Genomic DNA, 57,671 nt, shown 5'->3' with positions numbered 1-57,671 from the left:
GACAGAGAAACGGTTGTGAAAAAAGTTTCAATCGTTCCGCTTGAGGTTATCGTAAGAAATATAGCGGCGGGTTCGCTTGCGAAAAGGCTCGGACTCAGCGAAGGTACAAAGATGAGCCGTACCGTTTTGGAATTTTGCTACAAAGACGACGCGCTCGGTGACCCTATGGTAAACGATTATCACATTCTTGCAATGGGATTTGCAACGGAGGAGGAATTAAAGCTTATTTCCGATTATTCGCTTAAAATAAACAAAATTTTGTCCGACTATCTCAAAGATGTAAATATCGAGCTTATCGACTTCAAGCTTGAATTCGGCAAAACGAGCGACGGCACAATCGTGCTTGCGGATGAAATCTCGCCCGACACCTGCCGTTTCTGGGATTCGACAACAGGTGAAAAACTTGACAAAGACAGATTCAGACGCGACCTCGGCGGTGTTGAGGACGCTTACAACGAAATTTTGAAACGTCTTTTGGGCGAATAATTGCGTTTTTGGTGAATGAACAAATTTAATTTTAACGGGAGAGTAATATGAATAAAATTCACGAGGAATGTGGAGTTTTCGGAGTATTTGCAAAAGAAAAATCAAACGTCGCGGCAACAGCATATTACGGACTTTTTGCTCTTCAGCACCGCGGTCAGGAAAGCTGCGGAATTGTTGTAAACGATGACGGAGTTTTGAATTATTATAAAGATACGGGACTTGTAAACGACGTGTTTACGCCCGATATTTTAAACAATCTCGGCGAGGGCAATATGGCGGTAGGCCACGTCCGCTACGGCACGACGGGCACAGACGGCAGACTTAACTGTCAGCCTATCGTGGTCAACCACATAAAGGGCAGAATGGCGCTCGCGCACAACGGAAACCTTGTAAATTCGGCGGAACTCAGAGAACAGCTTGAAATGGAGGGCTCCATTTTCCATTCGACGAGCGACACCGAGGTTATTTCGTACATCATCACAAAAGAGCGTATAAATTCGCCGTCCATTGAAGAAGCGTTAAACCGCGCTATGAACAAAATAAAAGGCGCGTATTCGCTGGTTGTAATGTCGCCGTCAAAGCTTATCGCCGCGCGCGACGAAAACGGTTTCAGACCGCTTTGCTACGGTGTTACCGACGACGGAACGTATATCATCGCGTCGGAAAGCTGTGCGCTTGACAGCGTGGGCGCGTCGTTTATCCGCGACGTGAAACCCGGAGAAATCGTGGTGTTCGACAAAGACGGAATACATTCCATCACCGACCACTGCAACAAGGTTAAACCGACGATGTGCATTTTTGAATACATTTATTTTGCGCGTCCCGACTCGGTTATGGAAGGTAAATCGGTGCATATGGCGAGAATTAAAGCAGGCGCGTGTCTTGCTATGGAGCACCCCGTTGAGGCGGACGTGGTTGTGGGCGTTCCCGATTCGGGACTTGACGCGGCAATCGGATATTCAAGACAGTCGGGCATACCCTACGGAATTGGATTTATAAAGAATAAATATATAGGAAGAACGTTTATCTCACCGGGGCAGAAATCGCGCGAGGATAAGGTGAGAATTAAGCTCAACGTTATTTCGGAAACGATAAAAGGCAAGCGCGTTGTGCTCATTGACGACTCAATCGTGCGCGGAACGACAAGCGCAAGAATTGTTAAGCTTCTGCGCGACGCCGGCGCAAAAGAAGTGCATATGCGCGTTTCCGCACCGCCGTTTTTAAATCCGTGCTACTACGGCACCGACATCGACTCGCGCGAGTCGCTTATAGCGTGCCATCACACTGTGGACGAAATCGCGGAAATTATCGGCGTTGATTCGCTCGGCTATCTTGACGTAAATCATCTCGATATGCTTGTCGGCGGTAAGGGCGAAAGCTTTTGTTCGGCATGCTTTAACGGGGAATATCCCACAAAAGTGCCGACCGAAACGGCGAAAAACAGATTTGAACATAAAATTAACGAAAAGAGGGATTGTGATTGAAAAGCTTCAGTGAAAGTTACAAAGCGGCAGGAGTAGACATCACCGCGGGCTACAAGGCGGTTGACCTTATGAAAGAGCATATCGCAAAAACCAAAACAAGCGGTGTAATATCGGGTATAGGCGGTTTCGGCGGTCTTTTCGGACTCGATTTGAGCGGTATCAAAAACCCCGTTCTTGTGAGCGGTACCGACGGCGTGGGAACAAAGCTTAAAATGGCGTTTTTGATGGATAAGCACGACACCGTCGGCATAGACTGCGTTGCAATGTGCGTGAACGACATTATCTGCTGCGGAGCAAAACCGCTTTTCTTCCTTGACTATATCGCGGTAGGCAAAAACGTTCCCGAAAAGGTTGCGTCAATCGTTTCGGGCGTTGCGGACGGCTGTGTGCAGTCGGGCTGTGCGCTCATCGGCGGTGAAACGGCGGAAATGCCGGGATTTTACCCCGAGGACGAATACGACCTTGCAGGTTTTTCGGTCGGTATTGCCGATAAAGATAAGCTTTTGGACAATTCAGCCGTTAAAGAGGGCGACGTTATAATCGGCTTAAAATCGTCGGGTGTTCACTCAAACGGTTTTTCGCTTGTGAGAAAAATATTCGACGTTGAAAACAAAGATATAAAAACTCCGCTTGAATTTTTGGGCGGAAAATCAATCGGCGAAACACTTCTTGCGCCGACAAAAATTTACGTTAAGCCTATGTGCGCGCTCTTTGAAAAAGTGACGGTAAAGGCGGTTTCACATATAACGGGCGGAGGATTTTACGAAAACATTCCGAGAAGTATTCCGAAAGGCTACGGCGCGAAAATAGACAAAAACGCGCTTGAAATTCTGCCGATTTTCACACTTTTGCAGAAAGAGGGAAATATTCCCGAAAGAGATATGTTCAACACCTTTAATATGGGTATCGGAATGAGCGTAATCGTTGATAAAAACGACGCGGACAAATCGCTTGAAATTCTTAACGCAAACGGCGCAGACGCTTATATTATCGGCGAAACCGTAAAATCGGACGAAAGCGTGAAGATATGTTAAAAAACATTGCGGTTTTGGTGTCGGGCGGCGGCACAAATTTGCAGGCGCTTATCGACGCTCAAAAAAGCGGAATTATAAAATCGGGCAAAATCACTGCGGTGATTTCGAGCAGTAAAAATGCCTATGCGCTCACAAGAGCCGAAAATGCCGGAATAAAAACGTTCGTTGTTTCAAAAAAAGAGCTTGGCTCACAAGATAAATTTGAAGAGGAAATCATAAAAATTCTCGGAAGCGAAAAAATCGATTTAATCGTGCTTGCGGGCTTTATGTGCATACTCACCGAAAATTTTACAAGCCGTTATCCGAAAAGGATTATAAACGTTCACCCGTCGCTTATTCCGTCGTTTTGCGGAAAGGGTTTTTACGGACTTAAAGTGCACGAGGCGGCGCTTAAATACGGCGTCAAGGTGAGCGGTGCGACGGTGCATTTTGTCAACGAAATCCCCGACGGCGGTGAGATTATTATGCAAAAAGCGGTGAGTGTGCGAAAAAACGACACTCCCGAAACACTGCAAAAGCGCATTATGCAAAATGCGGAATGGAAAATATTGCCGAAGTCGGCAGAATATGTGTGCAGAAATCTTTTAAAAAACGAAAAGGATAAATAAAATGAATATTTATAAAATCAGCGGTATAAAAGAGCTTATAAAAGACAATCCGTATGTCGGACGAGGCATTGTAATCGGAAAAACCGAGGACGGAAAAAAGGCGGCGGTCGCTTATTTTATAATGGGCAGAAGCGAAAACAGCCGAAACAGAATTTTTTACACCGAGGGTGACAGCGTGAAAACGGGCGCGTTTGACCCGTCAAAGCTTTCCGACCCGTCGCTCATAATCTATGCGCCGATAAGAAAACTCAAAAATGCGCTTATCGTTTCAAACGGCGACCAGACCGACACGGTTTATGATTTTGTATGGTGCGGAAAAAGCTTTGAAGAGGCGCTCGAAACTCGTGAGTTTGAGCCTGACGCACCGAATTTTACACCGAGAATAAGCGGAATTTTAAATTTTGCCAACAAAGATTTTACATATAAAATGAGCATACTCAAAAGCGCGGACGAAAAAGGCAGTGCGTGCAACAGATTTACATTTTCTTATTTGCCGTTAAACGGACTCGGACATTTTATTCATACATATGTCACCGACGGCGACCCTATTCCCACATTTGTCGGCGAACCCGAAAGAGTTAAAATCCCGAACGATATAGACGAATTTACCGAAGAAATATGGTCAAACCTCAACGAGAGCAACAAAATTTCGCTTTATGTGCGGTATATTGACCTTGAAAACGGAAACGAGGAAAACCGTCTTATAAACAAAAACAAATAGAAAGGGCACATATAAATATGAAAGAATTTGAATTAAAATACGGCTGTAATCCAAATCAGAAGCCTGCAAAAATTTATATGGAAAACGGCAAAGATTTGCCGATTGAAATTTTAAGCGGAAAACCCGGTTACATAAACTTTCTCGACGCTTTCAACAGCTGGCAGCTTGTAAACGAGGTTAAAAAAGCGCTCGGCAAGGTGTGCGCGGCGTCGTTTAAGCACGTAAGCCCCACAAGCGCGGCGATTGGAAATCCTCTTCCCGAAAAGCTTAAAAAAGCGTGTTTTGTAAGCGATATAGACGGTCTTGACAATTCTCCGATTGCGTGCGCATATGCGCGTGCGCGCGGAACGGACAGAATGAGCTCTTTCGGCGACTGGATTGCGCTTTCCGACACCTGCGACGAGGTGTGCGCACGTCTTATAAAAAGAGAGGTTTCGGACGGAATTATCGCGCCCGATTACACAAAAGAGGCGCTTGAAATTCTTAAGCAAAAGCGCAAGGGAAGTTACAACATTATAAAAATCGACAAGGACTATATCCCCGACGTTCAGGAGAAAAAACAGGTTTTCGGCGTGACGTTTGAACAGGGCAGAAACAACTTTAAAATTGATTTTGACCTTCTTAAAAATATCGTAACCGAAAATAAAGATATTCCGCAGAGTGCAAAAGAAGATTTGGTTATCGCGCTGATAACGCTCAAGTATACGCAGTCAAATTCGGTGTGCTATGCAAAAGACGGTCAGGCAATCGGCGTCGGCGCAGGTCAGCAGTCGAGAATACACTGTACGCGTCTTGCCGGAAACAAAGCGGACATCTGGCATTTAAGACAGCACGATAAGGTGCTCAATCTTCCGTTTTTGGACAGTGTTAAACGTCCCGACAGGGATAATACCATAGATATTTACATCTCGGACGATTACGAGGACGTTTTGGCGGACGGTGTTTGGCAGACGCTCTTTTCCGAAAAGCCCGAACCGCTCACAAGAGAGGAAAAAAGAGATTATCTTTCCAAAATTGACGGCGTGAGCCTCGCAAGCGACGCGTTTTTCCCGTTCGGCGACAATATCGAGCGCGCGCACAAAAGCGGTGTTAAATATGTTGCCCAGCCGGGCGGTTCAATCCGTGACGACAATGTTATAGACACCTGTAATAAATACGGTATGGCTATGGCATTTACGGGTATGAGATTGTTCCACCACTAAATTTTAAAAAGGAGAAATTCTTATGAAAGTTATGGTTGCAGGCGGCGGCGGACGCGAACACGCCATTATAAAAAGCCTTAAAAAGAGCAATAAAATAGATAAAATTTATGCACTTCCCGGCAACGGCGGAATTGCCTCGGACGCGGAATGTGTTGACATCAAGGCGACGGATATTGACTCGGCGGTTGATTTTGCGGTGAAAAACGGCATAGATTTTGCCGTTGTCGCACCCGACGATCCGCTTGTTCTCGGTATGGTTGACGCACTGGAGGAAAAGGGCATAAAATGCTTCGGCCCGAGAAAAAATGCGGCAATAATCGAGGGAAGCAAGGTTTTTGCAAAAAATCTTATGAAAAAATACAATATCCCCACCGCGTCGTACGAGGTTTTTACCGACGCGTCAAAAGCGGTTGAATATCTTGAAAAGACAAGCTATCCCACGGTTATAAAAGCGGACGGTCTTGCGCTCGGAAAGGGTGTTATAATCGCGCAGAATTTTGCCGAGGCGAAAGACGCGGTTAAATCCATTATGGAGGACAAGGTTTTCGGCAAAAGCGGAAACGAAATTGTGGTTGAAGAATTTCTGGAGGGCCCCGAAGTATCGGTGCTTGCGTTCACAGACGGAAACGTTGTTGTGCCTATGGTTTCATCTATGGATCACAAGCGCGCCAAAGACAACGACGAGGGTTTAAACACCGGCGGTATGGGTACAATCGCACCCAATCCGTACTATACAAAGAAAATTGCGGACGAATGTTACGGCAAGATTTTCGTCCCCACCATAGAGGCTATGAAAAAAGAGGGCAGAGAGTTTTCGGGCTGTCTTTATTTCGGACTTATGCTCACAAAAAAAGGCCCGTATGTGATTGAATATAACTGCCGTTTTGGCGATCCCGAAACACAGGTTGTTCTGCCTCTTTTAAAAAGCGACCTTTTTGAAATTATGCTTAAAATAAGCGATAAAAACCTCAAAAAAGAGGACGTTCAATTTATGGACAAAAGCGCGGCGTGCGTTGTTATGGCGTCAGACGGCTATCCCGTTTCGTATGAGAAGGGCTTTGAGATAACACTCCCTGTTCCTGATAAAAATGAAGAAATTTACATTGCCGGTGCAAAGAAAAAGGGGGATAAAATCGTTACCGACGGCGGACGCGTTCTCGGCGCGGTAAAGGTTGCGGATACTCTTAAAAATGCGGTGGACGGCGCGTATGCACTTGCGGAAAAAATTCATTTTGACAATGCGTATATGAGGAGCGACATAGGCAAAAAGGCGCTTTGCGCAAAAGTGGAGGAATAAATATATGGTTTACAGACTTTATGTTGAAAAGAAAAAAGAGCTTGCAAACGAGGCAAAAGCGCTGAAAAAAGACATTGCTTATCTTTTGGGAATAAAGCTTAATTCGCTTCGTATCATAAATCGATACGACGTTGAAAACATTGAAAAAGACCTTTTTGAAAGCTGTAAAATGACGGTTTTTGCCGAGCCCCAGCTTGATGTTATATCCGAAACGCTCGACAAAAACGCGGATTTCATTTTTGCGGTCGAACCGCTCCCCGGTCAGTTTGACCAGCGTGCGGACTCGGCGGCGCAGTGTATTCAGCTTATCTCCAAAAAAGAGCGTCCGACGGTTAAAACCGCAAAGGTTTATCTTATAGACGGCGAAATTTCGGAAAGCGACAAAGAGGCGGTTAAAAAATATGTTATAAACCCTGTTGAGTGCAGGGAGGCGTCGCTCGGAGAAAAAGACACGCTTGCGGTAAATTATGACATTCCCGAAACGGTTAAAACGCTTGACGGATTTTTGTCGCTCGATGATGAGGGACTTAAAAGTTTTATAGACGAAAACTCGCTTGCAATGGATTTTGACGATATAAAATTTTGTCAAAATTATTTTGCGGAGGAAAAAAGAGAGCCTACCATCACCGAGATTAAAATGCTCGATACATACTGGTCGGACCATTGCCGTCACACGACGTTTTTAACCGAGATTGACAGCGTTAAGTTTGACAGTCCGCTTTTGCAGAAAGCATATGACGACTATATGAACGTGCGCAAAAATTTAAACCGCACAAAACCCGTTTGCCTTATGGACATTGCGACAATCGCGGTTAAAGAACTTAAAAAAGAGGGCAAACTCGACAAGCTCGACGAGTCGGAGGAGATAAACGCGTGCACCGTTAAAATTAAAGTTAACGTTGACAAAAAAGATGAGGACTGGCTTCTTCTTTTCAAAAACGAAACGCACAATCACCCCACCGAAATCGAGCCGTTCGGCGGTGCGGCAACGTGTATAGGCGGTGCAATCCGCGACCCGTTGTCGGGCAGGGCATACGTTTATGCGGCAATGCGCGTTACCGGTGCGGCAAATCCTTTAAAAAGCGTTTCCGAAACGCTTAAAGGAAAGCTTCCGCAGCGAAAAATCGTCACCACCGCGGCGGCAGGATACAGCTCGTACGGCAACCAGATAGGTCTTGCAACAGGTCAGGTTGACGAAATTTATCACGACGGATACGCAGCGAAAAGAATGGAAATCGGCGCGGTTGTGGGCGCGGCTCCGCAGAAAAACGTGCGCAGAGAACGTCCCGAAAACGGCGACATTGTAATTCTTCTCGGCGGTGCAACGGGCAGAGACGGCTGCGGAGGTGCAACCGGTTCGTCAAAATCGCACAACTTAAAATCGCTCGAAAACTGCGGTGCGGAGGTTCAGAAAGGAAATGCTCCCGAGGAAAGAAAGCTCCAGCGTCTTTTCAGAAATTACGACGCGTCGCGCCTTATTAAAAGGTGCAACGACTTCGGCGCGGGCGGTGTTTCTGTTGCGATAGGCGAGCTTGCGGACGGAATTGAAATCGACCTTAACGCAGTTCCCAAAAAATACGACGGTCTTGACGGCACAGAGCTTGCAATAAGCGAGTCGCAGGAGAGAATGGCGGTTGTTGTTGACAAAAACGACGCCGAAAAGTTTATTTCACTTGCAAATGCGGAAAACTTAAACGCAACGGTTGTTGCGCGCGTTACCGATAACGCAAGACTTGTTATGCACTGGAACGGTGCGAAAATTGTTGACATTTCGCGCGCGTTTTTAAATTCAAACGGCGCGCCCAAACATATTGACATTGAGGCGGAAAATCCCAAAGATTTTGCAAAAGATACAAACGGTGATTTCTGCGATATGTACGAAAAACTTGCGGACGATTTGAACATCTGCTCAAAACGCGGGCTTTCCGAGCGTTTCGACTCCACAATCGGCTCGGGCACGGTGCTTATGCCGTTCGGCGGAAAAAATCAGCTTACGCCCATTCAGGCTATGGTGAACAAGGTTTCCACCGAAAAAGGATTTACCGATACTTCGTCGGTTATGGCGTGGGGATATAACCCGTTTATCACCGAAAAAAGCCCGTATCACGGCGCATATCTCGCGGTTGTCGAGTCGGTGTCAAAGCTTGTTGCGACAGGCGCGGAGTTTAAGGACGTTTACCTTACATTCCAGGAATATTTTGAAAAACCGATGAAAGACAAAAAACGCTGGGGTAAACCGCTCTGCGCGCTTTTGGGAGCGTTTGAGGCACAGATGGATTTGTCAATCGGCGCAATCGGCGGAAAAGACTCGATGAGCGGTACTTTTGAAAATATAGACGTTCCGCCCACGCTTGTGTCGTTCGCCGTGACGGACGAGGACGCAAAAAATGTGATTTCTCCCGAATTTAAGGGAAAAGATCACAAGGTGATTTTGATAAAACCCGATTATAACGAAAGCAATCTTCCCGACGCAAAATCGCTTATCGAAACGTTTAACAAAGTGACCGCGCTTATGCGAAAAGGTGAGGTTTATTCGGCATACACGCCCACGCTCGGCGGTGTTGCCGAGGCAGTTATGAAAATGTGCTTCGGAAACGGTATCGGTTTTGAATTTGACAAAAACATTTCCAATGACGAAATTTTCGGTTACAACTACGGTGCGTTTGTGCTTGAAGTTAAAGACAGCGTTTCGGACGGCGCTGTTTTGGGTTACACAACCGATAAAAACGAAATTTCGCGCGGTGCGGAAAGTGCGGACCTTTCAAAAATCCTCGGCATTTACGAAAACAAACTTGAAAGCGTTTACAACTGCAACATTGCGCCCGAAAACGGCAGTTTTGAAAACTTCTCGTATGAGTGCAGTGAGAGAAAAGCGCCTGCTGTGAAAATCGCGCGTCCGAGAGTTATAATTCCCGTATTCCCCGGCACAAATTGCGAATACGACAGCGCGAAAGTGATTGAAAACGCAGGTATGGACAGTGAAATTATCGTTATAAATAACCTTTCACCCAAGAGTATCTCCGAGTCGGTAACGTATTTTGCAAACAGGCTCAAAGACGCGCAGATGGTATTTATTCCCGGCGGTTTCTCGGGCGGTGACGAGCCGGACGGTTCGGGCAAATTCATCACTGCATTTTTCAGAAACGCTGAAATTAAAGAAGAAGTAAACAGGCTTTTAAAACAGCGCGACGGTCTTATGCTCGGAATATGCAACGGTTTTCAGGCGCTTATAAAGCTTGGTCTTGTGCCGAACGGCGAAATTACCGACACCGACGAATTTTCGCCCACGCTCACATACAATACAATCGGCAGACACCAGTCGCGTCTTGTAAGAACAAGAATTTCGTCCAACAAATCGCCGTTCCTTGCAGATACAAAAGTCGGTGACATTTACACCGTTCCCGTATCGCACGGCGAGGGCAGATTTTTAGCGTCGGAAAGTCTTATCAGAAAACTTGCCGAAAACGGTCAGATTGCAACCCAGTATGTTGACGAAAACGGCAATGTGACGGGAGATGTTGCATATAATCCCAACGGCTCAATTCTCGCGGTTGAGGGCATAACCTCGCCCGACGGCAGAGTTTTCGGCAAAATGGGACATTCCGAAAGATACCAGAAAAATCTTTACAAAAACGTTGACGGAGATTATAATATAGGTATGTTTACATCTGCGGCAAAATATTTTAAGATTTAATTCGGAGGAATATTTGATGAAAAGTGATATTGAAATTGCACAGTCTGTTGCGCCCGAAAATATTATGACCATTGCAAAAAGGGCGGGAATAGATGAAAAATATGTTGAGCAATACGGAAACGACAAGGCTAAAATAGATTTATCACTGCTTGGCGAGAGCAAAAACGAAAACGGCAAGCTTGTTTTGGTGACGGCAATAACACCGACGCCGGCAGGCGAGGGCAAAACCACCACAACAATCGGTCTTGCGGACGGACTTAAAAAAATCGGCAAAAACGTTGTTGCGGCGCTCCGCGAGCCGTCGCTCGGGCCCGTTTTCGGCATAAAGGGCGGTGCGGCAGGAGGCGGATACGCACAGGTTATTCCTATGGAGGACATTAACCTTCATTTTACGGGTGATTTTCACGCAATCGGCGCGGCAAACAATCTTCTTGCGGCAATGCTCGACAACCATATTTATCAGGGCAATTCGCTCAATATTGATCCGCGCAGAATTACCTGGAAACGCTGTGTTGATATGAACGACCGCCAGCTCCGGTTTATCACCGACGGACTGGGCGGACGCGTTAACGGTGTACCGCGCGAGGACGGTTACGACATCACCGTTGCGTCGGAAATTATGGCGGTTTTGTGCCTTTCGTCGTCCATAACCGATTTGAAAGAAAGACTTGCGAGAATAATCGTAGGCTACACATATGACAATGAACCTGTTACGGCAGGTGATTTAAAGGCGCAGGGGGCAATGTGCGCACTTTTAAAAAACGCGTTAAAGCCTAATCTTGTGCAGACGCTTGAGGGAACGCCGGCATTTGTTCACGGCGGTCCGTTTGCAAATATCGCGCACGGATGCAACTCGGTTATTGCCACAAAAATGGCGCTCAAATGCGGTGATTATGCGGTTACCGAGGCAGGTTTCGGCGCAGACCTCGGCGCGGAGAAGTTTTTGGACATAAAATGCCGTTTTGCAAATCTTAAACCCGATGCGGTTGTGCTTGTTGCAACGGTGCGCGCGCTTAAAATGCATGGCGGACTTGCAAAAACCGAGCTTGCGGACGAAAATCTTGACGCGCTTAAAAAAGGTATTCCCAATCTTTTAAGACACGTTTCAAACATCAAAAATGTTTATAAACTTCCGCTCGTCGTTGCGGTTAACCGTTTCCCGACCGACACCGACAGCGAAATTAACTTCATTATAGATGAGTGCAAAAAACTCGGCGTTAACACGGTGCTTTCAACCGTGTGGGCAGACGGCGGAAACGGCGGAATTGAACTTGCAAACGAGGTTGTACGTCTTTGTGAGGAGAAAAACGATTTCACTTTCTGCTATGAGGACGATTTGCCGCTTGCGGAAAAAATCGAGGCGGTTGTCAAAAAAGTGTACGGCGGAAACGGCGTTGTGTTCACAAAAACGGCGCAGAAACAGCTTGTGCGCCTCGAAGAACTCGGCTTTGCAAAATGCCCCGTGTGCATTGCAAAAACGCAGTACAGTTTTTCGGATAATCCGACGCTTTTGGGTGCGCCCGACGGCTTTGAAGTCACGGTGCGAAACGTTAAAATCAGCGCAGGCGCAGGCTTTGTTGTTGTTTTGACAGGTGACATTATGACAATGCCCGGACTTCCGAAAGTTCCTGCGGCGGAAAAAATCGACGTTGACGAAAACGGAAAAATAAGCGGACTGTTTTAAAATTTAAAAATCAAAGGACGGCAAAAAGTATATGCGGTTTGACGCGTTTGTGCTTTTGTGCCGTCTTTTTTTATGTCCGAAAGTTGTAAATATAAATGATAAAAAGTCAAGTTTTGTGCGTTGTAAAGTTTTGTGCGTCGGTGTATAATTGAAAAAGATAAGTATTAGAGGAGAGATAAAAATGGGCGTACTTGACACGCGTTCGTATTTTCCCGACTGCCGATTTAACGAGCTTGGCGACGAGGATTATTTTAATAAAGACAAAACCTTCGGTCACTTTGCAGACGGCGGTTCGGCATATGTTATCACCGACAGAAACACTCCGCGTCCGTGGCTCCAGTTTTTGTGCAACGACAAAATCGTAAGCTGTGTATCCAACACGGGAGTCGGATATTTAAAGCATATCAGTGGTGAAATTATAACGAAATACTGGGAGAAAAAGGGAAATTATCTTACCAGGCTTCCCAACGGAAAGCGCAGATTTTACATATTAAAAGACGGCGTAAAAACCGAATTTTTTGAAAATGCCGAAAACTTTTCTATGACGGTGCGCCCGGGTTTGGTTGAATACAAGGGCGAAATAAGCGGTATAAAAACCGAAATTCTGATGTTTGTTCCCGACAAAATTCCGTGCGAATGTCAAAGGGTTACGCTTGTTGCCGATGCTGACTGCGAGATTGAAATTTTCGCGTCAACAGAGTGGGGATTTTATATGCAGGGCATTGAAAAAGCACCGCTCAAAACGGAAATTTCGGTTGAAAACGGCGTTGCAAAAACGTCCGAAAGAGGCATAACTGCGGTATTCTCGGCACTCGGTGCGGATAAGATTGATGTAAATCGATACACCGAAATTCTGCCCAATGAGAGCGAAGGACATCTTGCCGAAATCAGCGCGGTTAAAACCGTAAAGCTTGAAAAAGGCAAAAAATACGAATGGTATATTGTTTCGGGCGCGTGCGACGAGGACGGCGAGGCTGAAAACGTTTTAAAATGCCTTGACAAGGCGGTTTTTGACGCGGAATTTGAAAACATCAAAAACAAGTGGGACAGCGCGGTAAAACGCAATTTCTGCCGTTTGCCGAACAAAAATCTTGAATATTTTATAAATTACTGGCTTAAAAACAATATGTTTTTAACTTACCGATACGACCGTGCGGAAAGGTTTATCGGCGTGCGCGACAGTTTGCAGGATTCGTGGGGATACTGCCTTGTAAATCCCGACAAGGCACGCGAAAAAATGCTCATCACGCTCGGGCATATGCTCCCCGACGGAAGATTTCCGCGCCGTTTCAGCAGGTTCGGATTAGAGAATGATATGGCGGATTTCTGCGACCAGCCGACGTGGGCGCCCGAGGCGGTAAACACGTACATACGCGAAACGGGAGATTTTGATATTTTAAACCGCGAATTGCCGTTTCTTGACAGCGACGAAACAGCGACGCTTGAAGAACATATTTTCCGTTCACTCGATTATCTTTATTATTCACGCGGTAAAAACGGGCTTATTCTTATGCGCGACGGCGACTGGCTGGACGGACTTTCGGGCTTGAACAAGTTCGGCGCGGACGCGACAAGCGCGTGGGTGACCGTTGCCGCATTTAACGCGCAAAACATTATGGCGCGCCTTTACGAACGCGTGGGAATGACCGAAAAAGCGGAGCTTATGCGAAAGCGCTCGGCTGAATATAAGGAGATTTTCAATAAAATTGCGTGGGACGGAAACTGGTTTGTATATGCGTTTTTCGAGGACGGCGAGCCGGTGGGCGGTTCACAAAATCTTGAGGGAAAAATTTATCTCAATCCGCAGACGTGGGCGATTTTCTCGGGTATTGTTGACGATCCCGACAGAATAAAAAGAATTAAAAAATCAATTTACCGATATTTGCAGACGCCGTTCGGACCGCTTTTAAATTATCCGCCCTATGTTTTGTACGGCGACAGATGCGGACGTATTTACCGCCAGTTCCCCGGCACGTTTGCAAACTCGGCGGTATATAATCACGGCGCGGCATTTAAGGTGTTTGCAGACGTTAAACTCGGCGACTACGAGGAGGCGCTCGACACGCTTATGCGCGCACTGCCGAACCACCCCGACAATTCGGATATGTGCAGAACGAGCGAACCGTACGCGGTTGGAAATGTTTATTACGGCCCCAATCACCGCCGTTTCGGTATGAATTTGTTTTCGTGGTACACCGCGACGCCGTCGTGGCTTATGCACGGCGCGTTTGAGCAGATTTTGGGCGTTTATGCCGACTATGACGGTTTAAAACTTACTCCGCACGTTTCGGACGATTGGAACGAATACAGCGTCAGAAAGGTTTACCGAAACACGGTTTATAACATTGAATTTAAGCGCACCGACGGCGAAAAAGGAATTTGGCTTGACGATGAAAAAATCGAAGGCGACACCGTTATGTCAAACAAAAAAGAATGTAATGTTGTTGTGAAATTTTAAAATAAAACCGCACAGACGGATTTTTCCGTTTGTGCGGTTTTTAGTTTTATGTAAGACCTTCAAGGAAGACTATCGCTATAATCACAAGCAAAAGCGTGTCGTTTGTGCCGTCGTGCAAAAGCAAAAGCGCAATGCCGAGAAGAATTATATCGTCAACGGCAAAGTTTTGGAAAATCCCGTCCAAAATTCCGTTTGAACAGGCTTGAACAGGCGTACAGCACGGATTTTGCACACTTTCGCATACGTCGGTGTGATTTTCACATTCGCAGTTATCGTGCCTGCATTTGCAGTCGTCTTTACATTCTTTTTTGCACTCAAATTCGTGCTTTTCGTCTTTGCATTTGCATTTTTCATTGCGGTGATTATCCTTGCATAAGTTATCCTTTTTTTGCGGTTCACATTCGCACGCTCCCGTAAAATCCGAAATATCATCACAGAAATTCTCGGCAATTTCCATCTTTCGGTCGTAAATTTTGGGATAGCCGTCGTAGAATTGTCGTGCCATAAAATTTCAACTCCTTACAAATCCTTGAAAAGCTCGGTCATCTGCGTGAGTTTAAGCATTTTTATCGCCTTGTCGATATGCTGTGCGCGCGTCGTGTTCATATACGGCTTTAACGCGTACAAGAGGTTGATCTTCGGGTCGGACCTGTCGTTCATTTTGCTTGCAATCTGTGAAATTTTGCGCGTCATTTCAAGGTCGTCGCCGCTTGGCGCACCGGTGCTCTGCGCGCCCGACATCATTTGAGAAATTTGGCTCATCGCGTCGGGATTTTTTAAAATTTCGCTTATTTTATCGCCGATGTTATCCATAATCTCACTTCCTTATTTTAACAGATTTTTTAAAATATTCGGATTCTCCGAAAGTATTTTCACAAGCTCGGTTTGGTTAATCGAATTAAGCTTGTCGACAAACTGCGAAATGCCGAGTGCATTGAGCTTTGCGGCAATTTCCGCTTTGTTCATCTTGGCAATTTTGTTTATAATTTCGCCCTCGGACGCATTGTTTATGTTGTTTATTGCCCTTCTGCCGGCTTCCGAATTAAGCACATTTTTTAAAATCTGCTCCGCATTATTATAGCTATTATTGTTCAACAGAGTATTCCTCCCATTTTTGAAATTTAGTATATTATATGCGGTGTGTGAAAAAAAGTTAAAAATTTTTATAAAAAAAGAGGAATTTAACAATTTGCGTAGAATTGTAACAAGTATGTAACAATTTTTTAATACTTTTTTAAAGGAGATGTGATTTTGGACACCGGTAATAATTATATGAAAAAAATTAAAAACGCTTGCAAAAGAATTTATAAAAAATATCATTCGATAAATATAAAGGTAAGAAAAACCGTTAATTTTGCGGTCGGAATATGCGTTATTGCGATGCTTTTCAATATGGAGTTTTCGCTTGTTTACGGCGTTGTGTTAAGCGGTACGGAGGTCGGCTGTGTTTCGCAGAAAAGCGCGGTCACGGAGGTTATAAACAAGATAAACGAAAAATATGCGCCGTATTATTCAAATCTTGACGCGATTGATGTTATGCCCGTTTATTCGCTTAAATTTGTGAGAAGGAGCGACATCACACCGGAGGATACACTTTGCGAAAACATCAAAAAAGCGTCGGGTACAATGACGAAACAGACTGTTATTGAGGTTGACGGCAACGCGCTTGCGGGAGTTTTGAACGAGGCGGAGGCGGAAAAGGCAATAGAAATATGCAAGTCGCGCTTTACCGACGAAAATACAGCGGAATGTGAGATTGCCGGAAATGTTGAAATTAAAGAAGAATACGCGCCGTCGTCGCTCCTTACGGGTGCAGAGGTTGCCGCGGAGAGAATGCTCGGCGGACGCTATTTTGAGCCCGTAAAAGTCGCGACGGTTGAATATGAAACTTATGAAAACGAAATTGCCTACGGCACCGAGCGCGTCGAAAACGGCGAGCTTTACGAGGGAAACACCACCGTTGAAGTGAAAGGCGAAAACGGCAAAGAGGTTGTCAAACGCAAAATAGAAAAAATCAACGGCAGTATAAAAAGCAACAGCGAAATTTCAAAAACCGTCGAAAAAGCGCCGACAAACGAGGTGCTTATGGTCGGCACAAAAGAAAAGCCGTCGGGCGTGGGTACGGGCAGTTTTGCCGTTCCGTACAACGGAAACATTACGTCGCGTTACGGCCAGCGCTCAATGGGAAATCACAAGGGCGTTGACATTGTGGGCCCCACGGGTTCGCCGATTTATGCGTCGGACGACGGTGTGGTGACGTATGCCGATTTTGAAAACGGCGGTTACGGAAATATTGTAAAAATTGACCATCAGAACGGATACGAAACTTATTATGCGCATTGCAGCGAAATTCTGGTCAAAAAAGGCGACGTTGTAAAGAAAGGCGACCTTATCGCAAAGGTGGGCAATACAGGCAGAAGCACCGGTTCGCACCTTCATTTTGAAATCCGCAAAAACGGCGAAACGCAAAATCCGCTCGACTACATAGACTGATAAAATCATAGAAATTCAAAATTTAAGTCACGTTTTATATTATTTGCGAATAGTATTAAACGTGGCTTTTTTGACGCCAAATTTTGATTTGAGGGTGATTTTATGTCGAATGAAAAGCATTTTTACCTCGGAGCAAACACGCCGTACGGATTTTTTTCGTATTACGACAGCATAGTGTCACAGCAGGAGGCGAGGAAAATTTACTGTATAAAGGGCGGACCCGGAACGGGAAAATCGTCTTTTATGCGCAAAATTGCCGACAAAATTTTGCCGCTCGGCTATGATGTTGAATTTATTCACTGCTCGTCGGACGACGATTCTTTGGACGGAATTTATGTAAGACGTTTGAAAATCGCCTTGCTCGACGGCACGTCGCCGCACATTGTAGACCCGAAAAATCCCGGTGCGGTGGATAAAATCATAAACCTCGGCGAATTTTGGGACGAAGAAAAAATGTGCGCCGAGCGTCAGGGCATAATCGACACAAACCGCGAAATAGGCGAAACCTTTGCGCGCGCGTATAAATATCTTGCGGCGGCGAAAGCGTTCGGCGACGATATGACGGTGATTAACGAAAAACTCTGCGACAGATACGAGCGCAATTTATACGTTGACAAAATCATAAACGACGAACTTTCGCACCTTTGCATTTGCCCCGTGACGGGAAACGAGCGGAAACTTTTTGCGTCTGCAATAACGCCGTCGGGATTAAAATTCCGACCCGAAACGCTTTTTGACGGATACAGGGTTAAAATACTGCGCGGATACACGGGAAATGTGCTCAGCGAAATATCGGACGCGGCGGCAAAAAGGGGACTCGACACCGAAAAATTTTACTGCGTGACCGAGCCTGCAAAAAAATGCGAGCATCTTTTAATTCCGCATCTTAAGCTTGCATTTTGCACCGATAACGAATTTCACAATTATTCAAACGGCGAAGTTTACGAATTTTCCAAAAAAGACGGTTACAGGGAAGAGTATGCATACGATATGCAGATGTATAAAAACCTTTTGAACAAAACGGTTGAAACGCTTTCTCACGCAAAAAAACTGCACGACGATTTGGAGAAATTCTACATTCCGAATATGAATTTTAAAAAGATTATGTCGCTTTGTGAAAAAACTATAAAACAAATACTTGAAATGGCATAAATTTTGTGTTAAAATTAAAATAATATATTTTTACTTTATATACGAAAGGATAAGATTGATGAAAAATGTTTACGACGTGCTTGCCGAAAGAGGACTTATAGCACAGACCACCCACGAAAAAGAAATAAGGGAACTTCTTGCAAATGAAAAGGTTACTTTTTATATAGGCTTCGACCCGACTGCGGACAGTCTTCACGTAGGACACTTTCTGCAGATGGTTGTTATGCGCCATTTGCAGGATTACGGTCACCGTCCCATTGCCCTTGTAGGCGGCGGCACGGGTACAATCGGCGACCCGTCGGGAAGATCCGATATGCGTCAGATGATGACTATGGAAACCATCAACCACAACTGCGAATGTTTCAAAAAACAGCTTTCCTCCATTGTTGATTTCTCGGACGGAAAGGCTATTATGGTTAACAACGCAGACTGGCTTTTAGACCTTAACTATATTGATTTTATGCGCGATATAGGTTCGTGCTTCTCGGTTAACAAAATGCTTACCGCGGAGTGCTATAAGCAAAGGCTTGAAAAAGGTCTTACATTCCTTGAGTTTAACTATATGCTTATGCAGAGCTACGACTTTTTGATGCTCAACAGAAAGTACGGCTGTAAAATTGAACTGGGAGGTGACGACCAGTGGAGCAATATTATCGGCGGTATTGAACTTTGCCGAAGAAAAGACCAGAAACAGGTTTACGGTATGACGTTTACCCTTCTTTCAAACAGCGAGGGCAAAAAGATGGGTAAAACCCAAAAAGGCGCGCTGTGGCTCGACCCCGAGAAAACATCGCCGTACGAATTTTATCAGTACTGGAGAAATGTTGACGATGCCGATGTTATCAAGTGCTTAAAGCTTATTACGTTTGTTCCTATGGAGGAAATAAACGAAATGGCAAAATGGGAGGGTCAGCAGCTTAACGAGGCTAAAAGACGTCTTGCATATGAGGTTACAAAGCTTGTTCACGGAGAGGAAGAGGCTAAAAAAGCGCAGAGCGCGGCGGAGGCTGTGTTCGGCGGAGGAAGCGACAATTCCAATATGCCCACAACCGCCATCACAAAGGACGAGGCTAAAGAAATAAACATTCTCGACCTTATGCTTAAAGCAGGTCTTATTCCGTCAAAGGGCGAGGGCAGACGTCTTGTTCAGCAGGGCGGTGTTTCGGTGAACGGAAACAAGGTTTCCGACATTGCGCAAAACATCTGCGAGAGCGACTATGAGGATGGCTGTGTGATTATCAAAAAAGGTAAAAAAGTATTCCATAAAATTGTAATCGAAGGATAAATTCTTTTTCGGAGGTAGGGTGCAATGAGGCTTGAAACTGTAAAAGAGGTTTTAAACGCAAGGGTGCTTTGCGAGGGCGAGGGACTTGACACCGAGGTGCTTTCAGCGTGCGGGTGCGACCTTATGAGCGACGTTTTGGCGTTTGTCAAAAATCAGGCAATGCTTCTTACGGGACTTGTGAATTTACAGGTTGTGCGAACCGCTGAAATGATGGATATGAAAGCCATTGTATTCGTAAGAGGAAAAATGCCGGGCGGCGATATAACAGAGCTTGCGCGCGAGATGAAAATTGCGGTAATGTCTACGGATTTACCGCTTTATATGGCGTGCGGAAAGCTTTATGACGCAGGACTTCACAACGACTGATAACGAACGGAGAAAAATTATGGCTGAAAATAATATTTCTGTAAGGTTTGATGTTGACGCGAGTGATTTTTCCGCGGCGGGCGAGGCGTCCACGAAACTTAAAAAAATGCTTCGTCAGCTAAGTGTCGACCCCGAGGTTATAAGAAAAGTCGCGGTTGCGATGTATGAGGGCGAAATCAATATGGTCATTCACGCGAACGGCGGTCATATTGATGTTGAAATAACTCCCGAATACATAAAAATGATTTTGGCGGACAACGGCCCCGGCATTGCGGATATTTCGCTTGCAATGAAAGAGGGATATTCCACCGCCGCCGATTCGGTGCGCGAGCTTGGCTTCGGTGCCGGTATGGGACTTCCGAATATGAAAAAATACACCGACGAAATGCACATCACTACCGAACTCGGCAAAGGCACTACCATTGAAATGCTTGTTAAAAATAACGCTTGTTAAATTTGCCTGATAAGAAGGTGCGAAAATGGATAACATCATTCATTCCGTTACTCTCGACAAGGAAAAATGCAAGGGCTGTACCAAGTGTATTCAGCTTTGCCCCACTCAAGCTATACGAGTGCGGAACGGAAAAGCAAGAATTATCAAAGAAAAATGTATCGACTGCGGAGAATGTATAAACGTCTGTCCGTATCACGCAAAAAAAGGCGTGACGGATAAATTTGAAATTATAAATAGTTTTAAGTATAAAATCGCACTGCCTGCGCCCGCGTTTTACGGGCAGTTTAAAAAGGTTGAAAACATCAATGCCGTGCTGAACGCTTTGGTTAAGGCAGGCTTTGACGATGTTTTCGAGGTTGCGTATGCGGCGCAGATTATAACGCGCGAAACCAAAAAGCTTATTGCGTCTGGCGAGCTTTTAAAGCCGACGATAAGCTCGGCTTGCCCTGCGGTGGTTAAGCTTATCAGCATAAGATTTCCCAATCTTTTGCCGAACATTATTCCCATCATTTCGCCCATGGCGCTTGCAGGACGGCTTGCAAAAAAGCTTGCGTCCGAAAAAACGGGTCTTTCGGAGGACGAAATAGGCACGTTTTTCATAAGTCCTTGCGCGGCAAAGGCTACCGACGCAAAATATCCGTGCGGTGTTGACAAAAGCTATGTTGACGGCGTTTTTTCGGTGAGCGACGTTTACCGAAAGGTGCTTCCGTTTATATCGAAGAAAGAGGATATTGAAAACCTCTCAAAAGCCGATTTCAAAGGCGTATGCTGGGCAAATTCTGGCGGTGAGGTGTCTGCGCTTGACCGCGAAAACGTCATTGCGGTGGACGGAATACATAACGTTGTAAATATTTTGGAGGAAATCGAAAACGACAAGCTTTCGGACATTGAATATGCCGAAATGCTGGCTTGCACGGGCGGTTGTGTGGGCGGTCCGCTCACAGTTGAAAACAGTTTTGTGGCGCAGACCAAGATTAGAAAACTTGCAAAAACTCTGCCCGAAAGAAAAATTTCCGACGATGAAACCGACGTTATGATGAACGCGCCCATTCCGCACAACAAGGCGCTCGGTCTTGACGACGATATGGTTGCGGCGATGGAAAAAATGAAACGTATGATGGAAATTACCGACACGCTTCCCGGACTTGACTGCGGTTCGTGCGGTGCGCCCACTTGCCGTGCTTTGGCAGAGGATATTGTGCGCGGATATGCAGCAAAAAGCGCGTGTATTTATAATCTCAAGGCAAAAATTCTGGAGCTTGCCGAGGGAATTGAAGAATTTAACCGTAACAACAAAAGTTAAGGGTGAGTTTATATGAACACTTTGGAACTTGAAAAAAAGCTTAATTTAAAATGCCTTACCGAAAACAATGCCGAAAAAGAGGTTTCGGGGTGCTATATCAGCGACCTTTTGAGCCTTGCAATGGGCAGAGTGGGCGAAAAAAACGTCTGGATAACCGTTCAGACAAACGTTAATATCGTAGCGATTGCCGTGCTCACCGAGGCGTCGTGCGTTGTTGTGCCCGAAAATATCGAGGTAGGCGCTGACGTTATAAAAAAGGCAAAAGACGAAGATGTGATAATTTTTTCCGCCGATGATACCGCATATGAGCTTGCGGTTAAAATCGGTGCTTTGGAATAAATTAAACAGAATTTACGGAGGTTCAGCATAGAAAATATGAAAGATTATATAGTAAGAGCTGCCGCAAAAGACGGCAGTGTGCGTGCATTTTGCGCGGTAACAACAAATCTTGTAAACGAGGCGCAGAAAATCCATTCGCTTTATCCCGTTGCGTCCGCGGCGCTTGGCAGACTCCTGACAGCGTCGGCAATGATGGGTGCAATGCTTAAATCGGAGGACGATTTGCTCACCCTTCAGATTACCGGCAACGGCCCTATCGGCAGGGTTCTTGCAACTGCTGACTGTCATTCAAACGTCAAGGGATATGTCGGCAACCCGGCGGTTGATTTGCCGAAAAATGCCCAGGGAAAGCTTGACGTCGGCGGTGCTGTCGGCACGGACGGATTTTTGACGGTCATAAGAGATTTCGGCTTAAAAGAGCCGTACGTCGGCAAAGTTCCGCTGGTTTCGGGCGAAATAGGCGACGATTTGACGTCGTACTTTGCAGTTTCCGAGCAAATTCCGTCGGTGGTAGGTCTCGGTGTGCTTGTTGACGTTGACATCAGCATAAAGGCGGCAGGCGGTTTTATTGTGCAGGTTATGCCCGAGGCGACCGATGAAACAATTACAAAACTTGAGGAGAATGTAAAAAAAATCACTTCGGTTACGAAAATGCTGGAGGATAATATGACGCCCGAGGATATTTTAAAATGTGCGCTTGACGGCATTGATTTTGACATCACCGATACGCTCGATACAAAGTATTATTGCAACTGCAGCCGTGAGAGGGTTGAAAAAGCACTCGTTTCCGTCGGAAAAGATGAACTTGAAGATATAATTAAAAACGATAAAAAAGCGGAAATTAAATGTCATTTTTGCGACAAAGTTTATAATTTTGATGAAAACGACCTTAAAATTCTGCTTAATAAAGCCAAAAAATAAGTTTTTGAAAAATTTTGAAGTTTTTTTAAAAAAAGTATTGACAAATGCAAAACTATAAGGTATAATATTGATTGTTGTTCGGGGTGATTGGTAAAGCCGATAACAAAGCGGTTTTTCGTCATCTGTGGGGTTTCTCACTTAAACGTCGGCAAAGAGTTTTGGGTGGTTAGCTCAGCTGGGAGAGCGTCTGCCTTACAAGCAGAGGGTCACAGGTTCGAGCCCTGTACCGCCCACCAAACTCACTTTATTTGGCCCGGTAGTTCAGTTGGTTAGAATGCCAGCCTGTCACGCTGGAGGTCGAGGGTTCGAGCCCCTTCCGGGTCGCCATTTTTTACTTTTATATTTTGTGCATATGATGTTGGTAATTATGTAGATGCCTTTAGGGGATATTTTTAGCAACTCAATTTGCCTCTGTAGCTCAGTAGGTAGAGCAGGGGACTGAAAATCCCCGTGTCGGTGGTTCGATTCCGCCCGGAGGCACCATAGCTTTGATTTAAACAAAGCTATACACGCGGGAGTGGCTCAGTGGTAGAGCGTCACCTTGCCAAGGTGAACGTCGCGAGTTCGAATCTCGTCTTCCGCTCCATTTTACAAAAGACGCACGTTGTGATGCGTCTTTTGATTTATGGCGCCATAGCCAAGAGGTAAGGCAGAGGTCTGCAACACCTTCACCACCAGTTCAAATCTGGTTGGCGCCTCCAAACGCTTTGCGGTGTCTGAATTTTTTCGGACGCCGCAAAACAAATTTTCAAATAGTTTTAATTCAAATATTCGGGCCTTTAGCTCAGTTGGTTAGAGCAACCGGCTCATAACCGGTTGGTCCGGGGTTCGAGTCCCTGAAGGCCCACCAAACATTTTAATATCCGAACACCTATTTTTCTACGGGCTTGCCCTGTGTCAAATAGTACGGTTGTAACGGATATGAAAGCACCGAGGAACATTCTCCCCGGTGCTTTTGCTATTCATAGAATTTGCCTGACCGCCTGTGCGATGAGCTTTGACAGTACGGCACATTCTATGTTACATAAATCGGAATATGCTGAAACGCTCAAATCTGCCCTTTCAGCGGTATATGCCAAAGTCATAAACAAGGCTGCGAATAGGCCCTGCAAGCTCTGATTGATTACTATGCGTAATGACATTGCTGTCGGACTTTAAGACCTCAATGGTGAAGTGCGGAGCTGTGTCCGTTACCTCAAACCCGAACACTTTCAGCCATACTCCGAGATAATGTTTGATTTTCCCGTGATTTCCGATAACAGAGACCTTTATCATTCTTTGAACGCTGCGGCTCTGTCAAGAATAACAAGGGTGCGGAGCATATTGTCATCTAACATCAGCTTGCCCTCGTCTTCTCCTTTTAGGCAGCCTTGATTTTTGAGTTCTCTTACAGCTTTTAGCAAAGTAACGATATTTCATGCGAACCTCGATACGGATTTTGTTATCACCAGGTCGATTTTACCGCTGCGGCAATCCGCAAATAACTGTTGGAAGCCCGACCGACTATCCTTTGTTCCTGTCAGAACTTCATCAGAGTACACCCCAACATATTCCAAATCACCATGTGATTGTATGTATTCACTGTAATAACTCACCTGTGCGGAAAGCGAATGCGGCATAGCATTATTTCCGCTTGAAACACGGGCATAACCTTGCAGGCAGGCGCGCTTTGCTGTATCGGATACAGCGGTAAAAATTGAAAAGTAAACTTAAAACGGCTGTTTATACAAAACAGCCGTTTTGCTTTGTTTTATCTGATATTTTTATCCCGAAATAAACGATTTCGGGGTGGTATTCATAAACTTTGCAAACAGTTTATAAAAATAGCACACGTCGGGAATATTCACCGCCTCCGCCGCCTCGGCGACACTGTATTCTCCGCCGCCGAGAAGGTCGCACGCCTTTTTTATGCGAAGATAATTCCGATAGGTTATAGGAGACATATTTTTATACTTTTTAAAAAGTCTGCGGAAATTTCCCTCGCTCGTACTGCACATTTCTGCAAGGTTGCCGACCGAAATATCCTGCAAATAATTGTTTTCCAAAAAAATAATTCCTTTATAAATCATTTGGTGCTTTTGCTTTGTATAACGGCGCAGAACATCGTTGTCCAGACTGTACAAAATCTTATACAATTCCGACAAAACTTCAAGTTTATATCCAATCGAACCGCGGAGCCAAATATCGTATGCGTTTTTAAACATTTTAAGATAGTATCCGTTTTTGTCGGTTGCGGCAATGCAGATTTTATCAGGCAGACGCAGAAGTTTGTCACTCATTTGGAAATTTATCGAAATATATTCGCCGGTTTCGCCGGCGGGCCATTCCGATTTGTATGTAATATCGTTCGGCAGATAGACAATGCTTCCGGCAGGCGCGGGGAGTTCTTTTTTTGTGCCCTTGTCAAAAATAATAAGCCCGTTTACGACATAAAAAAAGCGCGAGAACGGTTTGTCGTTTTTTGTGCACACAAACGTATCGGGCGTTTGCACCTTGCTCGAAAAAACGCCGAAATTATGCGTTAACGTGTCGTTTGCAACAGGAATTTCAATAAAAAAATCACTGCTCATTTTATCTGCCTCCGTTTTATATTGTGTTCATATTCTACAATAAAAAGCGTGTTTTGTCAATAGAAATTTGCGCTTGTTTGGGTTATAATGATGTTAAATTATACAATGATAAGGAGTTGGATTTTATGAAAATCGGTATTGTCGGACTTGGATATTTTTCCGATGATTTTGTAAGGCTATTTAATATTCATCCTGATGTGGAGGAAGTTGTTGTTGCAGACCTTGATGAAAGACGTGTTAAGGCATCTATGGAAAAGCACCATTTAAAGCGCGGTTTCAGCTCGTTTGAGGAAATGCTCGAGAAGGCGCCCGACCTTGACTGCATAGGAATTTACACACAGCGCCATCTTCACGGACCTATGATTGTAAAGGCAATGAAAATGGGCAAAAACGTTATCAGCGCTGTGCCGATAGGCTGTTCGGTTGAAGAAATAGAAGAAATAATCAAATTGTCAAAAGAAACGGGCAAAATTTATATGATGGCTGAAACGTGCTATTATTATCCGTGCGCGATATTCTGCCGTGAAAAATACAAAACGGGCGAAATGGGCAGGTTTGTGTACGGCGAGTCACAGTATTATCACGATATTTGCGAAATGTACCTCGATTTTCAGCACACGGGCGGCCCGAACTGGCGCAGAGTTGCAGGTATTCCGCCGATGTTCTATCCCACGCATTCGATTTCTATGCTTTTCTCGGCGATAAATGAGCACGCGCTTAAGGTTTCGTGTATGGGCTACCGCGACAATCACGAGGACAACATCTACGGCGAGGACAAAAACAACTGGCAGAACCCGTTCTCCAACGAAACGGCACTGTTCCAGATGTCGGGCGGAGGAATTGCGCGTATCAATGAATTCAGACGCGTCGGAATTAACAAGCCGTCATCTTACATAACCTGTATGTACGGCGAAAAAGCGGCATATGAGTGTTCGGTTACAAATCATTCTTACCAAATCGGTGTTGCGAGCGGAAAAGAGCCGTACATTGAGGACGTCGGAAATCTTGTAAACACAATCGCGTACAACGAAGATTTGAAAAATGGCAAGATTGATATGAACCGCGACCCCATATCGACAAAATATATTGTGGGATTTGCGGCTATCCAAGACAGAAGCAGACTTCCCAAAACGTTCAGAAACAATCCGAAGTTTGCGCATTACAACACGCATCCGTTCCTTGTTGATGATTTTGTAAGAGCGGCAACGACGGGAAAACTTCCCCCGAATAATGCATGGGACGCGGCAAGATATATGATTCCGGGACTTATTGCACACGAATCCGCGTTAAAAGGCGGTGTGCTTCTTGACATTCCCGACTTTGGCGCGGCGCCCGAGAACTGGGAAAAAATCACCTACGATTTAAAAGACAGTTATGAAGATACAAGCAGATTTTACGAGGTTGCGAAAGGATATTTAGATGTATAATCAATCATTCGGAAAATTAAAAATAAGCTGTTGTATTGATATGATGTTTTCGCACCTTGATTTTTATGACAGAATAGGCGCGGTTAAAAAATGCGGAATCGACACGGTTGAATTTTGGAAGTGGACGAACAAGGACATTGACAAGGTTAAAAATATGCTTGACGAAAACGGTATGAAGCTTTCAATTTTCAACATTGACTGCACCGACGAAAATCTGTCGTATGATTTGTCGCGCGGAATATTAAACGCAGGCAGAGCGGACGAATTTTTGTCCGCGCTTAATGAGAGCATACCCGTATATAAAAAGCTCGGCGCGTCGGCTATGATTGTTTTAATCGGCGAAAATGCGCCGTACTGCGAGGAAAACGTGTTAAAATGCTTAAACACCGCAAAGCCGATTTGCGAAAAGGAAAACGTTACGCTGATAATCGAACCGCTCAACGACATTGACCGAAAAAACTATTCAATGCCGTATGCAAAGCCGGTTTTTGAGCTTTTGAGAAATGTGAACAGTCCGAATATAAAAATGCTTTATGACATTTATCATCAGAATATGATGGGCGATTTCAATATCGACGAGGTTAAGGAAAATATAGATTTAATCGGGCATTTTCACGTTGCCGACTCTCCAGGCAGGCACGAACCCGGCACGGGGAACGTTGACTATGTAAATATTCTTAAAGAAATCGGCAAAACGGATTATAACGGATATATCGGTCTTGAATACCGTGCAACCAAAAACGACGGCGAAACATTCGGATTTTTAAAGGAGGCGGATTTACTGTGATTAAGGTTTGCATAATAAGCTGCGGAATGATTGCAAATTCCGCGCACATACCTGCATACAGAACCTTCGGCAACGACTTTTTCATATCGGCAGTGTCGGATATTAACGAAAATTCCGCGCGCGAAACCGCAAAACGCCACGGCATACCGAATTTTTACGTAAACGCCGAGGAAATGCTGGAAAAGGAAAAACCCGACCTTGTTTCGGTGTGCGTCCCGAACTGTTTTCATAAAGAATACACAATTACGGCGCTTAACGCAAAAGCAAACGTTTTGTGTGAAAAACCGCTTGCGTTCAGGGTTTCCGACGCAAAAGAAATGTTTGATACCGCAAAAAGAAACGGCAAAATTCTTATGGCTTGCCAGAGTATGCGCTTTACGCCCGACCGTCTTGCGGCAAAAGAATACATAGACAAAAACGGACTAGGCAACATTTATTACGGTGATTTTTCGCGCATAAGGCGCAGAGGTATTCCGTATTGGGGAACGTTCCATATGAAAAAGATAAGCTGCGGGGGCGCATTTGTCGACATCGGCGTGCATATGCTGGACGCGCTTTTGTGGCTTATGGGAAATCCCGAAATCGAGTCGGTAAACGGCACGGTTATGCAAAATCACAAAAACGAACTCGGTTCGCTTACATCAAGCGGTGCGCTCACGGGAAACGTTGACAGTATAAGAAAATTCAATCCCGATGAAATGGACGTTGAGGATTTTTCGTGTGGAACTCTTAAATTCAAAAACGGCGCAAACGTAAGTTTTAAAGTTGCATGGGCGGCAAATATGCCCGAAAGCTCGGACATTCGTCTTGTGGGCGACAGGGCAGGGATAGATTTGCCGAGCGGAAAAATTTATTTCGGCGGGGACGGCGAAGAAATTCTCAAAACAGAAAAGCTTATCTACAATTCGCCGTTTGCGGGGCATATTTACATTGCAGATAATCTGCGCAAGGTTATAAAAGGCGAAGCTGAACCGATTGTCAAACCCGAAGAAACCATAAACACGGCAAGAATAATTGAAATGTTCTATAAATCTGCGGAAATTAAAAGAGAGGTGTATGCAGAGTGAAATTGAAAGCGGTAATAATAGGATTTTCGCATATGCACGTAAACGAGGTTGCGCTCTACATAAGCGAGCAGGAGGATTTTGAACTTGTCGGTGCGGCAGATGTAAAGTCGAGTGTTGATGATATTCCGCCCCTGCGCTACACCCCGAAGTGGAACCTTGAAAATGTGCGCGAAAACTACTGCAAAAACATTTATGACGACTATAAACAGATGCTCGACGAGTTAAAACCCGACATTGCGTTTATCCTCACCGAAAACTGCCAAAAACCCGAGGTTGTTGAGGAATGTGCAAAACGCGGTGTTAACGTGTCGATAGAAAAGCCCATTGCGGTAAGATATGACGAGGCGAAAAAAATTGAAAAAAGCGTTGAAAAATACGGCATTGAGGCGGTTGTAAACTGGCCCGTTGCGTACAGACCGTATTTATACAAGCTTAAAAATGTGCTGGACAGCGGTGTTATAGGAAAACCAATAAAGCTTCGCTACATCAACGGTCATACGGGTCCGCTCGGAAAGGGAGCAAAGCACAGGGGCGTGTCGTCAAAGGCGGAGGAAATGACAGATGTTCAGCGCGGGAAAACCTGGTGGCATCATCTTTCGCACGGAGGCGGTGTGTTTTTGGATATTGCCTGCTACGGCTGTTATTTTTCCGACTGGTTTTTCGGCAAAGGAAAATCGGTAATTTCGTGCGGTGAAAATTTAAACACCCCGTTCGGCGATACAGAGGATAATTTTGCCGCGGTGATAAAATACGACGGCGCTATGTCGGTTGTCGAGGGCACGTGGACGACTCCGCGCGCGGTTATTCCGTCGGGTCCTATGGTGCTTTGCACCGACGGTGTTGTTATGTGTACGGGCGGTGCGGAAAATTCACCCGATGTAAAAGCATTTGACATTTACGGAAACGAACTTGAAATTCCCGGCGCGGATTTAAGCGCGGAATTTAAGAATATGCCCGAAATGTATGCGCATCACAAAAAAACGGGTGAGGACGTTTTCAAAATGCTTACTCTTTCGGAAAATATGAAAATTATGACTATGCTGGACGCGGTGATAAAATCGTCAAAGAGCGGAAAAGAGGAAAAAATTTGTGATTAAAGGTTTGATTGCGGATATTCAAAGAGCGTCAATTCACGACGGGGACGGCGTGCGGACAACCGTATTTTTCAAAGGCTGTCCGCTTTCGTGCAAGTGGTGTCACAATCCCGAATGTATAAGCTTTGAAAAAGAGATTTTATACTATCCCGAAAAATGTATTCATTGCGGAATGTGTGACAAAGGCTGTTTTTCGGGCGCAAGAGTTGTGTGCGGAAAAAGTATGACCGCGGACGAAGTTTTGTCCGAAATTATGCTTGATGTGCCGTATTACGGCGACACAGGCGGTGTCACTTTTTCGGGCGGAGAACCCTTTGCGCAAGGAAAGTTTTTAAACGCGTGCATAGATAAATGCAAAGAAAACGGCATAAACTGCGCCGTTGAAACCTCGCTTATGTATTTTGACGAAGAAATTTTTAAAAAGCTTGATTTTGTTATGGCAGATTTAAAAATTTGGAACAGTGATTTGCACAAAAAATATACGGGTGCCGGAAATGAAAAGATTATAGAAAACTTTGAAAATCTTAATAAACTCAATATTCCGATTATCGCAAGGACTCCCGTTATACCCGAAATAAATCAGGGGATTGATAAAATATCCGCATTTTTAAAAACCTTATCAAATGTGAGAAAATATGAACTTTTGCCGTATCATCCGCTGGGAAATTCAAAGCGGAAAGCGCTCGGACAAAAAGCCGACGGTTTTAGCGTTCCGTCAAAAGAATATATGAAGGAGCTTGAAAAATATGCTTACGTACGCTGACAGATTAAAAGCAATGCGCGAAACGAAAATCCGTCACACGCTTGAAAAGAAAAAACAGAACGGTTATACCGACCTCGACGATTTCGGCACTGTACCGATTACCGAAGGGTATGAGGTAAAACCTTGGTACAACAGCTCAAACGGCAGTTTTTACGGCTATGACGGTATGTGTGAAAACTTTTGCCGTGTTATAAATGCGCACGAGCCGTATGTTGACCCTATGGAAATGCTTTGCGGAAGATGGCGTGATATGCTGGTGAATTACAGGGGTGACGTTCATTATCTTCCGGATTGGCTTAAGAAAAAGCCCAAAATTATGGAGCTTATGTCATCGTCAACCGACCAGTGGAGCAAAAGGTGGGACGAACAGCGTTTTCCGTATGACGAATTAAAACCGTTGCAGGAAAAGTATAATATTCAGACGGGAATTGACGGCGACGCACATTTCGCGTGCGACTACCGCATAGGCTTTAAGCTCGGTTTCGGCGGATTTTTGGAAAAGATAGAAAAATACAGAAAAGTAAATCCCGATAAAAAAGATTTTTATGACGCGGAGGAAAAATGCGTCCGCGCAATAATCGCATTTGTTGACCGTCATATTAAGAAAATCAAAGAAATGATACCGAATGAAAACCGCGCGGAGATTAAAGAAAACCTTGAAACAATGCAAAAAACGTGTGAAAATATCCGTCTTAATGCGCCGAAAACGTTCAGAGAGGCTTGCCAGTGGACTGCATTTTTCAACTGTGCGTCAAGAATTTACACCCGTGACGGCGCAGGCTTTCAGCTTGACACACTGCTTTTGCCGTATTACGAAAACGATGTCAAAAACGGCATTTTGGATGACGAAACGGCAAAGTTTTTAATTGCAAATCTGCTTTTAATCGACCCGCATTATTATCAGATTTCGGGCGTTGACGAGAACGATAAGGATATGACAAATCACCTTTCATATCTCATTCTTGACGCTGCCGACAGTATTGACATTGCGTGCAATTTAACCGTGCGCGTACACGAAAACTGCGACAGAAATTTTCTTAAAAAAGCGGTTTATTATCTTCTCAAAAACAAGAACGGCTGGCCGAGATTCTGCAATGACAAGGCGCTTTGCGAGGGATATATGAAAAACGGCGTTGACAAAAAAACCGCGCGTGAACGCATTGCGGTCGGGTGCAACTGGATGTGCGTTCCGGGCAAGGAATTTCCTATGAACGACACCGTAAAAATTAACATTGCAAAGGTTTTTGAGGTTGCGTTAAACGAGATGAGAAACGAAAAGGAAAAATCGTGCAAGCGCCTTTTTGAAATTTACGAGAAACATCTTAAAATTGCAATCGACACCACCGCAAAGGGAATAAATCTGCACCTTGACCACCAGTGGGAGGTAACACCCGAGCTGATTATGAACCTTATGATGGAAAATTCGATTGAGTACGGCGAGGACATATCAAAGTGCGCAAAGCTTTACACAATCGGCGTTGACGGCGCAGGACTTGCGGTTGTTGCAGACTCATTCGGGGCAATGCAGACGAGAATTGAGGAGGAAAAAATCCTTACTTGGGACGGGCTTTACAGGGCTCTTGATGATAACTTTGCAAACGAGCGAACGCGTCTTATATTAAACTCCGCGCCGAAATACTGTCAGGGAAACACGGTATCGGACAAATGGGCAGTGGCGCTTACAAAATCGTGGGTTAAAAACATACGCGCGCAAAAAATGCCAAACGGCAGACAGCTTGTTCCGGGCTGGTTTTCGTGGGCGAGAACCATTGAATACGGCTCAAAGGTGGGCGCAACTCCAAACGGCAGAAGATGCGGCGAACCGATTTCGCACGGCGCAAATCCCAATCCGCATTTCAGACAGGACGGTGCACCGACCGCGCAGTCGAACGGAATTGCGTCGGTGCAGTGCGGATACGGAAACACCGCGCCTTTGCAGATTGAGTTTGACCCTCACGTTTCGGCGGACGAAAAGGGCGTTGATACCGTTCTTTCGCTTATTGAGGGGCATTTCAAACAGGGCGGTACGCTTATAAACATAAACGTTCTCGACGGCGAAAAACTTATGAAAGCGAACGAAAACCCCGACGAATATCCCGATTTGGTTGTTCGTGTAACGGGTTTTACCGCGTATTTTGCCAGTCTTTCGCCCGAGTTCCGTCAGCTTGTTGTGGACAGATTTTTGGACAATATGTAAACAAAAATACACAGAACAAGAGCGTGTTCTGTGTATTTTTCTTATATTGACATTAACCGATATGTGCTATATAATTTAGATAACAAAATTTACTTGGAGAATTATATGAAAAAAACATTTGTTACGGTTATGCCCAATCATATCGGCGCATTTTTGAAAGCGAGCCGATGTTTTGCGGCGAATGATGTCAATATAACACGCGTAAGCTACAACAAAGCTGTGGACTCGCATATGCTTTTTATCGACGCGGAGGGGACAAAAGAAAACTTGAAATCGGCAGGGGACGAACTTGAAAAAATCGGCTATCTGCAATGCGAGGAAAACGGCAAAAACGTGATTTTGCTGGAGTTTAAGCTTTGCGACGTCCCGGGGAGCGTGACGCGGATACTGGAGCTTATAAGCGAATTCAGCTTTAACATTTCATACATAAGTTCACAGGAAAACGGCTCGGATTATCAGTATTTCAAAATGGGAATTGTTGCCGAGGAAAAAGAAAAAATGGACGAATTTCTTTTTAACGCGCGCAAAATCTGCGATGTTCGGGTTATCGACTACAACCACGCGGACAAAATTTATGACAACAGCATTTTTTACACGCATTTTGTCAACGAGCTTGCGTCGCTTATGCAGATTTCGGCAAATTCGCGCGAGGCGCTCTTGGTGAATACCAATCTTGCAATGCAGCAGCTCGACGAATCTGGCGTTTCCCCGTACCGTACCTTTGACAGCATAAGCAGATTTTGCGAGCTTTTGTCAAAGGCGAGGGGAGATGACTATGCACCGCGCATTTCCACGCACCGCGTGAGCGAAAAAACCGATATAATCCTCATTGAACCGCCGTGCGGGAGCAACACCGCGATTATTTGCAGTGAGGGAAAATATCTTTTTGTCGATACAGGTTATGCTTACTGCAAAGACGAAATGAACAAAATTTTCAAAAAGCTTATTCCCTATTTTGACAGTATCGAAAAAAGCGTTTTTGTCACGCACGCGGACGTTGACCACTGCGGACTTCTTTCCGAGTTTGACACCGTTTATGCAGGGTATGACACTGCAAAATGCCTTGCTATGGAATATGAAAACGGGGTAGGATACCGCGAGCAAAATCCGCTCCACAAGCCGTATATACAAATCTGCAAAATTTTGACGTCGTATGAGTCGGTAAATTCCGAAAAAATTAAGGTTATCGGCGAAAAAACGACGGGATCCGAACCGCTTATGCGTGCCGGAACATTTGATTTCGGCGACTTGCATTTTGAAATTTTTCAGGGCGGAGGCGGACATCTGCCGGGCGAAAATGTGTTGATTGACTACGAAAATCACGTTGTTTTCAGCGGTGACATTTTTATAAATATGAAAGATATGATTGCAAGCCAGGCACAGTATAATCACTATGCGCCGATACTTATGACGTCGGTTGATACCGACCCCGAACTGTGTGCGCACGAGCGAAAAGCGCTTTTTGCACGGCTCGGCGCAGGTAAATGGCTCATTTTCGGCGGTCACGGCGGAGTGAAAGAATATATTTTAAATCCGATGTAACAAAAAAGGAGATAAATTTTTAAAAATTTATCTCCTTTAAAATTTCCGTTTTCAAATTAAATTGCTATTTTTTAAAAACAACCGTTGCAACCGAGTTTTCCATAACGTCGAAATACCACCATTTTCCCTCATAAAAATACTGATACTGGTGCTTTTCGTCATTCGGATTTACAACGTGAATAATTCTGCTTCCGTCGGGATTTTCGGCAACACACGATACAGTTTCAAACTTCATATCGCGGAAAGCTCCCATTTCCCAACCCTCGTTTGACGGTGCGGAGCGGTAGATTTTCGCGCCGTTTTGCGTAAAGTGCGCAAGGTGGCTGAACGCGCGGTACTGACCGCTGTACGAAAGCTCCTTTGTGCTCCTGTTCATCTTGACAAGACCTGCGCAGTAGCAGTGACCGACATTCGGACGGCCCTCCTCGTCCAGCATCAAATTCCAGCCGGTAAAGGTTTCGCAGCCGTGATTGAGCGCTTTTACCATCATTGCGCTCCACTTACACCAGTCGGTGTCAAAGCAGTCTTTAAGCCTCGGTCCGCCCTCGGTAAACTGGAAACGGATTTCGGGGTGTTCTTTTTTTATGCGGTCAATCATCTCAATACAGCCGTTGTAATAGTGAAACGCCGCCGACGAACAGCATTCGGTAAGCTTGGGATATTCTTCAAGCATCCAGTTTACACGGCGCCAGCCGTTGAAATTATGGTCGTGGAACCAAATATCGACGTCCATATTTTCTTTTTTAAGCTTTTCGGAAAGCGTGAAAATATACTGTGCCTCCTGGTCGGGATTCCATATGCACGCGGGAAATTTGCCGTACTGGTCAACATCAGGCTCGTTCTGCGGTGTAACCGCGCTGATGTGTATGCCCTCCGCGCCGTACGCTTTAAGATATTTTATGACGTAATCGGCAAAAACATCAATATACTTTGTGCGCATATATCCTCCGCAGATAAAACCGCCGGTTTTCATCCAGCCCGGAGGGCTCCACGGTGACGCAAAAATATACAAATCGGGTCGGATTTCGAGAATTTCCTTTATCATCGGCAGAATATAGTTTCTGTCGCGCTCGATTGAAAAATGTTTAAGTTCGGTATCGCCGGGGCAATCGTCATATGTATAAATTTCCGCGGAATAGTCGCACGAGCCGATTGCAAGACGCGCAACGCTTAAATTAAGTCCGTCCTTTCCGTAAATGCTTTCAAGAAGCTTTCGCCTTTCGCCTTTTTCCATTTGCGCGAGCATATAGCACGACGCACCCGTTAATGCAACGCCAAAGCCTTTGCAGACGTTGAACGGTGTTTTTTCCGCAACGATTTCCTGTGCCGCACCGCATTCGCTTCCTGCCGAAAATACGGTTTCGGGACGCAAAAAGCCGAAATCGTTGGTTGTGTATTTTGTGACGTTCATTTTAAAACCTCCGTTTTTTATTATCTCTCAAAATACACTATACCACAATTTCGGCATTTAAAATATTCTACTTATTTAACATTTGGTGCAATTTTATGTGATGATGTCGTTTTTACAAGTGTCTCGTGCATAACTGCCATTATAATGAGAATTGTAAGCAGATAAAACGGCAAAAGCGAAACGCTGATTTTATTTGCGATAATTCCGAAAATCGGAGGCATTGCAAGCGTTCCCGCATACGCGCTCGCCATTTGCACGCCGATAACAGCCTGCGATTTGTCCGCACCGAAATGGGTGGGGGTGGAGTGGATTATGCACGGATATATCGGCGCACAGCCGAGTCCGATAAGTACCAGCGACACCAAAGAAGCGGTGTTGCCGAGCGGTAAAATCATTGATACAATGCCTGCTGCCATAATCACAAGTCCTGCGCGTATCATCTGCGTATCGGTAAATTTAATGGTCAAAAATCCGCTTGCCGCACGTCCGAGAGTTATTCCGATAAAAAACATACTTGCAAATTTTGCCGCCGCATCGGCTGAAAATCCGCTGTTTACAAGATAACTGCTTGCCCAGAGCATTGTTGTCTGTTCAGCCGCGCAGTAGCAGAAAAAGGTTATCATAACGCTTTTTGCGCCTTTTATAGCGAAGATTTCTTTAAGCGAGAGCGCTTTTTTCGGTTCGCTTATTTCGTCGGCGGTGTTTTGTGTTTTGTTGATTTTCCAAAGCGGAAGTGTTATGAAAAGTATCACGGTGAGCACAATCTGCATAACCGAAACAATGCGGTAGCCCGACTGCCATCCGAGTCCGCCGTTTAACGCATAACCCATTATGTACGGGCTTATAATTGTGCCGACGCCCCACATACAGTGGAGCCAGCTCATATGCTTGCTTGAAAAATGAAGTGCAACATAGTTGTTGAGCGCCGCGTCCACACTGCCTGCGCCCAGACCGTAGGGGAGTGCGAGAACGCACAAAATCCAAAACGAACGGCTGAATGAAAATCCGAGCATCGCAAGAGCGGTCATTCCGACGCTGACTGCGGTTACAAGTCCCGCACCGAATTTTTTTGTCAAACGGTCGCTGTTTAAGCTTGATATTATCGTGCAGAGCGCTATAAGCATTGAGATAATTCCGGCATACGATACGGGAACGTTAAGCTTGGGACGCATAGCGGGCCAGCCTGCGCCGAGAAGTGAGTCTGGCAGACCGAGGCTTATAAACGAAAGGTATATTATTGCGAGTAAAAGGCTTACCATAAAATCAACTCCAATTTATCATTACGCCTATTTTAACACAATGAAAAAATATGTCAATATCAGAAATTTACACAAAAATCAGTGCAGTTAGCCACTCCTCAATAAGAAAGCATTGGTTTTTAAGGCAATGTTGTCTTATCAAGGAGTGACTTTCTAAGGTGTTTTTATATAAAAAATCCGAACACACTTTACGCGTTCGGATTTTTGTTTAATTCATTTTAATATCGTATTTTCCATCTTTTGCGTCAACCGTGATTTTTTTCGATTGATAATCGGTTTCGGTGAGGATAAATTCTGCAATTTTGTCCTCAATCGAATTTTGAATTTCGCGCCTTATCGGACGTGCGCCGAATTTGGGATTGTAGCTGTTTTTCAGTATCAAATCTTTTGCGCTGTCGGTGATTTCAAAAGCGATACCCATATGCTCAAGCTCGGACACAAGGTCTTTTAACATAAGCGAAATAATTTGTTTGAGTTCGTCTTTTGTAAGTTCTTTAAACTCAATAATCGCGTCGATACGGTTTAAAAATTCGGGACGGAAAATCTCTTTCAAAGCCTTTTCGATTTTGCCGTCGATTTTCGGATTTTCAGCCGTTGAAAAGCCCATATTATTCGAGCCTATTGATGTTCCAGCGTTGGATGTCATAATAATTATGGTGTTTTCAAAATTCACATAACGTCCCTGGCTGTCGGTAATTCTGCCGTCGTCGAGAATTTGCAGAAGAATGTTGAAAACGTCCTGATGTGCCTTTTCGATTTCGTCGAGAAGAATTACCGAATACGGCTTTCTGCGTACCTTCTCGGTAAGCTGACCTGCCTCGTCGTAGCCGACGTATCCCGGAGGCGCGCCTATGATTTTTGCAACCGAATGTTTTTCCATATATTCGCTCATATCAAGCCTTATAAGTGCGTTTTCGTCGTTAAAAAGCGCCTCGGCGAGCGATTTTACAAGTTCGGTTTTGCCCGTTCCTGTGGGCCCTATGAATATAAACGACACGGGTCGTTTTTTGCTTAATTTAAGCGCGCGGTTGCGTCTTACCGCCTTGGCAACGCTCGTAACCGCATTGTCCTGACCGACAACGCGTTTGTGAAGCCTTTCTTCAAGGTGCAAAAGCTTATCGCGGTCGGTTTCGGTGATGTTTTTAACGGGAATACCCGTCCACATTTCGATTACTCTGCCAACGTCCGCAAGCGTGATTTTTGTCTGACGCATAAGCGATTTTGTACCGCTCAATTCGCCCTCAAGACGGCATTTTTCGCTTTTGAGCATTGCAATGCGCTCGTATTCCTCGCTCTCGTTTGTTTCGAGTTCTTCAAGTTCCGCGTCGGTTTCCTTTATTTTAACGCCCAAATCGACGATTTTCTGCGTGTACGGGTTGTCTATATTAAGCTTTGACGCCGCCTCGTCGATAATGTCAATAGCCTTGTCGGGCAAAAATCTGTTTGAAATATATTTGCACGACAAATCAATCACTTCATGTAAGATATAATCTTCGATGGTGATGTTATGATAATTTTCGTAATACGATTTGATACCCGTTAAAATTTTATAGGTATCTTCTTTGGACGGTTCCTCGATCATAACAGTCTGAAATCTTCGCTCAAGCGCCGCGTCTTTTTCAATATATTTTCGGTATTCGGTCGGCGTTGTTGCGCCGATAATCTGAATATCGCCCTTTGCGAGCGCCGGTTTTAAAATGTTTCCGGCATTCATAGCGCCGTCCGCGTCGCCTGCACTTACGATGGAGTGAATTTCGTCGATAACGAGAATAACGTTGTCGCTCTTTGCCTCCTCGATAATGCTTTTTATACGGCTTTCAAACTGTCCGCGGTACTGCGTGCCGGCAACGATTGATGACATTTCAAGAAGATAAACCTGTGCGCCAACCAGCCTTTCGGGAACGCTTCCCTCAGCAATTTTCTGCGCAATTCCCTCCGCAATAGCTGTTTTGCCGACACCCGGTTCGCCGAGGAGAACGGGGTTGTTTTTCGTGCGGCGGTTTAAAATCTGTATAACTCTTTCGATTTCGTTTTCTCTGCCTATAACCTTATCCAAAAGCGACTGACGCGCCTTTTCGGTCAAATTCACACCGAAATTGTTAAGACATTTTTTCTTGCGTCTTTCGTTTTTGATGTTCTGTTTTGTCTTTTTATCGTTAATCGGAATTTTCTCGTTTGAATAATCCTTTGAGCCGTTAAAATCGTCGGGCATCATCTCCATAAGATTTGAGCCTGCGAGAAAATCCTGAATGGAATTCATAACGCCTTCGCTGTCGCCGTTTTCCAAGCCTTCGAGCATATTTTCAAACATCTCGGGCGGAAGATCCACCTGCTCGGCGAGCTGTTCTTTTGTCATAACTCCGAGTTTTAAAGCACACGACAGGCAATAGCCCTCGTTAACTCTGTTTGCGCCTTCAATCTTTGATACAAAAACAACGGCAGGGTTCTTTTTGCAAATTGAACACATTTTCATAAGACCACTTCCTTCCCCTGCAAAAATATAAATATGTCAGGTAAATTGCAATCAAAGTTTATTGTATCACAATTTTAAAAAATTTCAATACCCAATTTTATGAAAGTCTTTCGCGGATAACGTCCGCAAGCGCCTCCGCTTCTTTTTTGATTTCGTCGTAGTTTTCGCCCTCGAGCATAACCCTTATGAGCGGTTCGGTGCCGGAAGGACGGATAAGCACTCTGCCGTTTCCGTCAAATTTTTTCTCAAGTTTTTCAATTTCGCTTTTTATCACGCTGTCGGACGAATATGTATTTTTGTGCTCGTTTTTAACCGTAACGTTTACAAGCACCTGCGGAAGAACCGTTACAACGCCTGCAAGCTCGGAAAGTTTCTTTTTCGATTTTGCCGCTGTCGACGCAACGGTAAGCGCGGTTACAAGTCCGTCGCCGGTTGTGTTGTTTTCAAGCAAAATAACGTGTCCCGACTGTTCTCCGCCGATGATATGACCGTTTTCAAGCATATTCTGCAAAACGTATCGGTCGCCGACGGTTGTCTGCTCGTAGTTTATGCCGATTTTGTCGAGCGCCTTGAAAAAGCCGAGATTGCTCATAACGGTTGCAACAACCGTGTTGTTTTTGAGTTTTCCTTCGTCTTTCAAGCCTTTTGCGCAGATAACCATAATTTTGTCGCCGTCAACAAGATTTCCGTTTTCGTCAACCGCAAGGCATCTGTCCGCGTCGCCGTCAAATGCAAAACCCATATCGCATTTGTTGTCCGCGACAAATTTCTGCAATCCCTCAATGTGGGTAGAACCGCAGTTTTTGTTGATGTTTGTGCCGTCGGGAACATTGTTGATAAGGAGCGTTTCCGCGCCGAGTTCTTTAAACGCAAGCTTTGCACACTCAAAAGCCGCGCCGTTTGCGCAGTCGAGCGCAATTTTAAGTCCGTCAAGGCGCACGTCTATACAGCTTTTCGCAAAGTCGGTGTAATCGCGCATACCTGTTTCGTGAACGCGTTTTCTGCCTATATCGCAGCCGTCGGGAAGTTCGCCTAGGTCTTTTCCGCCGAGAATATATTCTTCAATTTCGTTTTCCAAATCGTCGCTTAATTTGTAGCCCTCATTGCTGAAAAATTTAATTCCGTTGTATTCAACCGAATTGTGCGATGCGGAAATCACAACACCTGCGTCCGCTTTGTATTTTCGCACAAGATATGCAACCGCCGGGGTGGGGATTTGTCCTACGCATACCGACACCGCGCCGACCGAGCAAAATCCCGCAACGAGGCTTGCCTCAAGCATATCTCCCGAAATTCTTGTGTCCTTTCCAACCAAAATTTTAGGGTGCGCATTATTTGTGTGTTTTGTAAGCACCTTTGCACCTGCCTGACCGAGTTTAAACGCAAGTTCGCAGGTAAGCTCCTTGTTTGCTATACCTCTCACTCCGTCTGTACCGAATAATCTGCCCATAATTCTTCTCCTTATAATGATAGTCGTTATATCAAGTTTACTTTGCGCCGAGCGTAAATTCCGCGGTTTTCTTCGCGCCGTCCGCAAGGCTCACGTTTTCGGGAATGTCAAGCTCTGCAGTGCGCGGCGCACCGTCAGAAATGCTCGCAAATGAAAACGGTTTTGTGTATATTTTGTCAATTTGTGAAATGATATTGCTCTTTCCTTTTATCTTAACGGTTTTTGCGCCGTTTATATTCACCGAAAGACCTGCGTCCTCAATCGCCTCCGCGTTGGTCGGCTGGGGGACGATTTCAACTTCTTTCGTCATGGTAAGCGTGAAATATCCTTCAGCAAATTCAACGCTTTTTGAAATGTTCGGATTTACGATTTTTTCGCCCGACGCGTTGTAAAATTCTATGAGATAATTTCCTCTAATATCACTTGATTTTCCCGATATATCCACCGTGACCGCCGCTTTTGAAACGGTGTTTAAAATGCTTTGCGGTGCGGTGATTGAAACCGTTTCGGGAATTATCGACTCGGTGTCGATTTCATATCCGCTCTTTAAAGTTCCCGTCTTTTTGACCTCGATTTTAAGCTTTGACGTTGCAACCTTGTCAACCGCGATTTCGTAGTTGTACGGCTCTTTCTGCACAATGGTTATGCCGGAAACGGGGAAAACTACGTTTGTTCCGAGCGTGTAGTTGCCGTCTTTTGTAACGCTTATCATATCGGCTGTAACCTTTATGTTTGCATTGTTAAGCTTTGCAACGGTACGGCGTGTGCCTTTTACCTTTATGTTAACCGTGTCGCTGTTTGAGTCGAGAATTTTAAGCTTTCCGCTTGAAAAGTCGGTAGACATATTCGAGCGCGTAACGGGCACGCCCTTAATCCACGTTTCATACTGCGGATTTTGAAAATACACGACATATATCCATATTATTATCGAAACCAGCACCGATATTACTTTTATAACCCAGTCTTTTTTGAAAAAATCTCTCATTTTCTTTTCACCACCATATCAATGAGCTTGTCCTTGCTTGCTTTAAGGTCGTTTGTTTCTTCAACAAGATAGCTTTTCAGCGTTTTTTCAAGGTTGTCCGCGGTGATGTTTCTGTTAATCTGTCCGTTTACCGCAAGCGAAATTCTGCCCGTTTCCTCCGAAACAACCACAACAACGCAGTCTGCAACCTCGGTTATGCCGATGGCGGCTCTGTGCCTTGTGCCGAGTTCCTGATTCAAAGTGTTGTCCTGCGTCAAAGGCAAAAAGCACGCCGCCGCCTTTATTTTGTTGCCGCCGATTATAACCGCACCGTCGTGGAGAGGCGTGTTCGGCACAAAAATGTTTATGATAAGCTCGGGCGATACGTCCGAATTTATGGCAATACCGGTTTTTGCAACGTCCGCAAGCTTGATTTCGCGTTCAAAAACAATAAGAGCACCCGTTTTTGTGGACTGCATTGCGCACGCCGCAGTGACAACGTTTGCAATGGTGGTGCCGTTTTCCGAACCGGACGAATTTAAAATTTTGCCGATACTGCTTCTGCCCACTTTTTCGAGCGCACGGCGAAGCTCGGGCTGAAACACAACGAGCAGTGCAACCATACCGACCTGAACCGTGTTTACAAGCAGAAAGTTAATCGCGTTGAGCGACAGCCAGCCCGACACCTGCATTGCAAGAAGAAGTATGATAATGCCCTTTATAAGCTGAACCGCACGTGTTTCACGCACAAGTTTCGTGCCCTTGTATATGACAAACGCCACTATCGCAACGTCCAAAATATCGCGTATTCTTATAAGCTTTAAATTTTCAAGCAAAAACGTTAAAGCGGAATTCATAACGAAAATTCTCCTTATATAAATATCTTCTTTTTATTATACAAGTTATTTTCGTCTTTGTAAATGATTTTTTGAAATTTTCGTTAAATTTTCACCTTGTGATGTTGTATAATGCCGAACAAAAGGCGTCAATATCATTTTTTGTATTAAAAGCGCCGAGGCTTATGCGCACACTGCCGGTATCGAACGTGCCGAGCGCCTTATGTGCGAACGGCGCGCAGTGGTATCCCGAACGCACCGCAATGTCGTATTCGGTGTTTAAAATATGCGATATTTCGGACGGCGTTTTTTTGTCCGACGTTATGCTCACAACTCCGCTCCGGTGCGCGGCTGACATATATCCCTGAACGCTTATTCCGCGCATAACCGACAAATTTTCCAAAAGGTGCGACGTAAGGTGCATTTCGTGCTCGAAAATGTTTTCCGTTCCGACTTTTTTAATAAATTTAAGCCCCTCGTTAAGACCGCAAATTCCCACGGTGTTAAGCGTTCCGCTCTCGTATTTGTCGGGCAAATCGTCCGGCTGATACGGAAGCTTTGAGTAACTTCCCGTTCCGCCCGTTTTAAGCGGAACAAGGCTGTCGTCGCCGACGTACAGCGCGCCGGTGCCCTGCGGTCCCAAAAGCGCCTTGTGTCCCGTGAGTGACAAAAACGTGATGTTTTGTTTTTTTATATCAATCGGCAAAACTCCTGCGCTCTGCGCAGCGTCAACCAAAAAGGCAATGTTATGCTCCTTTGCGATTTTTCCGATTTCCTCAATGTCGTTAACCGTTCCGCATACGTTTGAAACGTGCGTTGCGGCAATCATTTTCGTGTCGGGTTTTATCGCATTTTTTATGCTCTCGGGCGATACCCTCCCGAACACGTCCGCCTCCGCAACCGTGTGCGTAATTCCGTCTTTTTCGAGCGTGAAAACAGGACGTATAACCGAATTATGTTCCATCTGCGTCAAAACAACGTGACCGCCGTTTTTTAAAAATCCCCTTATTGCAAGGTTTAAGCTTTCGGTTGCGTTTTGCGTAAAAATAAATCGGTTCGGGTCGTCCGCACCGAACATACCGCACAAATTTTCACGGCATTCAAAAATTTTTTCGGCGGCTTTTGCCGAAAGACGGTGCCCCGAACGTCCGGGATTTGCGGCATAGTTTTTCATACAGTCAAGCATTGCCGAATATACTTCTTTCGGTTTTATCAGGCTTGTTGCGCTGTTGTCAAGATATATCAAAATTTTCACCCCCCGTTTTTAAATTTTTTCAAATGTTTCCGCATCAAAAATTCCCTTTGAGCTTACGCGCGCAAGTTTTACCGTTTCGCGTATGACGTCAATGTCCGCAAAATCTGCCGAAAGACTGAAACCGCACCCCGAAACGGCAATATTCTCGGGTGTCGGAAGAATTTTTGAAATGATTTTATGCTCTTCGAAAAGATATTTTTTTATTTGCGCCGCGCTTGTTTCGGACGCAAAAACCACAAGTATTTTTCTCATAATGTTTCCTCCCGTTTTGTAATGGGGAATATAAAATTCCCAATGTATTTTATTCGCGAAAAGCAAATACTGTTACAAAAAACGACGGTTTTTTGCAAAAAAATATAAAATATTCAAAATTTATATTGATTTTCGCGCAAAAATTATTTATAATTAAAATATGTATGGAAAGAAAGCGGGGTGAGGAGAAACGGCACTGTTCAAAACGTTTGAATTATCGGTAGATTTGGGTTCGTCGGCACTGCGCGTGTTTGTTAAAAATCAGGGCAAAGTGTTTGACGAGGCGAATTTAATCGCGGTTGAAGAAGGAAGCGGACGGCTTATCGCGATAGGCGACAGGGCAAAAAGTATGCTGGGGCGCGAAAACAAAAAAATCAAGGTGGTAAAGCCGGTTAAAAACGGAATTATCGCCGATTTTGACGCGTGCGGACTTATACTTAAATATATAATCGACAAATTCTGCAAGGGAACAATGATAAGACCGTATCTTACAATCGGAATAAGCCCTTTGTCCTCGCAGATTGACCAGCACCTTTTAATGGAGGCGGCGCTTTCGGCAGGCGCAAAAAAAGTGTTTCTTTTAAAGAAACCCGTTGCGGCGGCGCTCGGCAACGGAATAAACGTTACAAACGCGTCGGGACGGCTTATTGTTGATATAGGCTCCGACTCCACAAATATCGGTCTTGTGTCGCTCGGAACGGTTGTGTCAAATACGGCAATCGACATCGGCGGTGCAAATTACGACCGAAAAATTATCGAATATCTTAAAAAACGCCATTCTCTGCTTATCGGCGAAATCACCGCGGAAAGGGTGAAAATGATGATAGGCGGAGTGCTTAAGCGCGAAGAAACCGAGTATTTCGAGGTTAAGGGAAAGAATATGAAAAAAGGACTTCCTGCCGTAAAACGTATTTCGTCGCGCGAAATTTCGCGTCTGTTTTTGGACGACGTGAAAAAAATTATTGAGGCGATTTTTGACGTTGTGTCAAACACTCCGCAGGAGCTTGAAAGCGACGTGAAACGCTACGGAATAATCTTAACGGGCGGCGGCTCGCTTGTTTACGGTGTCAAAACGCTTATAGAAAACACGCTCAAATTAAAGGTTACAATGTCGGACGAACCTCTCGAAAGCTCCATTATCGGACTTTCAAAAGCAACCGAGCAAAGGGTAAGCCTTGACAAACTCGGCATAATTTAAATTATACATTATTCATAAAATCGGGGCGCGATTGCACCGCGGTTTTTCAAGTTTTTATAAAATTATTCCAATATGTTAAAAAACTCTTGATTTTTTTTGTCATTTTTTGTAAAATTATAAGGTGTTTTATTTTTAGAAAAATGTGAGGGTGCGTCGTTTATATGGAATTGCTGAAAAACAGAATTTTGAAGGACGGAAAGGTTTCCGAGGGCGGAATTTTAAAGGTGGACAGTTTTCTGAACCATCAGATTGACGTTGCGCTCTACAACGAAATAGGCAAGGAGTTTAAAAGACGCTTTGCAGACGAAAAAATAAATAAAATTCTAACCATTGAGGCGTCGGGAATAGGCATTGCGTGCGTAACCGCGCAGTATTTTGATGTGCCTGTTGTGTTCGCCAAAAAATCCAAATCCAAAAACCTTGACGGCGACGTTTACACGGCAAGCGTCGAATCGTACACTCACAAAAATACAAATCAGGTTATTGTGTCCAAAAAGTTTTTGTCAAAAGAAGATAATATTCTTATCATAGACGATTTTCTTGCAAAAGGAAAGGCGCTTTTGGGTCTTATCGAAATTATAAAACAGTCGGGCGCGTCCATTGCAGGCGCCGGAATTGTGATAGAAAAAGGCTTCCAGACGGGCGGTAAAATTATAAGAGATATGGGAATAAAGCTTGAGTCGCTTGCAATTATCGAAAGTATGAGCGATACAGGGCTTACTTTCAGAGAGTAAATAACGGGTATCGTGCGCATAAATATTTGTGCGCCCTGCCCGTTAAAATATTTTAGGAGGATTTAAAGTATGAAAAAGAGAGTAGTATCGCTTATGCTTGTATGCGTTATGGCGCTTATGTGCGCATTGTCGTTTGCAGGCTGCGGCAACAAGGATGACGGCAAAGAGGCAAACACCGGAAACAGCGCTGATTTTAAAGTAGGCGTTATACATATCGGTGACCCCGCCGACGGTGCAGGTTATTCTTACGCGCACGACCAGGGTATTGTTAAAATGCAGAAAGAACTTGGACTTACAGACGACCAGATTGTAAGAAAAATCAATGTAAGCGACGGCGACGCAGTTGCAACAAGAACGGCACTCGAAGAATGTGTAAACGAAGGCTGCAAAATCATCTTCGGTACAAGCTGGGGATATATGGATACAATGGAGCAAATGGCTGAAGAATATCCTGACGTTGTATTCTCTCACGGTACAGGTTATAAATCAAACGGCAAAAACTTCAACAACTACTTCGGCAGAATTTACCAGGCAAGATACCTTTCGGGTATTGCGGCAGGTCTTAAAACAAAATCGAACAAAATCGGTTATGTAGCCGCTATGGACGTTACAAACTCCGAGGTTACAGGCGGTATCAACGCGTTTGCTATGGGCGTTGAATCGGTTAACCCCAATGCAAAAGTTTATGTTAAAGTTACAAATTCGTGGTTCAGCCCCGACCTTGAAAAACAGGCGGCAGAAGCACTTTTAGACGGCGGCTGTGACGTTATCGCACAGCACTGCGACACAACAGCTCCTCAGCTTGCGGCACAGGCAAGAGGCGTTTGGGGTGTAGGCTACAACTCGGATATGACAAAAGACGCTCCCAAAGCTCACCTTACCGCTCCTATCTGGAACTGGGAAGTTTATTACACAAAAGCGGCAAAAGCAGTTATGGACGGCACTTGGGACGGTTCTAACTACTACGGCGGTATGGACGAAGGCTTGGTAGACATTTCTCCGCTTTCGGAAAACTGCGCAGAGGGCACAAAAGAGGCGATTGACGCGGCAAAAGCTAAAATCATCTCGGGCGAAAACAAAATCTTTGCAGGCGAACTTTACGACAACAAAGGCAATATGGTTTGCAAAGAGGGAGAGGTTATCTCGGACGCTGATATTACAGGCAATATGAATTGGTATTACAGAACGGTAGTAGCAGAATAATAAAAATTTTTGAGTCGGCAGGTGAAATGTATGTGTGAAGAAACAACGGTAAGCAAAAACAATGATTATGCAATAAGGCTGAACAATATAACAAAAATATTCGGCAGCACTGTTGCCAACGACAGCATTAACCTGTCAGCCAAGCAGGGCGAAATTCTCGCTCTGCTTGGTGAAAACGGCTCGGGCAAAACAACTCTTATGAACATTCTTGCCGGAATTTATCTCCCCGACGCGGGCGATATTGAAATTTTCGGCGAAAAGGTGCATATCCGTTCGCCCAAAGACGCAATAGATTTGGGTATCGGTATGATACACCAGCACTTTAAGCTTGTCGACGTCCACTCCGCCGCCGACAATATTATTATGGGAAATAAGTCGGAGGGAATTATTCTAAAGAAAAAACGCTATCAGAAAATAGCTGAAATAAGCGAAAAATACGGTCTTAACGTTGACCCCAGAAAAAAAGTTTACGATATGTCCGTCAGCGAAAAGCAGACGGTTGAAATTCTTAAAATGCTTTACAGAGAAGCAAAAATTCTTATTCTTGACGAGCCTACGGCAGTGCTTACTCCGCAGGAAAGCAGAAATCTTTTTAATATCTTACGAAAAATGCGTGATAACGGCTGTACGGTCATTATCATTACACATAAATTGAACGAAGTTCTCGAAATCAGCGACAATGTTGCAATCTTACGCAAGGGAAAGAGCGTCGCAACAGTTAAAACAGGCGAAACCGATGCGTTAAAGCTCACCGAGCTTATGGTCGGTAAAAAGGTTACGCTTTCAATCGACCGTCCCAAGAGCGAATATACGGGCAATCTTTTGGAAATCCACCATCTTACAACCGAAAACGACGACGGCGTAAAGACTTTGCGCGACGTTTCTTTCAGCCTTAACAAAGGCGAAATTCTTGGTGTTGCCGGTGTTGCCGGAAGCGGACAGAAAGAGCTTTGCGAAACAATCGCAGGTCTTATGAAGGTGAAAAAAGGCGCGATTTTGTATAAAAAGGAAAATATCATCGGCAAGTCACCCGAAGAAATAATAAAAATAGGTATCAGTATGAGTTTTATCCCCGAGGACAGGCTCGGTATGGGACTTGTCGCGTCGATGGGTATGGCGGACAACCTCTTGCTTAAGCGTTATAAAGAGGGAAAAACGCCGTTTGTTGAGAAAAAAGAGGCACGCAGATTAAGCAAAAAACTCATTGAAAAATTGAATATAAAAACCCCGGGAATTGATACTCCCGTCCGTCAGCTTTCGGGCGGAAACGTTCAGAAAGTGCTTTTGGGACGTGAAATAGAGTCCGCACCGAATGTGCTTATCACCGCATATGCAGTGCGCGGACTTGATATAAATTCGTCGTACACCGTGTATGACAACCTCAACGAACAAAAGAAAAAAGGTACGGGCATTTTGTATATCGGAGAAGATTTGGACGTTATGCTTGAACTCTGCGACAGAATTATGGTTTTGTGCCGCGGCAGAGTTACGGGTATTGTGGACGCAAAGGATGTGACAAAAGAGCAAATCGGTCTGTTGATGACCGACGCTTTCGGAAAAGAGGAGGATAGCGATGAGCAGGACTAATCATAAAGAACCGCTTTTGAGAGTGGTCAAAAAAGCCGAAATTTCTGGATTTTCACTTGCGCTTTTGTCGCTTGCCTCAATAGTTGTGGCATTTATCGCCGGCGGAATTTTCTTCCTTATGCTCGGTATAAATCCGCTTAATGCATATGCAAAAATTTTTGCTGGTGCGTTTGACGGAAAAATTGCAATTATCGCAACGGTAAAAATCGCCGTTCCGCTCCTTATAACATCACTCGGAATAACGCTTGCGTTCAAAATGCAGTTTTGGAACATCGGCGCGGAGGGACAGATTATTATGGGCGCAATCTGTGCATCGTATTTTGCGCTTTTCCATTCGGATTTACCGCACGTTCTTCTTGTAATTCTGATGTTTGCCGCAGGTATTGTCGGCGGCGGTCTGTGGGGACTTATCCCGGCGTTTTTCAAATGTAAATTCGACACCAACGAAACGCTTTTTACGCTTATGCTCAACTACATAGCGCTGTACCTTATAATTTACTTTAAAGAGGGACCGTGGCGCGACCCGTCGTCGGGCGGTTTCCCGAAAATCGCGACGTTTGTTGAAAATGCCCGTCTTGACAAGCTTTTGGGCGTGCATATCGGCTGGGTTATCGCGCTTGCGCTTGTTGTAATTGTGTACGTCTACTTAAAATATACGAAACAGGGATACGAAATAAGTGTTGTAGGCGAAAGCAAAAACACCGCGCGCTATGCAGGTATGAACGTTGATAAAATCGTTATGCGCACAATGTTTTTAAGCGGTGCAATCTGCGGTATCGCAGGTATGACGCAGGCGACCGGCGCGGCGTACACGCTGAGCGACGGAATTGCAGGCGGTGTGGGATTTACCGCAATTATAGTCGCGTGGCTCTCGCGTCTTAACGCAGGCGTGTGCATACTCGTAACTTTTCTTTTGAGTGTGCTCGACAAGGGCGGAAGCGTTATGCAGTCGGCGTTCAGCGTTCCGACGTATGTTTCGGAGGTTTTAAAGGGAATTATACTTTTTGTAATCCTCGGTTTTGACTTTTTCATTCAATATAAAGTTGTGATAAGAAAGGAGAAAAAAGACTGATATGAACACGTTTTTAAACTTTCTTTTTGCATCTGTAAAAGCAGGAACACCGCTTCTTTTCGGCACGACGGGCGAAATCGTCACCGAAAAAGCGGGAAACACCAACCTCGGTGTTGAGGGTATGATGTTTATGGGCGCGTTTATGGGATTTTTTGTTGCGTGCTATAGCGACAGCCTTATCCTTGCGCTATTGGCTGCATTTGCGCTCGGAGTTTTCGGCGCGCTGATATATGCGTACATCACCGTAAGCCTCCGTGCAAACCAGGTTGTAACGGGTCTTGCGCTTACGATTTTCGGTTCGGGACTTGCAAACTTTTTCGGTCAGCTTATGATTGCGAATTACAAAACCGCAAACGGCGGCGCAATTCCGAAACTTTCCGAAAGAATGACGGCGATTTTGGCGGAAAAACCCATTCCGCTCCTTTCGCAGATTCCGTTTGCCGGAAAAGTTTTGTTTTCGCATAATATTTTAGTTTATCTTGCGGTAATTATCGCGGTTTTGTGCAGATTTTATATGAAACGCACGCGCCTGGGACTTGATATGCGTGCGGTGGGCGAAAATGCCGCGGCGGCGGACGCGTCGGGCATAAACGTTACAAAAGTTAAGTATATAAACATACTTCTCGGCGGCGGAATATGCGGACTCGGCGGTGCGTATATCTCGCTTATAGACGGCGGCGGAGTGTGGAACAATAACTGTGTAAGCGGCAAAGGCTGGATAGCGGTTGCGCTGGTTATTTTCGCGGCGTGGAAACCGACAATGGCAATTCTCGGTTCGCTCGTTTTCGGTGCGTTCACCGTTTTGCAGTTCTACGTTCCGAAAAACGTTATTGCAATTCCGAACGCATTTTACACAATGCTCCCGTACCTTATCACAGCGATTGTGCTTGTTGTAACGTCAATGCGCAAATCAAACAAGGTTATGCAGCCCAAAGGCTGCGGCGTAAACTATTTCAGAGAAAGCAGATAGGGTATATTTTGCCGAAAATTTGAATATATTTTTGAATAATAAAGCTTTCAAGGATTTGGTTTATATGAAAAACAAAATATCTGCCGTTGTGGCGGCGTCGGGCATAGGCGCGCGCACACGGCTTGACATTCCGAAGCAGTTTTACGAAATTGACGGTGTTCCGATTTTGGCTTACACCGTAAGAACGCTTTGCGAAATTAAAAAAATAAATGAAATTATTGTTGCCGTTCCCGAAGAATATTTGCTCTACACAAGTGACTTTGTGAAAAAACTCGGACTTTCAAAGGTGAGCAAAATTATTCCGGGCGGAGAAACAAGACAAAAAACCGTATTGAAGTGCCTTTGCGAGGTTGACGGCAATGCGGATTTTGTGCTTATTCACGACGGTGCGCGTCCGTTCGTCGATAAAGAGGATATTTTAAACTGCATTGCGGACGCGGAAAAATTCGGTGCGTCGGCAGTCGGCGCACGGTGTGCGGATACGCTTAAAAAATCGGATTTTGACGGATTTATCACCGAAACCGTGGACAGGGAAAACGTTTACAGGATTTACACACCGCAGATTTTCAAAAAGAATTTAATTCTTAACGCGCACGAAAATGCCGATAAAAACGCGGTGAACGTCACCGACGACTGCGCGCTGATTGAAAAATACGGCACAAAGGTGAAAATTACCGAAACAGAAAGAAATAATTTGAAAATTACAACGCGTGATGATATAATGTATGCGGAGGCGGTGCTGAAGTGGGAATAAGAATTGGAACGGGTTACGATGTGCATATTTTAACCCACGGCCGAAAACTTATAATCGGCGGTGCGGAAATTCCGCACGATAAAGGTCTTTTGGGACATTCCGACGCGGACGTTTTGACTCACGCGGTTATGGATTCGCTTCTCGGCGCGGCGGCGCTCGGCGATATTGGCAGACATTTTCCCGACAGCGACGGAAAATATAAGGATATTTACAGTATCAAACTTCTTGAAGAAGTGCGCGAAATCCTTTTGCGAAACGGCTTTAAGGTTAACAATATCGACGCGGCGGTTGTTGCGCAGAAACCGAAAATGGCGCCGTATATCGAACAAATGCGCCGAAACATTGCAGACGCGCTCAAAATTGATGTTAAAAACGTCAGCATAAAAGCTACCACGACCGAAAAACTCGGTTTTGAGGGTGAGGAAAAGGGCATATCCGCGCAGGCGGTGTGCACGGTCTGCGACGCGTAAAAAAGCGTATAAAATACGGAGATTTAAACTATGGAATATATATCAAACTGTACCGCGGACACCGAAAAAATTGCCGCGGAATTTGCGAGAAATTTAAAATCGGGAGATGTTGTCACTCTTGACGGCGACCTCGGTGCGGGGAAAACTTATTTTACGTCTGCACTGTGCCGTGCGCTTGGTGTCGGCGAAACGGTGCAAAGCCCCACATTTACTATTGTGAACGAGTACCGAAACGCGCCCGTTCCCGTTTTTCATTTTGACGTTTACCGCATTTCAACCCCCGATGAAATGTATGACATCGGCTTTGACGATTATCTTTTCGGCGACGGCATAACCGTGGTTGAATGGGCGGATAATATAAGAGAACTTTTTGATATGCCGTATTACGAAATACGGATTTTAAAGGATTTATCGGTATCGGAAAATTACAGAAAAATTAAAATTGAGCGGAGGAACGTATGAATATTCTCGCGATAGATACCTCGTCACTCAATGCGTCCTGCGCGGTTTTGTGCAGCGGCGTACTGACGGGCGAATTTTCAATATGCAACAAAAAAACACATTCGCAGATGCTTATGCCGATGCTGGACGATGTGCTTAAAAAAGCGTCGATGAGCATTGAAGACATAGACATTTTCGCGCCGTGTATCGGACCCGGTTCGTTTACGGGTTTGAGAATAGGTATTGCCGCCGCGAAGGCGCTTTGTCAGGCGAGGGGCAAAAAAATTATCGGCATATCCGCTCTCGATTCGCTTGCGCAGAATATTGCTTTCTCGGACAAAATTGTTTGCCCTATTATGGACGCCCGCCGCGGCGACGTGTATAACGCGCTTTACAAAAACGGCGAAAAAATCGCGTCCGAGCGCGCAGTAAGCCTTGATGAGCTTTTGAGCGAGCTTGACGGAAAAGAAACCGTTTTCACGGGCGACGGCGTTTTTGCGTACAGAGAAAAAATTGCCGAAAAAATGGGAAAATTTGCGTATTTCGCACCGCCTATGCATATGCTTTCGCGTGCGTCGTCGATTGCATATCTTGCCGAAAAAAAAGCGGAAAACGGCGAATTTGACGATTACCATACAATTCTTCCCGTTTATCTTCGCACCTGTCAGGCGGAGAGGGAATACAACGAACGAATGAAAGAATTTAAAACAAATTAAAATATAATCAAAATAACAAAGGAGATTTTAAAAATGTTAGCAATATGTTCGGACCACGCGGGAGTGGATTTAAAAGAAATTATCAAAGCGCACCTTGCCGAAAGGGGAATTGAGGCAAAGGACTTCGGAACATACACAAAAGAGAGCGTGGATTACCCCGACATTGCCGAAAAGGCTTGCGGTGCGGTTGTTTCGGGCGAGTGCGACAAGGTGATACTCATTTGCGGAACGGGAATAGGTATGAGCATTTGCGCAAACAAAATCAAGGGCATAAGATGCTGTGCCTGCTCGGATACATACAGCGCGCGTTTAAGCCGAAACCACAACGACGCAAACGCGCTTGCAATCGGCGCGAGAGTGCTCGGCGACGAACTTGCGAAAGACATTGTCGACTCTTTCTTAAATGCTGAATTTATGGGCGGAAAACATCTTAAAAGGGTTGAAAAAATTAACGCGCTCGAAAACAAATAAATATCTTGAAAACAAAGTAATTTTGTGATACTATATTCATATATGCAATTTTAAGGAGTAAATTTATGTCAGACGCCATTGTTTCGTGGTTTTCAAATATGAATGGATACACAGCGGTATTTTTTATGTCAATGCTCCCGATTGTGGAACTGCGCGGTTCGATAATTTTTGCCGCGGCGACGGATTTGCCTTATGTGTGGGCGTACATCATCAGCGTTGTCGGAAATATGATACCCATTCCGTTTGTAATTTTGTTTTTGCGCCCGATTTTAAACTGGCTAAAAACCACAAAACATCTTTCGGGTGCTGCAAACTGGGTTCAGGAGCGTTCTATGAAAAAGGCGGGCAAAATTGTCAAATACGAAATGCTCGGACTTTTCATATTCGTTGCAATTCCGCTTCCCGGAACGGGTGCATGGACAGGTGCGATTATAGCGTCGATACTCAATATGCGCATATCGCGCGCACTGCCTCCGATATTTTTCGGTGTGCTTACGGCAGGGTTTATAATGCTTGCCGGCTCTTACGGACTTTTTAATCTTGCAGGATACTTGTTTTAAAATATAAATATGAAATATACCAAAGAAGGGAACAGTTATGAGAAAGTTTTTTACTTCAGAATCGGTGACGGAAGGTCACCCCGATAAAATATGTGACCAGATTTCCGACGCGGTGCTGGACGCAATTATAGAAAAAGACCCTATGGCGCGTGTTGCCTGCGAAACGGCAGTTACCACGGGACTTGTTATGATTATGGGCGAAATTACAACAAAATGCTACGTTGACATTCCCAAAATCGCGCGTAAAAAAATTAAGGAAATAGGCTACGACAGGGCAAAATACGGCTTTGACTGCGACACCTGCTCGGTTGTTACCGCGATTGACGAGCAGTCGCCCGACATTGCTATGGGCGTTGACAAATCGCTCGAGGCAAAAGAGGGAAATGCGGACGCGCTTGATACAGGCGCCGGCGACCAGGGTATGATGTTCGGCTTTGCATGCGACGAAACAAAAGAGCTTATGCCTCTTCCGATTTCGCTTGCGCACAAGCTTGCTCAAAGACTTACCGAGGTCAGAAAAAACGGCACGCTCCCGTATCTTCGTCCCGACGGAAAAACACAGGTTACCGTTGAATACGACGACGATGTTCCCAAGAGAATTGACACAATCGTGGTGTCAACACAGCACAGCGACGACGTTGAAACGGAGCAGATAAGAAAAGATATTTTGGAATATGTTATAAAACCCGTTGTTGACGCAAAACTTCTTGACGGCGAAACGAAATATTTCGTAAACCCCACGGGACGTTTTGTTGTCGGCGGTCCGCAGGGCGATACCGGACTTACGGGCAGAAAAATTATTGTTGACACCTACGGCGGATATGCACGCCACGGCGGCGGTGCGTTTTCGGGCAAAGACCCCACAAAGGTTGACAGAAGTGCGGCTTATGCGGCGCGTTATGTTGCAAAAAATATCGTTGCGGCAGGCATTGCAAAACGCTGTGAAGTTCAGCTTGCATATGCAATCGGCGTAAGCTCGCCCGTTTCGGTGCTTATCGACATTGACACTTTCTCGACTTCAAAGATTGAAAATTCAAAAATCGTGGACGCTGTACGCAAAATCTTTGATTTGCGCCCGGCGGCTATTATCCGCGGCCTCGATTTAAGACGTCCGATTTATTCAAAAACCGCGGCATACGGTCATTTCGGCAGAGAGGACGCAGACTTTACCTGGGAGAAAACAGACAAGGCAGAGCTTCTCAAAAAAGAACTCGGACTGTAAATTTCATTATAAAAGTAACGCTTCTGCACTCCTTTGCATAGCATAAATTATATTATTTTATGCGCAGTGCAAAGGGGTGTAGAGTTATGTTGGCGGTGTTTTTTAAATCCGTTTTCTGCTTTCTTTCGGTGTATGCGGTAATTGACATTACAAGACGGCTTATCGGCGCGTTTTTCTCAAAAACTCCGGCGGTTAAAGATGACGTTTTTGTAGTGATAAAAATTAAAAAACACACAAAGTGCATTGAGGGAGTTGTAAGGAGCATAATCTGGCAAAGTTTAAGCCTCGGCGGCGGAGGATTTGTGCCGAGCATACTCATTGTGGATATGGGCACCGACGACGAAACGGCGCACATTGTGCAAAAGCTTTGCGACGAGTACGGATTTATATATTATACGACACAGGAAAAATATGAAAGTATGAAAGACAGCTTTTTGGGCTGAAATTACATAAACGGTGGTACATATGGACGGCAAAACAGGTAAAACAAGATATTTTGCATATTCTGACTATCTGAAGCAAAAATACGGCGAGAGGGTATATAAACTTCCCGTAAACCTGCCGATAACCTGCCCGAACCGTGACGGCGAATGCGGTAAAGACGGGTGCATTTTTTGCGGAGATGTCGGCGCGGCATTTGAAAATCTGCCGTCCTCGCTTTCGGTTAAGGAGCAAATACGGCGCAACGCGGAGTATATCGGCAAAAAATACAAGGCGAAAAAGTTTATCGCGTATTTTCAGAATTTCACAAATACATATATGCCGATTGAGGATTTTAAGCGCGTTATAAGCGAGGCGGCAAAGGAAAACATCGTTGAAATTGCCGTTTCCACCCGTCCCGACTGTATAAGCGACGAATACCTTGAAGTTTTAAACGATATTAAAAATGAGTATAATGTTGAAATAAGCGTTGAAATCGGACTTCAGACGGTGAATTACAAAACACTTGAAAAAATCAACCGCGGACACACGCTCGCAGAGTTTACCGACGCGGTTCTGCGCGTTAAAAAATACGGGTTCGACACCTGCGCGCATCTTATTTTAAATCTGCCGTGGGACGATAAAACAGATGTTATCGAAAATGCGAAAATGCTTTCCGCGCTCGGCGTTAAACAGGTTAAAGTGCATTGCCTTTATATTGTGAAAAACACAAAAATGGCAAAGATGTATCAAAACGCCGAGTTTGAAATGGGAAGCTATTTCGATTATGCGGACAAGGTTATTACGTTTCTGGAATATTTAAGTCCCGAAATTGTTATTCAGCGCCTTATAGGCAGAGCAAAAGAGGAACACACGCTTTTTGCCAATTATTCGACCAGCTGGTGGAAGATAAAAGACAGCATTGACGCGCAGATGGAATATCTCGACACGTATCAGGGCAGAAAGTGCGATTATTTAAACGGCAAATGCGTGAGAAAATTTTTGACATAAAACAAAAAAACTGTTGTAATTTATTGTAATTTTGTGTTATACTTATGATGTATAGGTACCAATATGTATTTTCTTTGATTTTGGGGGAATATTTGTGATAAAGAGTATGACGGGTTACGGTCTTTCGTCGTGTCAGTTTGACGATTACCGAATAACCGCAGAACTTAAAACGGTGAACAACCGCTATCTTGATACTAACGTAAGAGTATACAAGCAGTATTCGTTCGTTGAGGAGCTTGTACGCGAGATTGTTCCCAAAAAAATTTCGCGCGGAAAGCTTGACGTTGCGATTTTGTTTGACAACATAAAAAAAGACGACCGCGTTGTTACGCTCAACGAAGAGGTTGCAAGAGGATATTTTGACGCGCTTAAAAATATGTCGGAAATTTTCGGCATAGAAAACGATATAACAGCGTCAAAGCTTTCGGTTTTTCCCGACGTTTTCACCGTTGAGAAAAAGGAGCAGGACAAAGAAAAGATAAATGAGGACGTCAAAAAAGTGCTTATCGACGCG

At 44.8% G+C, this 57,671-nt stretch carries 54 protein-coding genes and 6 tRNA genes (2 of these 60 cut by a window edge); 47 read left to right on the top strand and 13 right to left on the bottom strand.

The features are described from left to right. The 10 genes from purC to H8706_RS02420 form a co-directional block, all read left to right on the top strand. On the top strand, positions 1 to 486 hold the 3' portion of the coding sequence (gene purC, locus H8706_RS02465; protein ID WP_262431369.1) for a phosphoribosylaminoimidazolesuccinocarboxamide synthase. The gene continues 225 nt to the left of window position 1, outside the view; 486 of the gene's 711 nt are visible here — the last part of the coding sequence; its start codon lies beyond the left edge, outside the window; the stop codon is at positions 484 to 486. A gap of 47 nt (positions 487 to 533) precedes the next feature. Continuing rightward, positions 534 to 1,970 carry an amidophosphoribosyltransferase gene (gene purF / locus H8706_RS02460; RefSeq protein ID WP_262431368.1) on the top strand — a complete coding sequence of 479 codons (1,437 nt, stop codon included), beginning with the start codon at positions 534 to 536 and terminating at the stop codon, positions 1,968 to 1,970. Then, positions 1,967 to 3,004 carry a phosphoribosylformylglycinamidine cyclo-ligase gene (gene purM / locus H8706_RS02455; RefSeq protein ID WP_262431367.1) on the top strand — a complete coding sequence of 346 codons (1,038 nt, stop codon included), beginning with the start codon at positions 1,967 to 1,969 and terminating at the stop codon, positions 3,002 to 3,004. Before purF ends, purM begins: the two co-directional genes overlap by 4 nt. Next, positions 2,998 to 3,612, top strand: coding sequence for a phosphoribosylglycinamide formyltransferase (gene purN, locus H8706_RS02450; RefSeq protein WP_262431366.1), 615 nt, complete (start codon positions 2,998 to 3,000; stop codon positions 3,610 to 3,612). Before purM ends, purN begins: the two co-directional genes overlap by 7 nt. Position 3,613: 1 nt before the next feature. Further along, a complete protein-coding gene (locus tag H8706_RS02445; RefSeq protein WP_262431365.1) occupies positions 3,614 to 4,333 on the top strand; it encodes an IMP cyclohydrolase in 720 nt (239 codons plus the stop codon). A gap of 17 nt (positions 4,334 to 4,350) precedes the next feature. After that, a complete protein-coding gene (locus H8706_RS02440; RefSeq protein WP_394354509.1) occupies positions 4,351 to 5,535 on the top strand; it encodes a phosphoribosylaminoimidazolecarboxamide formyltransferase in 1,185 nt (394 codons plus the stop codon). 22 nt (positions 5,536 to 5,557) lie between these two features. Then, positions 5,558 to 6,832, top strand: a complete 1,275-nt coding sequence (gene purD, locus H8706_RS02435) for a phosphoribosylamine--glycine ligase (protein ID WP_262431364.1) — start codon at positions 5,558 to 5,560, stop codon at positions 6,830 to 6,832. 4 nt (positions 6,833 to 6,836) lie between these two features. Next, entirely contained in the window at positions 6,837 to 10,526 is a 3,690-nt protein-coding gene (locus H8706_RS02430) for a phosphoribosylformylglycinamidine synthase (protein ID WP_262431363.1), read from the top strand. Positions 10,527 to 10,542: 16 nt separating this feature from the next. Next, positions 10,543 to 12,210, top strand: a complete 1,668-nt coding sequence (locus tag H8706_RS02425) for a formate--tetrahydrofolate ligase (RefSeq protein WP_262431362.1) — start codon at positions 10,543 to 10,545, stop codon at positions 12,208 to 12,210. 181 nt (positions 12,211 to 12,391) lie between these two features. Then, the gene (locus H8706_RS02420) at positions 12,392 to 14,668 is read left to right on the top strand and encodes a GH36-type glycosyl hydrolase domain-containing protein (protein ID WP_262431361.1); all 2,277 of its coding nucleotides are present in this window, start codon (positions 12,392 to 12,394) and stop codon (positions 14,666 to 14,668) included. 46 nt (positions 14,669 to 14,714) lie between these two features. Here the strand turns inward: H8706_RS02420 and H8706_RS02415 are convergent, their stop codons facing one another. The 3 genes from H8706_RS02415 to H8706_RS02405 are packed head-to-tail and all read right to left on the bottom strand — an operon-like array spanning position 14,715 to position 15,763. Next, complete coding sequence (locus H8706_RS02415; protein ID WP_178348332.1) at positions 14,715 to 15,173, bottom strand: hypothetical protein; 459 nt, start codon at positions 15,171 to 15,173, stop codon at positions 14,715 to 14,717. Between the two features lie 14 nt (positions 15,174 to 15,187). Next, the gene (locus tag H8706_RS02410) at positions 15,188 to 15,481 is read right to left on the bottom strand and encodes a hypothetical protein (RefSeq protein ID WP_262431360.1); all 294 of its coding nucleotides are present in this window, start codon (positions 15,479 to 15,481) and stop codon (positions 15,188 to 15,190) included. A 12-nt stretch (positions 15,482 to 15,493) separates the two neighbouring features. Further along, on the bottom strand, positions 15,494 to 15,763 hold the full coding sequence (locus tag H8706_RS02405; RefSeq protein WP_262431359.1) for a hypothetical protein: 270 nt from the start codon (positions 15,761 to 15,763) through the stop codon (positions 15,494 to 15,496). Between the two features lie 177 nt (positions 15,764 to 15,940). Here H8706_RS02405 and H8706_RS02400 point away from each other — a divergent pair, with 177 nt between their 5' ends. From H8706_RS02400 to H8706_RS02335, 14 genes are all read left to right on the top strand, one after another. After that, positions 15,941 to 17,161, top strand: a complete 1,221-nt coding sequence (locus H8706_RS02400) for a peptidoglycan DD-metalloendopeptidase family protein (RefSeq protein WP_262431358.1) — start codon at positions 15,941 to 15,943, stop codon at positions 17,159 to 17,161. Positions 17,162 to 17,263: 102 nt separating this feature from the next. Then, the gene (locus H8706_RS02395; protein WP_262431357.1) at positions 17,264 to 18,313 is read left to right on the top strand and encodes an ATPase; all 1,050 of its coding nucleotides are present in this window, start codon (positions 17,264 to 17,266) and stop codon (positions 18,311 to 18,313) included. 58 nt (positions 18,314 to 18,371) lie between these two features. Then, entirely contained in the window at positions 18,372 to 19,598 is a 1,227-nt protein-coding gene (gene tyrS / locus H8706_RS02390) for a tyrosine--tRNA ligase (RefSeq protein WP_262431356.1), read from the top strand. A gap of 24 nt (positions 19,599 to 19,622) precedes the next feature. Continuing rightward, positions 19,623 to 19,964: a hypothetical protein gene (locus H8706_RS02385; protein WP_262431355.1), complete on the top strand. Its 342-nt coding sequence runs from the start codon at positions 19,623 to 19,625 to the stop codon at positions 19,962 to 19,964. A gap of 19 nt (positions 19,965 to 19,983) precedes the next feature. Next, positions 19,984 to 20,418 (top strand): ATP-binding protein, encoded by a 435-nt coding sequence (locus H8706_RS02380; protein WP_178348325.1) that lies wholly within the window; start codon positions 19,984 to 19,986, stop codon positions 20,416 to 20,418. Between the two features lie 25 nt (positions 20,419 to 20,443). Then, the gene (locus H8706_RS02375) at positions 20,444 to 21,721 is read left to right on the top strand and encodes a [Fe-Fe] hydrogenase large subunit C-terminal domain-containing protein (RefSeq protein WP_262431354.1); all 1,278 of its coding nucleotides are present in this window, start codon (positions 20,444 to 20,446) and stop codon (positions 21,719 to 21,721) included. Positions 21,722 to 21,733: 12 nt separating this feature from the next. Then, positions 21,734 to 22,060 carry an AraC family transcriptional regulator gene (locus H8706_RS02370; RefSeq protein WP_178348323.1) on the top strand — a complete coding sequence of 109 codons (327 nt, stop codon included), beginning with the start codon at positions 21,734 to 21,736 and terminating at the stop codon, positions 22,058 to 22,060. Positions 22,061 to 22,096: 36 nt separating this feature from the next. Beyond that, complete coding sequence (hslO, locus tag H8706_RS02365) at positions 22,097 to 22,981, top strand: Hsp33 family molecular chaperone HslO (RefSeq protein WP_262431353.1); 885 nt, start codon at positions 22,097 to 22,099, stop codon at positions 22,979 to 22,981. A gap of 160 nt (positions 22,982 to 23,141) precedes the next feature. Beyond that, positions 23,142 to 23,217, top strand: a tRNA-Val gene (locus H8706_RS02360). A 14-nt stretch (positions 23,218 to 23,231) separates the two neighbouring features. Then, positions 23,232 to 23,308, top strand: a tRNA-Asp gene (locus tag H8706_RS02355). A gap of 80 nt (positions 23,309 to 23,388) precedes the next feature. Next, positions 23,389 to 23,464: transfer RNA gene (locus tag H8706_RS02350), tRNA-Phe, on the top strand. Positions 23,465 to 23,492: 28 nt separating this feature from the next. Next, positions 23,493 to 23,567 (top strand) — tRNA-Gly (locus tag H8706_RS02345). A 41-nt stretch (positions 23,568 to 23,608) separates the two neighbouring features. Continuing rightward, positions 23,609 to 23,682, top strand: a tRNA-Cys gene (locus H8706_RS02340). 72 nt (positions 23,683 to 23,754) lie between these two features. Then, positions 23,755 to 23,831 (top strand) — tRNA-Ile (locus tag H8706_RS02335). Positions 23,832 to 24,396: 565 nt separating this feature from the next. On the opposite strand, the gene H8706_RS02330 is transcribed toward H8706_RS02335, so the two are convergent. Together H8706_RS02330 and H8706_RS02325 are read right to left on the bottom strand one after the other, a co-directional pair. After that, positions 24,397 to 24,639, bottom strand: a complete 243-nt coding sequence (locus H8706_RS02330) for a recombinase family protein (protein ID WP_262431471.1) — start codon at positions 24,637 to 24,639, stop codon at positions 24,397 to 24,399. Between the two features lie 105 nt (positions 24,640 to 24,744). Beyond that, entirely contained in the window at positions 24,745 to 25,551 is an 807-nt protein-coding gene (locus tag H8706_RS02325; protein ID WP_262431352.1) for a helix-turn-helix domain-containing protein, read from the bottom strand. Positions 25,552 to 25,676: 125 nt separating this feature from the next. Here H8706_RS02325 and H8706_RS02320 point away from each other — a divergent pair, with 125 nt between their 5' ends. The 7 genes from H8706_RS02320 to H8706_RS02290 all read left to right on the top strand — a co-directional run bounded on the left by H8706_RS02320 (position 25,677) and on the right by H8706_RS02290 (position 34,428). After that, complete coding sequence (locus H8706_RS02320) at positions 25,677 to 26,978, top strand: Gfo/Idh/MocA family protein (RefSeq protein ID WP_262431351.1); 1,302 nt, start codon at positions 25,677 to 25,679, stop codon at positions 26,976 to 26,978. Further along, positions 26,971 to 27,765: a TIM barrel protein gene (locus tag H8706_RS02315; protein ID WP_262431350.1), complete on the top strand. Its 795-nt coding sequence runs from the start codon at positions 26,971 to 26,973 to the stop codon at positions 27,763 to 27,765. The genes H8706_RS02320 and H8706_RS02315 overlap by 8 nt, the downstream gene beginning before the upstream one ends. Next, positions 27,762 to 28,832 carry a Gfo/Idh/MocA family protein gene (locus H8706_RS02310; protein ID WP_262431349.1) on the top strand — a complete coding sequence of 357 codons (1,071 nt, stop codon included), beginning with the start codon at positions 27,762 to 27,764 and terminating at the stop codon, positions 28,830 to 28,832. Before H8706_RS02315 ends, H8706_RS02310 begins: the two co-directional genes overlap by 4 nt. After that, complete coding sequence (locus tag H8706_RS02305; protein ID WP_262431348.1) at positions 28,829 to 29,929, top strand: Gfo/Idh/MocA family protein; 1,101 nt, start codon at positions 28,829 to 28,831, stop codon at positions 29,927 to 29,929. Before H8706_RS02310 ends, H8706_RS02305 begins: the two co-directional genes overlap by 4 nt. Continuing rightward, on the top strand, positions 29,922 to 30,689 hold the full coding sequence (locus tag H8706_RS02300; RefSeq protein ID WP_262431347.1) for a glycyl-radical enzyme activating protein: 768 nt from the start codon (positions 29,922 to 29,924) through the stop codon (positions 30,687 to 30,689). Before H8706_RS02305 ends, H8706_RS02300 begins: the two co-directional genes overlap by 8 nt. After that, on the top strand, positions 30,673 to 32,886 hold the full coding sequence (locus H8706_RS02295) for a pyruvate formate lyase family protein (protein WP_262431346.1): 2,214 nt from the start codon (positions 30,673 to 30,675) through the stop codon (positions 32,884 to 32,886). Before H8706_RS02300 ends, H8706_RS02295 begins: the two co-directional genes overlap by 17 nt. Before the next feature lie 105 nt (positions 32,887 to 32,991). Beyond that, positions 32,992 to 34,428, top strand: a complete 1,437-nt coding sequence (locus tag H8706_RS02290; protein WP_262431345.1) for a Zn-dependent hydrolase — start codon at positions 32,992 to 32,994, stop codon at positions 34,426 to 34,428. A 64-nt stretch (positions 34,429 to 34,492) separates the two neighbouring features. On the opposite strand, the gene H8706_RS02285 is transcribed toward H8706_RS02290, so the two are convergent. From H8706_RS02285 to H8706_RS02250, 8 genes are all read right to left on the bottom strand, one after another. Further along, complete coding sequence (locus H8706_RS02285) at positions 34,493 to 35,839, bottom strand: glycoside hydrolase family 30 protein (RefSeq protein ID WP_262431344.1); 1,347 nt, start codon at positions 35,837 to 35,839, stop codon at positions 34,493 to 34,495. A gap of 71 nt (positions 35,840 to 35,910) precedes the next feature. Continuing rightward, on the bottom strand, positions 35,911 to 37,098 hold the full coding sequence (locus tag H8706_RS02280) for an MFS transporter (protein ID WP_262431343.1): 1,188 nt from the start codon (positions 37,096 to 37,098) through the stop codon (positions 35,911 to 35,913). Positions 37,099 to 37,306: 208 nt separating this feature from the next. Further along, positions 37,307 to 39,571, bottom strand: a complete 2,265-nt coding sequence (locus H8706_RS02275; RefSeq protein ID WP_178348252.1) for an ATP-dependent Clp protease ATP-binding subunit — start codon at positions 39,569 to 39,571, stop codon at positions 37,307 to 37,309. 97 nt (positions 39,572 to 39,668) lie between these two features. Continuing rightward, positions 39,669 to 41,021 (bottom strand): phosphoglucosamine mutase, encoded by a 1,353-nt coding sequence (glmM, locus tag H8706_RS02270; protein ID WP_262431342.1) that lies wholly within the window; start codon positions 41,019 to 41,021, stop codon positions 39,669 to 39,671. Between the two features lie 37 nt (positions 41,022 to 41,058). Continuing rightward, positions 41,059 to 42,006 (bottom strand): CdaR family protein, encoded by a 948-nt coding sequence (locus tag H8706_RS02265; protein ID WP_262431341.1) that lies wholly within the window; start codon positions 42,004 to 42,006, stop codon positions 41,059 to 41,061. Continuing rightward, complete coding sequence (cdaA, locus tag H8706_RS02260) at positions 42,003 to 42,842, bottom strand: diadenylate cyclase CdaA (RefSeq protein ID WP_178348249.1); 840 nt, start codon at positions 42,840 to 42,842, stop codon at positions 42,003 to 42,005. The genes H8706_RS02265 and cdaA overlap by 4 nt, the downstream gene beginning before the upstream one ends. A 91-nt stretch (positions 42,843 to 42,933) precedes the next feature. Beyond that, entirely contained in the window at positions 42,934 to 44,067 is a 1,134-nt protein-coding gene (locus H8706_RS02255; protein ID WP_262431340.1) for an aminotransferase class V-fold PLP-dependent enzyme, read from the bottom strand. An 18-nt stretch (positions 44,068 to 44,085) separates the two neighbouring features. Next, positions 44,086 to 44,328, bottom strand: coding sequence for a putative Se/S carrier-like protein (locus tag H8706_RS02250; RefSeq protein WP_262431339.1), 243 nt, complete (start codon positions 44,326 to 44,328; stop codon positions 44,086 to 44,088). 196 nt (positions 44,329 to 44,524) lie between these two features. Here H8706_RS02250 and mreB point away from each other — a divergent pair, with 196 nt between their 5' ends. The 16 genes from mreB to H8706_RS02170 form a co-directional block, all read left to right on the top strand. Continuing rightward, the gene (mreB, locus tag H8706_RS02245) at positions 44,525 to 45,526 is read left to right on the top strand and encodes a rod shape-determining protein (protein ID WP_262431470.1); all 1,002 of its coding nucleotides are present in this window, start codon (positions 44,525 to 44,527) and stop codon (positions 45,524 to 45,526) included. 161 nt (positions 45,527 to 45,687) lie between these two features. Then, positions 45,688 to 46,260: a xanthine phosphoribosyltransferase gene (locus H8706_RS02240; protein ID WP_262431338.1), complete on the top strand. Its 573-nt coding sequence runs from the start codon at positions 45,688 to 45,690 to the stop codon at positions 46,258 to 46,260. 69 nt (positions 46,261 to 46,329) lie between these two features. Continuing rightward, entirely contained in the window at positions 46,330 to 47,463 is a 1,134-nt protein-coding gene (locus H8706_RS02235; RefSeq protein WP_262431337.1) for a BMP family ABC transporter substrate-binding protein, read from the top strand. A 30-nt stretch (positions 47,464 to 47,493) separates the two neighbouring features. After that, a complete protein-coding gene (locus tag H8706_RS02230) occupies positions 47,494 to 49,050 on the top strand; it encodes an ABC transporter ATP-binding protein (RefSeq protein WP_262431336.1) in 1,557 nt (518 codons plus the stop codon). Next, entirely contained in the window at positions 49,037 to 50,122 is a 1,086-nt protein-coding gene (locus tag H8706_RS02225; RefSeq protein ID WP_262431335.1) for an ABC transporter permease, read from the top strand. The genes H8706_RS02230 and H8706_RS02225 overlap by 14 nt, the downstream gene beginning before the upstream one ends. A gap of 1 nt (position 50,123) precedes the next feature. Further along, a complete protein-coding gene (locus H8706_RS02220) occupies positions 50,124 to 51,092 on the top strand; it encodes an ABC transporter permease (RefSeq protein WP_262431334.1) in 969 nt (322 codons plus the stop codon). Between the two features lie 64 nt (positions 51,093 to 51,156). Beyond that, complete coding sequence (gene ispD, locus H8706_RS02215) at positions 51,157 to 51,846, top strand: 2-C-methyl-D-erythritol 4-phosphate cytidylyltransferase (RefSeq protein ID WP_262431333.1); 690 nt, start codon at positions 51,157 to 51,159, stop codon at positions 51,844 to 51,846. Continuing rightward, on the top strand, positions 51,843 to 52,316 hold the full coding sequence (ispF, locus tag H8706_RS02210) for a 2-C-methyl-D-erythritol 2,4-cyclodiphosphate synthase (RefSeq protein ID WP_262431469.1): 474 nt from the start codon (positions 51,843 to 51,845) through the stop codon (positions 52,314 to 52,316). Before ispD ends, ispF begins: the two co-directional genes overlap by 4 nt. A gap of 30 nt (positions 52,317 to 52,346) precedes the next feature. Continuing rightward, positions 52,347 to 52,778 (top strand): tRNA (adenosine(37)-N6)-threonylcarbamoyltransferase complex ATPase subunit type 1 TsaE, encoded by a 432-nt coding sequence (gene tsaE, locus H8706_RS02205; protein ID WP_262431332.1) that lies wholly within the window; start codon positions 52,347 to 52,349, stop codon positions 52,776 to 52,778. Next, positions 52,775 to 53,473 carry a tRNA (adenosine(37)-N6)-threonylcarbamoyltransferase complex dimerization subunit type 1 TsaB gene (gene tsaB, locus H8706_RS02200; protein WP_262431331.1) on the top strand — a complete coding sequence of 233 codons (699 nt, stop codon included), beginning with the start codon at positions 52,775 to 52,777 and terminating at the stop codon, positions 53,471 to 53,473. The genes tsaE and tsaB overlap by 4 nt, the downstream gene beginning before the upstream one ends. A 33-nt stretch (positions 53,474 to 53,506) precedes the next feature. Beyond that, entirely contained in the window at positions 53,507 to 53,944 is a 438-nt protein-coding gene (gene rpiB, locus H8706_RS02195) for a ribose 5-phosphate isomerase B (protein ID WP_178348237.1), read from the top strand. Positions 53,945 to 54,009: 65 nt separating this feature from the next. Beyond that, on the top strand, positions 54,010 to 54,504 hold the full coding sequence (locus H8706_RS02190; protein WP_178348236.1) for a COG2426 family protein: 495 nt from the start codon (positions 54,010 to 54,012) through the stop codon (positions 54,502 to 54,504). Positions 54,505 to 54,541: 37 nt separating this feature from the next. Then, positions 54,542 to 55,726, top strand: coding sequence for a methionine adenosyltransferase (metK, locus tag H8706_RS02185; protein ID WP_262431330.1), 1,185 nt, complete (start codon positions 54,542 to 54,544; stop codon positions 55,724 to 55,726). A gap of 86 nt (positions 55,727 to 55,812) precedes the next feature. Continuing rightward, on the top strand, positions 55,813 to 56,169 hold the full coding sequence (locus tag H8706_RS02180; protein ID WP_178348234.1) for a glycosyltransferase family protein: 357 nt from the start codon (positions 55,813 to 55,815) through the stop codon (positions 56,167 to 56,169). A 22-nt stretch (positions 56,170 to 56,191) separates the two neighbouring features. Next, a complete protein-coding gene (locus H8706_RS02175; protein WP_262431329.1) occupies positions 56,192 to 57,157 on the top strand; it encodes a TIGR01212 family radical SAM protein in 966 nt (321 codons plus the stop codon). Positions 57,158 to 57,251: 94 nt separating this feature from the next. Continuing rightward, positions 57,252 to 57,671, top strand: the 5' portion of a protein-coding gene (locus H8706_RS02170; protein ID WP_178348232.1) for a YicC/YloC family endoribonuclease. 459 nt of this gene lie beyond the right edge of the window; only the first 420 of its 879 coding nucleotides appear in the window; the start codon lies at positions 57,252 to 57,254; its stop codon lies off the right edge, out of view.

It is taken from the genome of Qingrenia yutianensis, assembly GCF_014385105.1.
GTDB lineage: Bacteria > Bacillota > Clostridia > UMGS1810 > UMGS1810 > Qingrenia > Qingrenia yutianensis.
Note: the sequence above shows the minus strand (reverse complement) of the source record. Positions and strands in the feature narration are given on the sequence as shown.

Bases quoted from the DNA above. Each gene is read 5' to 3' on its own strand.
- purN (WP_262431366.1), top strand. From the start codon at position 2,998: ATGTTAAAAAACATTGCGGTTTTGGTGTCGGGCGGCGGCACAAATTTG.
- H8706_RS02285 (WP_262431344.1), bottom strand. From the start codon at position 35,839: ATGAACGTCACAAAATACACAACCAACGATTTCGGCTTTTTGCGTCCC.
- H8706_RS02325 (WP_262431352.1), bottom strand. From the start codon at position 25,551: ATGAGCAGTGATTTTTTTATTGAAATTCCTGTTGCAAACGACACGTTA.
- H8706_RS02370 (WP_178348323.1), top strand. From the start codon at position 21,734: ATGAACACTTTGGAACTTGAAAAAAAGCTTAATTTAAAATGCCTTACC.
- H8706_RS02190 (WP_178348236.1), top strand. From the start codon at position 54,010: ATGTCAGACGCCATTGTTTCGTGGTTTTCAAATATGAATGGATACACA.
- glmM (WP_262431342.1), bottom strand. From the start codon at position 41,021: ATGGGCAGATTATTCGGTACAGACGGAGTGAGAGGTATAGCAAACAAG.
- metK (WP_262431330.1), top strand. From the start codon at position 54,542: ATGAGAAAGTTTTTTACTTCAGAATCGGTGACGGAAGGTCACCCCGAT.
- H8706_RS02180 (WP_178348234.1), top strand. From the start codon at position 55,813: ATGTTGGCGGTGTTTTTTAAATCCGTTTTCTGCTTTCTTTCGGTGTAT.
- H8706_RS02440 (WP_394354509.1), top strand. From the start codon at position 4,351: ATGAAAGAATTTGAATTAAAATACGGCTGTAATCCAAATCAGAAGCCT.
- H8706_RS02295 (WP_262431346.1), top strand. From the start codon at position 30,673: ATGCTTACGTACGCTGACAGATTAAAAGCAATGCGCGAAACGAAAATC.
- H8706_RS02230 (WP_262431336.1), top strand. From the start codon at position 47,494: ATGTGTGAAGAAACAACGGTAAGCAAAAACAATGATTATGCAATAAGG.
- H8706_RS02445 (WP_262431365.1), top strand. From the start codon at position 3,614: ATGAATATTTATAAAATCAGCGGTATAAAAGAGCTTATAAAAGACAAT.
- H8706_RS02420 (WP_262431361.1), top strand. From the start codon at position 12,392: ATGGGCGTACTTGACACGCGTTCGTATTTTCCCGACTGCCGATTTAAC.
- H8706_RS02385 (WP_262431355.1), top strand. From the start codon at position 19,623: ATGAGGCTTGAAACTGTAAAAGAGGTTTTAAACGCAAGGGTGCTTTGC.
- tsaB (WP_262431331.1), top strand. From the start codon at position 52,775: ATGAATATTCTCGCGATAGATACCTCGTCACTCAATGCGTCCTGCGCG.
- H8706_RS02290 (WP_262431345.1), top strand. From the start codon at position 32,992: ATGAAAAAAACATTTGTTACGGTTATGCCCAATCATATCGGCGCATTT.
- rpiB (WP_178348237.1), top strand. From the start codon at position 53,507: ATGTTAGCAATATGTTCGGACCACGCGGGAGTGGATTTAAAAGAAATT.
- purF (WP_262431368.1), top strand. From the start codon at position 534: ATGAATAAAATTCACGAGGAATGTGGAGTTTTCGGAGTATTTGCAAAA.
- H8706_RS02235 (WP_262431337.1), top strand. From the start codon at position 46,330: ATGAAAAAGAGAGTAGTATCGCTTATGCTTGTATGCGTTATGGCGCTT.
- purD (WP_262431364.1), top strand. From the start codon at position 5,558: ATGAAAGTTATGGTTGCAGGCGGCGGCGGACGCGAACACGCCATTATA.
- tyrS (WP_262431356.1), top strand. From the start codon at position 18,372: ATGAAAAATGTTTACGACGTGCTTGCCGAAAGAGGACTTATAGCACAG.
- cdaA (WP_178348249.1), bottom strand. From the start codon at position 42,842: ATGAATTCCGCTTTAACGTTTTTGCTTGAAAATTTAAAGCTTATAAGA.
- H8706_RS02415 (WP_178348332.1), bottom strand. From the start codon at position 15,173: ATGGCACGACAATTCTACGACGGCTATCCCAAAATTTACGACCGAAAG.
- H8706_RS02275 (WP_178348252.1), bottom strand. From the start codon at position 39,571: ATGAAAATGTGTTCAATTTGCAAAAAGAACCCTGCCGTTGTTTTTGTA.
- ispD (WP_262431333.1), top strand. From the start codon at position 51,157: ATGAAAAACAAAATATCTGCCGTTGTGGCGGCGTCGGGCATAGGCGCG.
- H8706_RS02175 (WP_262431329.1), top strand. From the start codon at position 56,192: ATGGACGGCAAAACAGGTAAAACAAGATATTTTGCATATTCTGACTAT.
- H8706_RS02240 (WP_262431338.1), top strand. From the start codon at position 45,688: ATGGAATTGCTGAAAAACAGAATTTTGAAGGACGGAAAGGTTTCCGAG.
- H8706_RS02410 (WP_262431360.1), bottom strand. From the start codon at position 15,481: ATGGATAACATCGGCGATAAAATAAGCGAAATTTTAAAAAATCCCGAC.
- H8706_RS02395 (WP_262431357.1), top strand. From the start codon at position 17,264: ATGTCGAATGAAAAGCATTTTTACCTCGGAGCAAACACGCCGTACGGA.
- H8706_RS02380 (WP_178348325.1), top strand. From the start codon at position 19,984: ATGGCTGAAAATAATATTTCTGTAAGGTTTGATGTTGACGCGAGTGAT.
- tsaE (WP_262431332.1), top strand. From the start codon at position 52,347: ATGGAATATATATCAAACTGTACCGCGGACACCGAAAAAATTGCCGCG.
- H8706_RS02265 (WP_262431341.1), bottom strand. From the start codon at position 42,006: ATGAGAGATTTTTTCAAAAAAGACTGGGTTATAAAAGTAATATCGGTG.
- H8706_RS02320 (WP_262431351.1), top strand. From the start codon at position 25,677: ATGAAAATCGGTATTGTCGGACTTGGATATTTTTCCGATGATTTTGTA.
- H8706_RS02315 (WP_262431350.1), top strand. From the start codon at position 26,971: ATGTATAATCAATCATTCGGAAAATTAAAAATAAGCTGTTGTATTGAT.
- H8706_RS02375 (WP_262431354.1), top strand. From the start codon at position 20,444: ATGGATAACATCATTCATTCCGTTACTCTCGACAAGGAAAAATGCAAG.
- hslO (WP_262431353.1), top strand. From the start codon at position 22,097: ATGAAAGATTATATAGTAAGAGCTGCCGCAAAAGACGGCAGTGTGCGT.
- H8706_RS02250 (WP_262431339.1), bottom strand. From the start codon at position 44,328: ATGAGAAAAATACTTGTGGTTTTTGCGTCCGAAACAAGCGCGGCGCAA.
- H8706_RS02225 (WP_262431335.1), top strand. From the start codon at position 49,037: ATGAGCAGGACTAATCATAAAGAACCGCTTTTGAGAGTGGTCAAAAAA.
- H8706_RS02425 (WP_262431362.1), top strand. From the start codon at position 10,543: ATGAAAAGTGATATTGAAATTGCACAGTCTGTTGCGCCCGAAAATATT.
- H8706_RS02220 (WP_262431334.1), top strand. From the start codon at position 50,124: ATGAACACGTTTTTAAACTTTCTTTTTGCATCTGTAAAAGCAGGAACA.
- H8706_RS02280 (WP_262431343.1), bottom strand. From the start codon at position 37,098: ATGGTAAGCCTTTTACTCGCAATAATATACCTTTCGTTTATAAGCCTC.
- H8706_RS02430 (WP_262431363.1), top strand. From the start codon at position 6,837: ATGGTTTACAGACTTTATGTTGAAAAGAAAAAAGAGCTTGCAAACGAG.
- H8706_RS02400 (WP_262431358.1), top strand. From the start codon at position 15,941: ATGAAAAAAATTAAAAACGCTTGCAAAAGAATTTATAAAAAATATCAT.